The organism is Clostridium arbusti SL206, assembly GCF_000246895.1.
GTDB lineage: Bacteria > Bacillota > Clostridia > Clostridiales > Clostridiaceae > Clostridium_I > Clostridium_I arbusti.
In genome coordinates, this window is record NZ_BAEV01000004.1 from 1 (window position 1) to 57,671 (window position 57,671).

Consider the following 57,671-nt stretch of genomic DNA (forward strand, 5'->3'; position numbering starts at 1 on the left):
AGTAGAAAACAAACAAAATGTTATAAATAGAAGACGTAATAGTAAAATAATTGTTTCTAATATAAATAAAGGTTTTGCTCAATCATTTAAAGATATAGAAGGCATAATAAAATCAGCAGAAAATAATATTGATGATACGGTTGATATTTCAATTACAGGCGTTTCATCAACCTTAGATACAACGCATAAAGGAATTCATTATACTAAAGAAACTACTTCAACAGTAAGATCATATAAAAATGGAGAAATAAAAAAAGGTAATATACTTAAAAATGGATTTAAAAATATAGGAAAAAATACTTTTGATAAAGGTATAGATATGCTTGAAGCTACAGAAGAAACAGATACAGGATTAGGCTCTATACACAAAATGAAGGACTATGCAAGTAAAAGCAAAAAAGTAGGAAATAGAATACACACAGCAGTAAAGAAAACAAGCAAAATAGCAAAACTTTCAGGTAAAAATATAATGAAAAATGAGCGGTCAAAAATTATATTAAAAAATAATGTAATTAAAAAAATAAGAAATAAGATATATGCAAAAAAAGATAAATTAAAGAAAATAAGCAATTCAGTAAAAAATATACCTGTAAAAATAAGTGGATCAATTAAAAATGTAGCAGACATAATTATTAATCCTAAAAATAATATTACTGTTGCAATTGCTATTTCTATTATTGTTGCTTTCATTTTCCTTATGAATATTATGAGCTCTGCAGGAGTGGCTTTTGCTAAGAATTCAAGCAGTAATGATAATCTTTCAGGTATAACAGCAGAAAAAATCAATCCAAATATGACGCAGAAAGAATTTATAGATAAAATAGCACCTACTGCACAGCAAACTCAAAAAGAATATGGTGTTTTTGCTTCTATAACAATTGCACAAGCAATACTTGAGAGTGGTTGGGGAAGAAGTGGTTTAACTGCAAAAGCTAATAACCTTTTCGGGATAAAAGCTTATAATTGGCAGGGGCCTTTTGTAACAATGTTAACTTCTGAATTCTATAACGGTGCAGCTGTTTCTATAGAAGATAAATTTAGAGCCTATCCTTCTTGGGCAGATAGTATAGAAGATCATGGAAAATTTTTGAAAGTAAATAGTAATTATACAAAAGGTGGCGTTTTTAGTGCTACAGATTTTAGAGGACAAGCAGTTTCATTAAAAAATTCAGGATACGCTACAGATCCTGATTATCCTGAATCATTAATAAAATTAATTCTATCTTATGGCTTAGATAGTTATGATAAATAAAAGGTGAGTGAAAAAAATGAAGAAAGTAAGCTTTAAATTTCTATTAGTATTATCAATATTAATAATATCTATTTTTAATATTAATATTCTTACTAAGGCTGATATTATTAATAATACTAATGACACCAATGTTACTAATAGCACTAAAAGTGATATTAGTAGCAATCAAGAAAAGACAAATGAAAATTATGATGTGATATTAAATGAAAAGAATGGAAATTTAAATGTTGATTTTAGCCTAAATAAAATGACAATTGATACAATGACAGATAATACTCTAAAATTTCAAATCTATACACAAAATGCAATAGATTTAGCAGGATATAAAGTAGATGCAGTAAATGATAATAATGGAAAACTTACAGTTAAAGAAACATCATCAGATGATAATAATATAAAAAATTTTGAAATAACAGATATAGATTTTTTAAAAACTAAATGTGTAGTGTTATACATATATCCAGTGTCAAATGAGCTTGCTAAAAATGGAAATATAGATTATTCAAAAGTAAATAGAAAAGAAGTAAAAGTATATATAAATACTGTTCGTGATGAGATGGTTAATAAATTAAAATTAATTGCACCATCACAAGAAAGTAATAATGCAAGTGCAAGTATTCAAAATAGTACTAATAATGATCAAAGTAGTGTTAAAAAAAATACTTCTGTTTTTAGTACTACTTTGATTGTAAATAAATTCAAAAAATATTTAGTAGGATACTCAATAACAATTATTTTAATAATTATAATCGGTATCGCTTATTTAGCATATAGAGTTAAAAATAATGAATAGAAAGAGAGAATTAAAATGAAAGAGACAAAAGAAATTGAAGAGAAAATTGTAAAACTAAAAAATAAACTTAGTAAGGTCCAAAACAATGTAGAAAAGTGGCAAACAGAAGCAGATCAACTAAAAAATCAAATTACGGAATTAGAAAATAAAAAGGCAGCAATAAAAATGAATGATATTGCACAAGTTTTAGAAACAAGAGGTATATCTGTTGATGAAATATTAGAAGCTGTTAAACAAGGCGATTTGACTAAAGTACAAAATAAAATAGGAAGTGATAATACCAATGGTGCATAAAAAATATGGTAATAATATAGAAAATATAAAGAGAGAAATTAGTGATATTATAGAAAAATTATCTAAAGGAGTTAAAGACGTTTATGATAGTGAAAAATATAAAGACTATTTAAAAGCAATGTCTAAGTTTCATAAATATAGTTTTGGAAATATCATGTGGTTAAAAATGCAAGATCCAAACTGCTCATTAGTTACTGGTTTTAGAAAGTGGAATGATTTAGGAAGAAAAGTATTAAAAGGGTCTAAAGCTTTAAAAATTTTAGTACCTATGAAACATTCAAGTTTTGTAAATAAGTTAGATCCTGTAACCAAACTACCACTTAAAGATCATTCAACTGGGGAAATTCAAAAAGAAAAAAAGGAATGGATAAGCTATAGAACTGTATCAGTTTTCGATATAAAACAGACAGAAGGTAAAGAAATACCTTCATTAATAGATGAATTAAAAGGAAGAGCAGATAATTATGATTTAATTAAAAATGCTATAATTGATGTTGCTAAGATACCAGTATCCTTTGAAAATATAACAACAGGAAGTAAGGGATACTATAGTTTAACGGATAATAGAATTGCAGTAAAAGAAGGTATGAGTGAACAGCAGATATTAAAAACTTTAATTCATGAAACTACACATAGTAGATTACATAATCTTAATGCACAAAAGCTGGATAATAAAGAAAGAAATATTCAAGAAATAGAAGCTGAAAGTGTCGCTTTTGTTGTATCAAATCATTTTAACTTAGATACGTCAGATTATAGCTTTGGTTACGTGGCATCATGGAGTAATGGAAAAGATCTTAACGATCTTAAAAAATCTTTAAATACTATTCAAAAAGAATCAAACAAATTAATTAATGAAATTGAAGACAGTATAGAAAAAACTTTAGAACTATTAAAGGATAAGGAAATAACCAATGACAAAGTTGAAAATATAGTAAATAATTCAGAAATAGAAAATATTCAAAATAAAGAAATTGAAACTACAATAATTGATGAAGTGAAAATAAAGAATAAGCTTAATAAAGCTAAACAATTAGCAGAATTAACCGAAGAAGGTATCTATAAAGATCCAATTGTTTTAATTACATCTTGTGAAAATGAAAAGTATTTTAAACAAAATGAAATATTAAAATTCAGTGAAGCAGATAAAAAATTTGAACAGGCAGAAAAAGAAGTTACTAGATTAAGAAAAGAAGCTAAAGAGAAGGGTGAATATATACCTTTTGTTAAAACAAGTTTTAAGCTGTATCTTACAAGTAATGCAGCTGCTAACTTTAAATACAATATTGGAACAAAATACAGTAAGAATTTAACAGAATTTTATAATAAACAAATAAAATTAAGTATTGAAAAAAACAAAGATTTGATTCAAAGAAAAAGTGTTAAAGAAAAATTTGAAAAAATTAAAATTACAAATAATTTAGATAAAAAAAAAGATGTAAAAAGGAGTGTGGCTAAAGTTGAAGAGAAATCAATTTAGTATAGAAGAAGAAATATTTTTAACAGGTTTTTTCTCACTGGACAAAGATGTTTTAATAAAAGAAATTGAGAATTTAAAAGTAAGTAAAGAAAATAAAATAGAATTGGAAGAATTTAAAAAAGAAATTATAGAAAAATTAAATAATCTATCTAAAAAAGAGGTAGAAGAATTAATGATGAATATATCGTAATTTTTAAATGGACACATGATGTAATACAAAAAAATTTGTATTACATTTTTAATTTTTAGAGTAATTATGAATTCCACACAATAGCAGTTGTGTGGAATTCATAAAATATTATATTTAAATAAGTAAATATTTATTTTTAAAGTAAAGTATTACTAAAAATCTTATTTTTGGAGGAAATTAAGGTTATTTGTAGAATAATATCATAAAAGGCAATATTATAAAAACTAGAGATAATGTTTATAATCGGAAGTTAAAAAATGCCATTGACTTCCTTTGCAAATGGAGGAATTAGTATAAGTCAAAATTTATTTAATGTTCGGTCTCATTTACTGAGAAATTGATAGATGGTTGCGGTGACGAATATGAAATTTAAAGAAATGATTGTTTCTTATTTTAGGCAGAAATGCTGGTATATAGTACTATTAATATCGAGTACTATATATATTTTGTATTACAAAAATGATATTTACCAACTTAAAGAGTTTAACGCTACGAATTTGATTTTTATTCTATGGCTCATTCTTTTGTTGCTCCCTTTGTTTTCTGAAATGGAATTCTTCGGTATAAAGTTAAAAAAAGAAGTGGAAAAGGCAAAAACCGAAGTAAAGGAAAATCTAAATGATCTTCGTATGCAAATTATGGACTTAAAAATTTCTAATTCTAATGAGAATACAATAAATTTTGGAAATAGTTTTCTTCCTACAGAACAAAAACTTAAGGAATTATTTGAGGAATTTATAACCAATTCGAATACTATAGATGATAATTTAAGTGGAGCAAAGTCTAAACCCCAAAATGATATATCAACAGAGGCAGGAGTACTGAGTAACATTGATATTGAAATTACAGAAGAATCTATATACTTATTCAAAGTTAGGTTAATGATTGAAAAAACTTTGACAGATTTATGTGAAAAAACAGGTTATAATGGTCATAAATCGATGATTGAAATGATGAGACATTTGAATAGATGTGAAGTAATAAATGTGAAAACAGTAGACCTGATTAGTCAAATTATAAAAATTGCGAACAGAGGTGTTCATGGGGAAATAGTTAGTAACGAATACATTGACTTTATTAAGCGAGTTTTTCCAGAACTTCAAAAACAACTTTATGAAATTAATACTCAATTACATTACTATACTTGCTCAAGGTGCAAGTATTCTGGGTATTCTCGAATCGAGAATGTTTGTCCTAAGTGTGGATTTACGAGTGATGATGATTGATTAAATTTTAATAATTTAATTCATATTATACTTCGTATTAGACTAATAATGGGTAGTTTGAAAATGAAATCTTAACTAATAAGTTTTAGAAATACTATAGATAAAATTTAAGTCAATTAATATAAATTTATATTTAAGAGGAGAAGATACTATATAAATGAGAAAGAAAGGTATATATTTAAAAATAATTAAAGTACTAGAGGATTTCCAATGCAATATTGAAAAATTAAAAAATAATTTACGTTCAAAAGTTAATATTGAGTATATAGGAATTTTCTACTCAGATTTAATGCCAAAAGATGAAGTTGATAAGGTTAAAACTTATCATGAAGCATTAGATTGGGCAATAAAATATAATTCAAAAATAAGGAATATTGCTTTATCTGGATCATATGGTGCTGGTAAAAGTACCATAATTGAAAGTTATATAAAAAAATCTTATATAAAAAAAGACAAATTTTTGAAAATTTCATTAGCTAATTTTGATGAAAAAAGCGAACATGAAAATAATCAACAACTTATAGAAAAAAGTATCTTAGAACAGATGATTTATAGAGTAGACGGAAAAAAAACACCATTTTCTAGATTTAAAAAAATAAACAAAATATCTAAAAAAACTGTTTGGAGGATTCTAATAATTGGGCTCATATTTTTTATAAGTGGATGGTTATTATATAATAATATTACTATTCTAAATTTGCAGGAGATATTTGTTAATCATCGAAGTATATTGCAATCATTTAAAGATAAATGGTTAACCTTTATTGTAAGTGTAATTTTTAGTATTACATCAATAATGGTATTATATTATTTGATTAATTTGGTTTTTAAAAGCTTTAGCATTGTTAAGATAAAATTTAATAAAATAGAAATAGGAATAGGAGAAAATAATAAAGAATCTATTTATAATAAATATCTTGATGAGTTGTTATATTTTTTTGAAGAGACACAGTATGAAATAGTAGTTTTTGAAGATATTGATAGATTTGAAAACCCATCTATTTTCACCAATCTCAGAGAAATAAATACTTTTTTATACAATTATGAAAAAATTAATAGGAGAATAATTTTTTTGTACGCAATAAAGGACGATATATTTTCAGATAAGGATCGTACAAAGTTTTTTGATTTCATTATTCCAGTTATTCCTTTTGTTGATGCTTTTAACTCTAGACAAGTAGTTTTGAACAAGTTCAATTATATATATGATCATAGTAATATTAAAAAGCCTTCTGAAAAGTTAATTAAAGATATTACCATATTTTTAGATGATATGAGAATGTTGAATAATATTATTAATGAGTATATTATTTACTATAAGCAAATTAATAATGATAAAATAGATGCAAATAAACTGTTTTCAATTATTGTATATAAAAATTTTATTCCAAGAGATTTTTCAGAGTTACAATATGACAATGGTCTTGTAAAGACTGTGTTTGATAAAAAAGGAGAGATTATAGAACAAGAAATAAAAAAGTTAGAAGAGAAGATTCAAAATAGTAAAAATTTAATTAATTTATCAGATACCATGATTGCTAATTCAATTGGAGAGTTGCAGGCTATTTTTGTTTACCATTGGAAAAAACATGGTATAAATAATATTTATTCAAATAGCAACAGCGATTATTACAATCAGCGACAAATAAATGTATCTGATATTAATACTAATATAGTAGTAAATAAAGACGAATTTGATAGAAAAAATTCAATAGCTGTTAATAATAGAAATCAATCATTTTCATATAATGAAATATTTACTGCTTTTGGAGTATATGATGATTTTTTTACTATGGCTAAAGCTATCGAGTTAAAGAACAAAGAAAAGATGCAGAAGGAAAAAGAAGAACTTAATGAATATATAAATAAGAAAAATGAACTTCGATTAATTACATTAAAAAATCTTATTGAGGAATATGATACTAATGAAATTTTTGATGATATAAAAGATAAGAAATTGCTTATATTCCTAATAAGGCAAGGATATATTGACGAAACATATAGATACTATATGTCACACTTTTATCCAGGAGCAGTAACTCAAGAAGACATGGATTTCTTGCGCAGTGTTAAAAATTATAATGAATTAGGGTATGATTATAGACTTAATAAAGTTAATGAAATAATAAAAGATATATCTGCGAATGAGTTTAAAAGTAAATCAGTATTAAATAATTCTTTAATAGACTACTTATTAGGTAATTTATCTACTGAAAAATGGAGACTTAACATAATTTTTCAAGCACTAATAAAAGATATAGATTCAAAAATAGATTTTATTGATCAATTCTGTGAAAAATCAGAGCATAAGGAAATATTTATTGCTGAATTTTGTAAGATGTATACTGGATTCTGGAATTTTATTATAAATAAATCCAAACTAGCCACTGAAAGAATTGATGACTTTTTTACATGGATTATAAGTTCTTGTGATGTGAATGTTATTATTGCACTGAATGAAAAAGAAAGCATACAAAGCTTTATAGAAAATACACAATATATATTTCATATGAAGTATAGAGATAGAGATGATGTAGAAAAGAAATTAAAAACAGTGTTCCAGAAGTTAAGTATTAAATTTCATTTATTGGAGCCACCAAAAGTGGAATATTCATCAGATACTGAACAAGAACTAGAAAATAAACTTATAATATATATTTTAGAAAATACTATGTTTCAAATAAATGAAAGCATGATAAGGTATTTCTATGAGAACCTCGTTAACTTTGATGAAGAAAAAATCAAAGTGTTTGAATCTAAAAATTATTCTTCTATTAAAATGCTTGGAAATGAAAGCTTAAGTAATTATATAGAAAGTAATTTGAAAGAATATTTAACAGAAGTATTTTTAAAGTTGCCACAAAATACGGAGGAAGATGTATCGGTTATTGAAGAATTTTTAAATAGCGACAAAATAGATAGTGATGATATAAAAATTAAAATTATAAATAAATCTAACGTTATTATTAAAAATTTTAAAAAAGTCCCTAGCAACTTATGGAACACAATAGTGGAGTGTAATAAATGGGATATAACATGGTTTAATATCATTTGCTATTTTGAGCATTTTAATGAACTTAACGATAAGATAATTGAACAGCTTAACCAAGGTGATGTATATAAGATGCTATCAGTTATTAGAATAGATAAAATGGAAGGCATAAACGAGTTTTCTAAGGAGGTTTGTGAAGAATTATACCAATACTTATATGAAAATGAAAACTTAAGTGATAACTTTTTAAATAAAATTCAAGAAGACATTCCAAATTATTATTCTTATTCTGAAAATAGTAAAATATCTTCTAAAAGAATGAAATTAATTTTAGATAATAATTGTATAGAAATTTCTACAAATAGCTTTATATATTTGAAAAATAATTATGATGAATTGTACTACAATTGGAGTATTAAAAATTTTGATAAGCTTTTGGAGAATTCTAAAGAAATTCCATTAGAAATTAACAATATAAAAGTGTATTTAGATGAGAATAAGATTAGGTCAGAAAATAAATTAATGCTGATTAATTCTTATAAAGAACTTGTTTTGAAAAATTTTGATGATGTAGAACTAATAAAACTGATTTTTGAATTAAATAAAGAAGAAATAATTGATAAGTTAGATAGTTCAATATTTGAATCACTAATTCATCTTGATAATTATTATAAAGAAAGGGTACTGTTACTTGCTAATAAGGTAAAAGATTTTAGTTTAGAAGATATTAAAAAATATCTAAATACTTTAGGAGAACCATTAAATTTACTTTGTGAAAAGAGTTCCCAAGAAGGACAAGATTTGAAGATGGAAAAAAGTAATTCTATTAAATATCTTCTAGAAAAGTTGGTCAGTTGCAATTATATTGAGTCATTTGATGAGACTAGCAAAAGTTATGATGTAAAGTTTAGTGTGGAAGAGAAAATATAGAAATTATAAGACTTTAGGATTATTTAATTTGAGTCTTAAAGAACTAGTTTTATAAATTTAGAGCTTGAAAAGTGCTAATCAAGAATAATAGATATAAGATAATATTTAAGCTTCTAATTATCCATATAATAAATAAAGTTATATTTGTAAAAGATGTTATTATTATATTCTAATAAAATGATGTCAACCGTATGTATGGTTTACATCATTTTTTAATATGTCCTAAAAGGTACACCTTTATAAACTATTAAATTCTTATACTATTTTAGTCCATAAAGGTATGAAAAAATATTTTTATACGTTTATAAATAAAAAGATCTATTTATAGACGATTCTGTTATAATTAATATATATAATCTTGAATTAAGGAGGAAATTACAAGTTATGCAAAAAGTCTTTGGATATATTAGAGTAAGTAGCGCGGATCAAAATATAGATAGGCAGCTTGAGGAAATGTTAGCTTTAGGTATAGGTGAACGTGATATATATGTTGATAAGCAAAGTGGCAAGGATTTCGAAAGACCTAAATATAAGGCACTTAAAACTATTTTAAGACATGGTGATGTAGTATACATAAAATCCATTGACCGTTTTGGAAGAAATTCAAGAGAAATTAAAAGAGAATGGGAAGAAATAACTCAAGAAATAGGTGTAGATATTAAAGTGTTAGACATGCCTTTACTGGATACTACACAGTATAAGGATTTAATTGGTAACTTCGTTTCTAATTTAGTTTTAGAAGTATTATCTTTTGTTGCTGAGCAAGAAAGAGAAAATATTAAGAAAAGACAACAAGAAGGTATTAAAATTGCAAAGACTAAAGGGAAACATCTTGGTAGACCTAAGGCTAAGTTTCCTGAGTGCTGGGAAGAAACTTATAAAGATTGGAAGTCTAATAATATAACAGCAGTTGAAGCTATGGCAAAGCTTAATTTAAAAAAAAGTACATTTTATAATCTTGTAAAAAAGTATGGTAAGTAATGATATTCTTGGATCTCAATAATAAAATATGCTTTCAAATAGATTAAAGTTCAAATAGTAAAGGGGATAGAAAAAAATGATAGAACAAATGAAAAATCAACAAACAACAGGTAATATAAACGAAAAAGCAAACCTAATATGGAGCATTGCAGATATTATTGGACAAGGATTATATAAACCTCATGAGTATGGGAAAGTCATTCTTCCAATGACTGTTATAAAAAGATTTAATGATACGTTACTGCCAACAAAACAAGCTGTTTTGGATAAATATGAAGAAGTAAAAAATTTTGAAGTAAAAGATGGTTTCCTTGAAAGTGCAGCGGGCTATTCTTTTTATAATATAAGTCCATTTACCTTTGAAAACTTAGTAGCTGATTCAGAGCACATAGAAGCAAACTTTAGAACTTTCCTTGCAGGTTTTTCTGATAATGTGCAGGATGTTCTTGAAAACTTTGAATTTGAAAAAGAAATCACAAAACTTGCTAACAACGGTATGCTATTTCTTATAATTCAAGAATTTAATAAGAAAAGTGCTTATATGGGTGCTGATGTTATCTCAAGTGCTGATATGGGTTATATATTCGAAGAACTTGTTAGAAGATTCTCTGAATCCTACAACGAACAAGCAGGAGCACATTTCACAAGTAGAGATATTATTTATCTTATGACCGATTTACTCATTTCAGAAGAGAAAGATACACTTATTGAAGAAGGTGTTGTAAAAACTGTATACGACCAAACTATGGGTACAAGTCAGATGCTTGGTTGTATGGAAGAAAGACTTGAACTTTTAGATGAAGAAGCAGAAATCACAACCTTTGGTCAAGAACTTAATCCTGAAACCTTTGCAATTGCAAAAGCAGATATGATAATCAAAGGTGGCAGAGCAGATAATATGCGACAAGGTAATACATTATCAGATGATAAGTTTAAAAATTACACTTTTGACTACTGTATTTCAAATCCACCATTTGGTATCGATTGGAAAGTTGAAAAAAACGCAGTTGAAGCAGAAGCTAAACTTGGTGATAATGGTAGATTTGGTGTTGGACTTCCTAAAATTAGTGATGGACAACAATTATTTGACCTTAATGGTCTTAGTAAGATAAAAGATACGGGTAGAATGGCTATTGTACATAATGCTTCACCTTTATTTAGTGGTGATGCTGGTTCTGGTTCAAGTGAAATAAGACGTTACATAATAGAAAACGATTGGTTAGAAGCTATTGTTCAACTTAGTACAGATGCCTTTTATAATACAGGCATAACTACATATATTTGGATTATGTCAAAAAATAAGCCAGCTCATAGAGAGGGAAAAGTACAACTTATCGATGCTTCAAAAATGTATGAAAAACGTAAAAAATCAATAGGTAATAAACGTAATGATATTACAGAAGAATGTAGAGATATGATTGTAAAAGCATATGGTGAATTCCAAAACAAAGTGTATACTCTTGACGACAAGACTTGTGAGTCTAAAATCTTTGATAATGTTGAATTTGGTTATAACAAAATTGTTATTGAAAGTCCTTTATTAGATGAGGATGGCAATGTTGTTAAAAAGAAAAACAAACCTGCTGTTGATACATCTAAGAGAGATACAGAAAATGTACCTATAACAGAAGATATAGACAGCTACTTCAATAGAGAAGTATTGCCTTACAACCCAGATGCTTGGATTGATAAGTCAAAAACAAAAGTTGGCTATGAAATTCCATTTACAAGGTACTTCTACAAATATGTAGCACCAGAAAAGGCAGATGATATTGCAGCAAGAATTAGTAACATTGAAGCTAAGCTTATGGCTTCATTAAAGTCTTTGTTTGGTGAGGATGGTGAAGCTAATGAATAGAGAAATGAAAGATAGTGGTGTTGAATGGATTGGTGAAATACCTACTGATTGGAAAACAAAAAATCTCAAATCTATTTTAGCAGAAAGAAAAGAAACAAATAATCCTGTAAAAACAGATTTTATTTTATCGTTGACAAACGATAGAGGGGTTATTCCTTATACGGAAAAAGGTGATGTAGGAAATAAATCAAAAGATGATTTGACAGGATATAAATTAGCCCAACCTAATGATATAGTATTGAATAGTATGAATGTAGTAATTGGTTCAGTTGGATTATCTAAATATTATGGAGCAGTTAGTCCAGTCTACTATATGCTCTATCCGAGAAAAAAAGAAGACTCTGTTGAGTACTTTAATAATATTTTTCAAACAAAAGTATTTCAAAATAATCTTAGAGGTTATGGAAATGGTATTATGGAAATTAGAATGAGAATTCAAATGATAAAACTAAATACAGTAATGCTTCCTTACCCATCTCCACAAGAACAACAAAAAACTGCAGATTATCTTGAGAAAAAAGTATCTGAAATTGATAATATTATCAATCAAACCACTCTTTCTATTGAAGAATATAAGAAATACAAACAATCACTTATCACAGAAACAGTTACGAAAGGTTTAAATTCAGATGTAGAAATGAAAGATAGTGGTGTTGAGTATATCGGTGAAATACCTAAAGATTGGAACGTAAAAAGGCTTAGATATTTAGGCACTTTGCAAAATGGTATTAGTAAAAGTTCTGATTACTTTGGTTTTGGGTATCCATTTGTAAGTTATAGTGATGTATCCAAAAATATAGAATTGCCATTGAATGGTTCTGGTTTGATAAATTCAAATGATACAGACCGAAAGAATTATTCAGTGAAACAAGGTGATGTATTTTTTACAAGAACTTCCGAAACGATTGAAGAGGTTGGGTTTGCTTCTACTTGTTTGAAGACAATTGAGAATGCTGTTTTTGCAGGATTTGTAATTAGATTTAGACCTTCTACAAGTGAACTAAATGAAAATTATTCAAAATATTATTTTAGAAGTGAGTTGCATAGAAGATTTTTTGTTAAAGAGATGAATTTAGTTACAAGAGCTTCTTTGAGTCAAGAGTTATTAAAAAAACTTCCTGTAATTATTCCATCAAAAGATGAACAACAGCAAATTGCAGATTATTTAGATAAAAAATGTTTTGAAATAGACAACATTATAACTCAAAAAGAACAATTAATAACAGAGATTGAAACTTACAAAAAATCACTTATCTACGAATGCGTAACAGGAAAACGAGAGGTGAAATAACTTGGATTATAAAGAGAAACGATTTGAGGAAGATATTGAAGCCTATCTTCTTTCAAAAGGTGGTTATACAAAAGGAGATTTAATAACTTATAGTAGAGAGAAAGCTATTGATATGCCTAAATTAATAGCTTTTATCAAAGATACTCAGCCCAAACAATGGGAACGATATGTAAGAAATTATAAAACTGATGCAGAAAGCAAATTATATAAAAGATTCAACGAAGAAGTTGAAATACACGGATTGATTCATGTTCTTAGACATGGTATTAATGACAGAGGAGTTAAAATTAATATTGCTTATTTTAGACCAGAAACAACACTAAATCCAACTGTTATTAAGTTATATGAATCAAATATTCTTACTTGTACAAGACAGTTTAAGTATTCAACAGAGAATGAAAATTCTATTGATATGGTTTTATCATTAAATGGTATTCCAATGGCAGCACTTGAATTGAAAAATCAAATTACAGGACAATCAGTAGAAAATGCAAAAACACAATTTATGTATGATAGAAACCCTAAAGAATTATGCTTCCAATTCAATAAAAGATTTCTTGTATATTTTGCAGTAGATTTATACGAAATAGCAATGACAACGGAGTTAAAAGGCAAGAATACTTTCTTCTTACCTTTCAACCAAGGTTCAAATGGTGCAGGTAATGTTGGCGGAGCAGGTAATCCAGAAAACAAAGAAGGTTATGCAACTTCTTACCTTTGGGAATCGGTTCTAACTAAAGATGTATTTATGGATATTTTGCAAAGATATATTCATTTAAGTGTTGAAGAAACAAAAATAGTAAAAGACGGTAAAGAAGTCAAGAAAGTATCTAAGAAAATTATTTTTCCAAGATACCATCAACTTGATGTCGTTACAAAAATCCTTGCAGATATAAAAGTTAATGGTAGTGGTGATAATTATTTAATTCAACATAGTGCAGGTTCTGGAAAAAGTAATTCTATTGCATGGTTAGCTTATGGGTTATCAAGTATACATAACAAAGATAATGAAAATATTTTTACCTCCATTATTGTAGTTACAGATAGAAGAGTTCTTGATAGTCAATTGCAAGATACAATCTCAGGCTTTGACCATACAAAAGGCATCGTTGAAACAATTGGTGAGGGTAAGACTTCCAAAGCCCTTAGAGATGCTATCAATGATGGAAAGAAAATTATCATTACAACTCTTCAAAAGTTTCCTGTAATTTACAATGAAATTGACGATAATAAAGGGAGACATTTTGCAATTATTGTAGATGAAGCTCATTCAAGCCAGACAGGAAATAGTGCAAGGAAATTAAAGTCAGCTCTTGCAGATAAAGAAGAAGCTCTAAAGGAATATGCAGAAATTGAAGGTAAAGCTGAAGCAGAAATAATAGATGATGAAGATAAACTTGTAAATGAGTTATTAGCACAGGGTAAACATAAAAATCTTTCTTTCTTTGCCTTTACTGCAACACCAAAGGAAAAGACTTTGGAAATGTTTGGTAAAAAACATCCAGATGGTACTTTCCATCCATACCACAATTACAGTATGAGACAGGCTATTGAAGAAGGATTTATTCTTGATGTATTAAAGAACTATATGACTTATAAGGTTTGTTATAAAATTGCTAAAAATACAGCAGATAATCCAGAAGTACCAACTTCTAAAGCAATAAAAACAGTAAGACGTTACGCATCATTACACCCTCACAATTTGCAGCAAAAAACAGCTATTATTATTGAACAATTCCGAGATATAACAAAAAATAAAATTGGTGGTAGAGGTAAAGCGATGGTAGTCACAGCTTCGAGACTTCATGCAGTTCGTTATTACCACGAATTCAAAAGATATATTGAGAGAAAGGGTTATGATGATTTAGATATTTTGATTGCTTTTTCAGGTGTTGTAAAAGATGACACAGAGGAATTTACTGAAGAAGGTATAAATAAGCGTAAAGATGGTTCTACCATTAAAGAAAATCAATTAAAAGCAGATTTTCATACAGATGATTTTAATATGTTAATTGTAGCTGAAAAGTATCAAACAGGATTCGATGAACCTCTATTACATTCAATGTTTGTTGATAAGAAACTAAGTGGAGTTAAAGCGGTTCAAACTCTTTCACGAGTAAATAGAATTTGTGCAGGTAAAGAAGATACATTCATTCTTGATTTTGTTAACACAAAAGAGGAAATAGAAGAAGCCTTCAAACCTTACTATGAATCAACCATTTTAGATGAAGAGATTAATGTCAATCTTATTTATGATACAAAAATAATGCTAAGAAATTACAAAATTTATAATGATGATGATGTTGAGAAGTTTGTAAAAATTTATTACAAAAAGGGAAATCAAAATGCTACAGACTTAGGTAAAATGACAAGCCTTTTAAAACCTATAGTTGATAGATATTTGGAACTTAATGAAGAAAAGAGATTTGAATTTAAGAAAACTGTTCGTAACTTCAACAAATGGTATTCTTACATTATTCAAATTGCAAGAATGTTTGATAAGGATTTACACAAAGAATATGTTTTTACAGCTTACCTTGAAAAATTACTTCCAAAAGCTAATGGAAGGGATATAGATTTAGAAGGAAAATTGAAACTTGAATTTTACAAATTAGAGAAAACTTTTAAAGGTGATATTTCATTAAATCCAACAGTAGAAGATGAAACTCTTATAAATCCAAAAAACATTGATACAGGTGGAAAACCAGAGAATGAAGACGAGCTTTTAGAAAATATCATCAACAAGATTAATGATAGGTTTAAAGGCATTTTCACTGAGGGTGATAAGGTTATTGTAGAAACGATTTACAACAAGTGTGTAAAAGACAATAAGAAACTTAAGCAATATGCTAAAAAGAATGACTCAGAGGTATTTGAACAAAGCATTTTCCCTGAAATCTTTAAAAAGATTGCACAAGATTGTTACACAGAATCAATGTCTTCCTTTTCTAAATTGTTCGAGGATAAGACTTTCTATCAATCGGTAATGGAAGAAATTGCAAGAGAAGCATATAAAGATTTGAGAAGTAAAAAATAAAGGTGGGGTTGTATTATGGCAGATATAAAGTTTGAAATTAAAGAAAACACAGGGATTCTTTCAGAGTCACCAAAAGGGTGGAAAAAAGAATTAAACCTAATAAGTTGGAATGATAAAGAAACTAAGTTTGACATTAGAGATTGGGATCCAGATCATAAGAAAATGGGTAAAGGAGTTACTTTAACGGTTGATGAATTGAAAAAACTTAGAGATGTGCTAAATGGTATGGAGTTGTAAAATATTAAGTATATATATATGTGTGAGAAAGGAGAAATTTAATTAAAGAAACAAATGAAAGTAATGAGAAGGTATCAAAAAGGACGCTTTGGTTAAAGGAAGGATAGTACACTCTAAATATAGAAATGTATAGAAGAATAACTATGAGTTTTATTATGGGGGGGGACTAACTATGAAATATTATGCTGAACGTAATAATTTATTAGAAGAAAATTTTAATATTTCTTTTGAGGATTTAAAACAACATTTTTATAAAATATACATGTATTTTGCTAATACGAAGTGCTTTGATGTGGCAATAAAGGGAGTTTGGAAAAAACCTCAATGGGAGGAAGAATATCTAACAATACCACCCTTATTAGCTCCATCGCCAGAGACATTCTTTATGAAACAGTTATCTAGCAACGAAATATATCCAATATTTCAATATTACGAAAACTATACAGAAACGGAATTATTTACTGTAATAGAAATTTTGTATGATAAGATTTGTACATATGATTACAAAAATAGTGTTATAAACAATGATGTAAAAAAAGAATTTGCTATTCAAATAAATAATGTTTTACAATTATATGATGATGGGTATTTCCTAGAAATACATAGTGGCACTATAACTAAAGGTGCTAATGATCCTGTAAAAAACATGTTATCAGAAGACTTATCTAAGATATTGCCTGAGGATATAATGACTAAAACCAGAACTGCAATAAAAATGTATTATAGATTTGATTCAAATATGGAAATGAAAACGAAAGCAATTACCATTTTAGCAGATATATTAGAGCCACTTCGTGATGAATTAAAAGATATTTTAAATCATGGATACGAAACTAATAAGAATGACCATGATAAACTTATTTTTGAGATTGTTAATAATTTCAATATTAGACATACAAATACTAAACAACATGAAAATTATGAACATGAGATATGGTATGATTGGATGATACAATATTACTCAAGCGTTATAATCACTTTTTATAAACTAAAAAAAATAAAAACTAATTTACAGTAATATCTTAGTTCAGTTACACACAATGCTAATTGTGTTGAATTGGGAAAACAAGAGCAAAACCTTGATATATAAGGCTTTGCTCTTACTTTTTAATTTTAAAAAAGCAAATTTGCAAAAATGAATTCAACATAATATAATAATATTATATATTATGTTGAATTAAATAAACACAGAGAGGGTGCATGAAATAAGGCTTTACAAAAAATAGAATTGGTAATAAAAGGTAAGACTTTTTGGCACTTTAAAAACAGAGAAGGAGTTAATTATGGAAAGAGTAGAACCAATAAGATCAGAGAAGAAGATTAAAGATCTAAAGAAATATCTTCTTGGAGCAGGTAGTATGAGAAACTATGCTTTAATTGTGCTGGGACTTAATACAGCCCTCAGGATTTCAGATATACTTTCATTAACGTGGGAGGATGTATATGACTTTGAGGAAAAGACTTTTAAAACTCATGTATATATAAAAGAACAAAAGACCGGTAAGGATAAGAAGTTTTTACTTAATAAAAACACTGTAGAAGGTCTTTTAAAGCATAAAAGAAAGCTTGGACATATAAATCCTTCAGAGTATATTTTCAGCAGCCGTAATGGTCAAAATAAAGCTATAACAAGATTTATGGCTATAAAGATAATAAAAGAGAGTTGTGCAGCAGTGGGAATAAAAGAACATGTAGGCTGCCGTTCATTAAGAAAGACTTTTGGGTATCATTCCTGGAAGAAGGGAGTACCTGTGCCGGTGCTCATGGAGCTGTTCAATCATTCAACACAATCAATAACCAAGCTTTATCTTGGGATCTCCCAGGATGATATTGATGATGTTTACCGTTTAGTTGAACTTTAAAATCTATATAGTTTTATTTATAACTGATATATAATAATATTATCATTGATAAACTTTTTCATGAAATGTATTGAAAAAATCTTATCATTGTGATAAGATTAATGTATATTAATCATAATGGAGGGAATAATAATGATTGAAAATATAGATGATGAAAATCAATGTAAAAAATATACTAATCATACTAAAAGTGAAATTAAAGAATTTATATATAGATGTTTTGAACTTATAAGAGAAGGAAAAAAAGATTATCTGAGTTCAAATGAGAAGAATTTTAATTTTCAGGCTGAATATGGTATACGAGATATTTGGAAAGTTGTTTTATCAATATCTGTAGAATATTTTTGTTACTCTGCTGATGACTATAAAAAAACAAAGAATGGTATAAAAATAGAACGAGTTTATATTTTTAAAGTACCATATGTTCTTCAGGATAGAAGGACTGATATATATTTAAAACTAAAAATGAGAAGAAAAAAGAGTTACGAAGATGTTTTTGTATTATCGCTTCACAAGCCAGAGAAGCCTTTAAATGTATTATGGAATGATTTTTAGTAGTACATAATGGAAATAGTACTAGTATAAATTATCATAAATAAATTGGATATTAACCATAGTTTGTATATAATTAGAATTTTATATGATGAAATGAAATATTTATGATTCTGGTACTATCTCCTCAAAATATAAAAGTAAAGGAAGATAAATATGAATAATAAAAAGAAGGAATTCAAAGAAATTAATAAAGTATATTGTGAATTTTGTGATGAAGATATAGAGTACGATACTGTCATTGAAGAAGAAACAATTAATATTAATGGAATAGAAGTTACTTTTAATAAAATAAAAGACTATTGTGTTGATTGCCATAATGAAGTTTATGTAGAAGAAGACAATATTACTAATGTTAAAAATGCAAATATAGAATATAGAAAAAAACTTGGATTAATACAAGTAGATGAAATTAATTCATTACTTAGTAAGTACAATATAGGTAAGACTACATTAGCATCATTATTAGGATGGGGAGAAATTACTATTGTACGATATATGGAAGGATCTACGCCATCAAAAGATTATTCAGATACGTTAAAAAGTTTAGATGACCCAAGAACAATGAAATCTTTATTAGAAAAAAATAAGGAAAAAGTAACTGATATAGCATATAAAAAATGTAAAAAGGCTTTAAATCAATATTTAGATGAAACATCAATTGATAATTGTGGGGATACTGTTTTAGAAAATACAGTAAGTTACTTTTTGAGTAAAGATTATGAGGTAACGCCATTAGCATTACAAAAATTATTATATTATGCACAAGGATTCTACTATGCGTTAAGAGGTGATTACTTATTTAGAGAAGACTGCGAAGCATGGGTACATGGTCCAGTATACACTGAAATTTATTCACGATATAAGTCATTTGGATATGATCCTATAAAAAATGAATGTATTTATAATTTATCAGAAGAAAAAGTTTCACTATTAGATGGAATATTAAAAGCATTTGGTTGCTACAATGGAAAAATATTAGAAAAGTTTACTCATTCTGAAATGCCTTGGAATAAAGCTAGAGTTGGAAAAAAAGATGATGAACCATCAAATGAAATAATCAGTAAGAAAGCTATAGCTGAATATTTCACTAATGTCGTTGAAAAGTATAATATCTCTAATGTATATGATATAGATATATACAGTTCTACACTTAAAGATAAAGTTTTGTAATCTGTAATAAGATAAATAATAAATAAATTAAAATATAATGGAGGTGCAATTTTATGGCAAAAACAAAAAGTAGTATTTCTGGAAAACAAAATAAAAAAATAGTTCCAGTTAAATCTTACACTAAATCAAATGGAACAAAAGTAAAATCACATAGAAGATCCACGCCTAATTAATATATGGTTAAAGTATGGTTATTGAGCATTTATAAATTAATTCCACAAATTACCAATTTTAAGGAGGTTATCAATAATATGAATATACACTCAGATGTTCACATTAATGAAAAAAAATACACACTTGATAAAAATGAACTAAAAGGTTTAGAGTTAAAAGAGATAGCGCACATTTCCGAAAAAGTAGCTCTTTATAAAAAGATTCCTCACAAGGCAGATGAAGAAATTATAAATTCTCAAACGTACAAACTTACACATGGAGAAAAGTTTTTTTCATCGGACTTCAAAGAAAAAATAAAAATTTCTATAGATAATAAAAAGTATTATCCTGAAAAAGATCAACTTACCGGTATTGAACTAAAAATTTTAGCAGATATAAATCCTTCAGAGTATAAGCTAATAAGAGAGGTTAAACATGATGGAGCAGATCAATTAATAGAAGATAATGTTGTTTATGAGATTAATAATAATGATGAATTCTTTTCTGTTCCTAAAGGAATTCAAAATGGAACAATTGAGGTGAGGGATAATGCCATTGTTACCAAATGATAAGGACTTTTTAGATAATCATAATTTAGATTATGAACTGCATGAATTACCTGGAGAAACACTTCTTGTTATAAAAGATTATCAACTATCTTCTATGTTTAATACAGAAAAAACAAAAGTTTTAATAAAAATACCAAATGGATATCCTATGGCTAACCTTGATATGTTTTGGGTTTATCCGCATATTAAATTAAGAGAAACAAACCAATATCCTCAAGCTGCAGATCAATTTCAAAACTATTTAAATGTATCATGGCAAAGATTTTCTAGGCATTATGCTTGGAAACCTACCTATAATTTGTCCAAGCATTTAAATGTAATAAAGGATGTATTAGTTAATGGAAGGGGATAACTATTATATGAATAAAAATATCACTATGACTTTTTTAGAGAAAGACTATAATTTACTTCAAAAACATTTGTTTAAAGATGGTAATGAACAGGCTGCATATTTATTATGCAGTCTTTCTCAAACTGAAATTGAGACTAGATTCTTAGTTAAAGAAGTGATTCAAGTTGAAGATAAGCATATTTTAAAAAATAATAATATGGGTATATATTATACTTGTGATTCATATATGCCTGTAATCGCTAAAGCTAAGTCTAATCAATTATGCTTTATAATGGTTCACTGTCATCCATGTGGCATAAGTGAATTTAGTGATATAGATAATGAACAAGAAATTAAATTACTAAGATATGCTTATAATAGAATTAACAACAAATTGCATGGAAGTATGATTTTTAGTGATTCAAATACTTTTACTGGAAGAATATTAAACTATGAATCTGAAAGATATACTTCAATATCTAAAATAAGAGTATTAGGAGATACATATAAATTTATAAACTCAGTTAATAGTGATCCTTTAAAAACTATTAATAAGGATATATTTAATAGAAATATTTTGGCTTTTGGAGAAGATCTGTTAAAGATACTTCAAAATATTCATATAGGAGTAGTTGGATGTGGTGGAACCGGGTCAGCTGTAATTGAAGAATTATGTAGGCTTGGAGTAGGTAAACTTACTCTAATTGATGATGATAAAATTGAAAATACAAATATAACAAGAATACATGGAAGTAATCTTTCAGATGTAGGAAAACCAAAAGTAACATTAATGCAAGAAATGATAGGAAAAATAAACATTGGCACGAATGTTATAGCTATAAATGAAAAATTAGATAATCCTAATACAGCAAAAAAACTTAGAGATTGTGATCTTATATTTTCATGCGTGGATTATACACATTTTACTAGATCTATATTAAATCAAATTGCAATAGCCTATTATATTCCTCTTATAGATGCCGGAATAAAATTTGATTCAAAAAAAGGTATATTGAATGATATTTTTGGAAGGATAGACGTTGTTTTACCTAATGATAGATGTTTATTTTGTAGTGGAATAATAGATTCTAATATGATATCAGCAGAACTAATGACAAATGAAGAATATATAAAATTAAAAGAACAAGGGTATGTTCCTGAACTTCCAAAAGATAAAGTACAAGTTATTCCATATAATTCATTAATAGGATCATATGCTGTAATAGAAATGATTCAATTATTAACTAATTTTAAAGGTAAAAACATTAAACATATAATATATAAATTTATGGCAAATAAGACGTTAACTATAGAACCAGACTTTGATAGTGAATGTATTTGTAATTCCGAAAAACTTATTGGATGTGGTGATATTGAGCCATTTTTATTATTATCCTGGGCAGGTGTAAAATGAGTATTCTTAAAATTCTTAAAAATATTTTTAGTAAAAAAGAAAAACGTATATTAAAATTTAAGAAAGTAATTTTTGAAAATAATTTTTCAGTAAAACCACAAAAAAATGCCATAACTATAGTTAAAAAGAATAATTCATTTAAATGGGTAAAATTCAAATGCCCATGTGGATGTGGTAAAGAAGTAACTTTATCTTTAAATCCAAGTATTAAACCATATTGGGAAATAACTATGAAAAAAAATAAAATTACATTATCTCCATCAGTATATTTAACAGGTTTTCCATGCAATTCTCATTTCTTTATTAGAAATAATAAAATTGATTGGGTCTAATTCTTATTTTTAGTTTAAAGGGTAACTGGAACATATCTACAACCAGGGGCAAAGTAATTAATGGTACTTTTTCATGTTTTCAATGTTACATACTTTCTACATTGCCATTGGTTAAGATGCTCCCATTACCCCGATTTTATACTTTTTCTTATATTTTATAGGTTACATTTACGCTACTTGTTAATATAATAGTTATAGTATTTAAAAAGAGAGAAGGTTATTTATATGCTTAGACCTATTGTGACTAATTATTGTGAACTTAATAGAAATGGTGATTTTCAGAAACTATATGGAACAGCAGCTGAATTAAAACTAACTACTTTTTGTGGTGTATATGCTGATGCTTTTAAACATAATAACAATATTGAATTACATCCTGCTATATTAATGCGTGGTAAAATTATAGCATCTTATTATGTTATTGTATAAATATATTTAAAGGGCTATAGGTTAAACTCCGTAGCCCTTTATTTTACTATAAATACTTATCCTTAACTGCGTCAAATTTAGGTTTTCCGTAAATAGATTCTACTGCTATTTATTATTTTTTGATAGAATGGTTGAAATATAAGAATGTAATACAAAATTTTTCGGGCCACAGCTGATGAGGAGTTGTAGCACAAAAATTTTGTATTACATTCTCCTACCGCCCTTCGGTTGCTGCTACCGCATTACATGATGGACACCTTGTCATGGAAAAACACCCTGACCACTTCCATCATTCCACTTGGTGGGTATTCTCTTTTTTTCTTCTTTCCTTCTAGCATATATATTACTTATAAAAATTCCTTAAACAATTAAAGACAATATAAATAGTAAGAGGTAGTTTTAATTTAATTAAACTTTGTTTTTAAAATCAATTTTCATTTCAAAAGTTGTAACTTTTTTTCAAATATCCAAGATAAATATTTTTATATTTCACTTAATTATTATTAAGTATTTACTTGACAATAGTTAAGTAAAATGATATAATTATAATTGTAGAAAGGAAATAAAAAAATATCAGGAGGTTTTAAAATGAATATTCAAATTGTTTCAATCAAAATGGTGAAAGAAAAAGAATTACATTATCAATACGAGGATATCTCAAGACCTAGAGAATCAGTAGATTTAATTAAAAACATTATAGGGGATATGGATAGGGAAGCATTAGTAGTAATAACATTAGATGTTAAAAATCATCCAACCTCAATCAATATATGTTCCACAGGGAGTTTAAATTCTTCTATTGTACACCCTAGAGAAGTATTTAAAACGGCAATACTAGGAAATGCTGCAAGTATATTAATAGGTCATAATCACCCTTCAGGAAACCCAACACCAAGTAACGAGGATATTAATATAACAAAAAGGTTGAAAGAAGCTGGTAAAATATTAGGAATAGAAGTATTAGACCATATAATCATTGGTAGTTTTGATAACTACATAAGTTTTAAGGAGAAAGGGCTTTTATAAAGTCCTCAACCCTTAAATTTGAATGTTCATTGTATATAGATATTATTAAAAATCAGGAGGTGTTTTATATGGAAAGAGAACAAATAGAAAATATATATAAAATCAATAGTTTAACAGATTATAAGTTAAATAGTACCGAGGATATATTAAAAGTCCATGGAGTAGATTTTAAAGTGGTTGATGGGTACAACAGACTTGATGACTTAAACAGAGATATCTACAAAAAATTCATAGTTAATATTTTTAATGCCTGGGGATTAGGACCTAGAGCGACTTTAGTTCCAAAAGGTATTTACTTTGTAGAAGATATAAGCCATTTAGGCAAAGAGAACATAGAAGATGATTATTTTATACCTTTGGGTGGAACTATCAAAACTATTGATAGAAGTGGACTAAAAAGCATATTACACACATGGAACGATAAAGAATATAAACACCTTAAAATTATAGAAAATGAAACTCATACTTATTTAAGGTTTGAGTATGAAATTAATGGAGAACCTACATGGCTCCACGTAGAAAAAAACGGAGAAGAATGGTATTAAAGCATTGAAAGGAGAACAAAAAATGAATAAAGATAGATATTTTCAAGAGGTAGAGGAATTAATTAAAAAAAATAAAAATGTAACTAGAGAAGATTTTGAACTGCTTTATTTAGCAGTATCAGGAATTAATATTAATAGTGATGTTGAATTTTTAGCTGATAAAATAGTAAAAAGCTTAAGCAATAATACAGTTATGGAAACATTAGTTTCATGGGAATTTCTACAAACAGCAGTTGGTAGGGCTATAATAAAGGCTAAATTTCAAGCAGGGAATGAAATATATTTTACAAGTGATTTATGTGAAATAACAGGCTATTCAAGAGCGTTTATATCACAAGAAATGAAAGCTGGGAACATTAAATTTGAAAAAAGAAAGGGTACAGTTTTCTTTAGGGAGAATGACGTTAAAGAGTACCTTTCCAAAAAGGGCATAGATAAAATGGAAAAAGAAAATGAATTAAAATATAAAGAGCTAAAGGAAAAATTGATTAATGGAGGTTTTGAAAGAGAAGCCGATTATAAGGAAATGTAATACGTTTTTAATCCAGGTATTTTAAATTGCCGGAAAAAATGTATTACACTGAAAGGAGGATATTTTCGTGAATACAGAACCTAGAATAAATTCTACTTCATTAAGATTTAGCAAAAGAGTAGGTGACATAGTAGATAACATACAAGGAAAAACTTTCGCTGATAAATTTGAATTTATTGTTTTAGATTATCAGGAAAAGAAAGATGAAAGAGAAGCATATTTAAATGAACTGGATAAAAAAATCAAGATGAAGAAAAAACAATTAGATGAAATTAGAATGTATTTAAATAAATTCTCTAGCATATCTGAAAAGGTTAATATTGCAGAAAAAACCATTGAAAGCTTAATTAAAGATTGTAATACAAAATTTTAAAGTACATGGACAGATTTTTGCTGCAGCTGAAATATTTTGTAGTACGTTTTATTGGAGGTAAGGTTATGAGTTTAATAGATTATAAAAATAATATTATAAACATTGGTGATATTGTAAAACTTGAAAACTCTAATAAAGGTAAATTAGATTACTTTGTATATGCTGATGATTTATTATACAAATATGATAAAAATGGTAAAATACACCCTGATAAATTAGGTAATATCAAGATTGATAAAGGTGTATCTTTAATTAATAATACTACATGTAAATGGATTAATTTAGGTTCTAAAGAAAATGTTTATTATACAATTTTTCAAGTTGAAAATTAATTACAGAAGCTAAATTTATAAAATATGATTTAGAACAAGGTTTAATCAAACCCTTTAATTTTAAAAACAATCTTGATTTATCTTTATAATAAAGTTAAATCATAATTTGCAGATTTTGATATAATTGATTGAAAGCTAAATAGTAATTTAACTTTCAAAATGTAAATGAAATTTGAGAGTAGCATCTAGGATTTTCGTGCTTTTTTATATAAATTATTAAGGATAATACAATTATATGTAAAATTATAATTTTAAAACTTTAAAAGAATAGTTGGTTTAATATATAAATTTTGCTTAGGCAATAGTGTGAATTTAAGATTTATTTATATAAATAGTAATTTATAAATTAACTTATAAAAAGTAGAGGGGGAAGGGAACTTGCTTTATGAAGAAAATTGTTTAACTGAAATAAACAGTTTTGCAGAATATTTAAGCTTTATTAAAAATTACAGTGAAAAAAACAAAGTAGAACTTTGGTACAGAGGTCATAGAACTAATGTGTGGGAATTAAAGCCAAATTTATATAGAGATGCAAAAAGAATTAAGGGCGTTGGCAACGAAATAACAGAGTTAAGATATGATTTTGTTAATTTCAAAGATGAATTTTATAAATTAAAAAAAGAAGTAATTGATAAAGATTTATTTGATATTTCCAAATTAAATGATTTTCAAATAATGTTTATAGCTCAACATTATGGATTATTGACTCCTATTTTAGATTGGACTACAGATCCATTAGTGGCTCTTTTCTTTGCCTTAGATGAGTACAGTTATAATGATGTAGAATTTCCAGTAATATATATTTTTAAACCAGGTTTCTGTAATGCAAACGCATTTATTAGTCATAGTGATAAAAGTCCTATTGTAGAACCAGTATGCATTGATAATCTAAATAATCATTTTAACAAATGGTGTGATAATTTAAATATTTCTCTAGGTCATGTACCAATAGCTATATTTAGCAAAAATGATTTCTCACACAGGATATGTAGACAATCTGGTAAATTCACTTTTCATCAAGCAGTAGGTCCGTTAAGTTATTCATGGAATGATATAGTTATAGGAGATCAGAAATTTGTAGATGCAATAAAAATAAATCCTAAAGCAGTTAGAGAAATAAAAGAATATCTTTTAATATTAAATATTAATAAGAAATCTATATATCGTGATACAACTCCTACTCCTTTAGATAATATGTGTGTTCAAATAAAAGAGCAAGGATTGAAAGCATTTAAAAATAGCATTAATGAAGCAAATAAGGTATTATTGTAATAGTGAATTAACAAATAAATGCCAGTTTTGGGTTGATTAATATAAATAGTAATTTGTCGTGATAATTGAGATAACGACAAATCAGAATTTGTTTTTGTCTCAGAAGGGGAGTTGAACAATGAAAAAGTCAGATATTTTTTGGCAAACATATTTAAACCTTGAAAAAGAAGTAATTGAAGTATCAAAATACATTTTCTTCACTGATGAAGTGTTGGTAAATGGTAGTGGCGGCATAGTTGCTCAATTTTGTAAAACACAGCTTGAAACTTTTTCACCTCATATTGCAGATTTATTGGTGCGCTGTTGTGTTCAAATCGAAGCTATATCGAAAGAATTATATTTTGATAATGGTGGCACTAAAGCAAGAGGAGATAATAGTATCTTTTTCGATGAAGATTGTCTGAAATTGATTGATGTTAAATGGAAGACACATAACAAACTTGTAATGGTTGTTGCTCCCTTTTTTAATTTTACTAAAAATGAAAACAGTATTTTAAAACCTTTAAGAGAAGCTCATAAAAGACAAGGAACGTATTGGGAAAGAGCCTATCAAGCAGTAAAGCACGATAGATACTCTTCTTTACAAAAAGGAAATGTCAAAGCTTTAATCCAAGCTTTAGCTGCGCTCTTTTTGCTTAATATCTACTACCGTAATGATTCATGGATAATTAAGTATAACGATATATCAAAACTTGATTACAGCATGGGTTCGGCAATTTTTACAGTAAAATCTCCTGAAGCAAATCAGCTGTGGTATGGAAATAACCCGACTATTTGCGAGAGTCCATATGTTGTTAGGTACAAAGATACTGATTATCAGCGAATTGAAGAAATGCAGCGACATGAGCAACAGGCATTAGATGATTATTGGAGCAAACAACCAGAATTGAATGAGCCTGCATTTATAACTCAATTAAAAAAAGCTTCTGAAGGAGGCCAAAGGGTAATAGGTATTTGGGAACTGGCAAAATATCGGTTAAATAAGAAAATTCCCAATACTTTATCTTTCGAAGATAGAAAATCACGTCTAATTACTAGTGAAGAATGGAATGGTTGGGTACATCAACACAATAAGCACCTTTCAGCAGATGAACTTACAGAAGACAATATTCAAAAAGAAATTGATTCTGTTGGTACTTCTTGGGGAATAGAAATAATGAATAAATTTCAAAAAATGGAATGGGTTCAAATTGCGATGAATAGTGAAATATGTGAGATATATATTCCATAACTAATACTGACTAAAAGCAATAGATTAGGCTACTAGGATTAACTAAAATAATTTCTGTTCATCGGTAGTTGAACAGAACAACAAATTCCAATTTGTCAGTCATATATAAGTATTGTAACTATGATCCATTGATATTTCAGGAATGAATTTGCGATATTTTTTGTTACATAATAGTATTATGTATATACCTATATAACTTTGTTATAAATTTACAAGAATACAAAAATTTAAGGAATAAAGCATCAAATATTTTTGTAATAAGTATAGATTTTATCAAATGGAAGAATGATTTAACGGAAAAAACAATGGTTTTGTTAAAGATATTAGCAAAACCATTTATTTTAAATATATTTTTGAAAGTTAACTTTCAAAAATATTGAAAGGGGCAAGATTGTATGACACAGCTTGAAAACATTACTTCAGAACTTAATAGATTGTTTGATGTATTTAACAAACATTATTATAATAATGAAATTCAAAAGCCAGTGATAGCAGTACAGACCAATGGTAAGGACAGTAGCACAATGGGCTGGTGTACTTGCAATAAAGTATGGAAGGACAGCACAAAAAATGAATTTTACTATGAAATTACTATATGCAGTGAGTATTTATTTAGAAATGTTCAGGAAATCTGTTCCACGCTGCTTCATGAAATGGTTCATTTGTATTGGGGTAATACCAGCAGCTCTGTAACCAGGGGCAAGGTAGAAATAAAAAAAGGCAGTACTGCCTTTTTAATTAATAAACAATATAAGAATATGAAGCAATTTTAAGTACTAATACTTTTTACTATAATAAATTTGAGTAAATATAGATATCATACCTTGAATAAATATTAAGCTTCCAAATAAACATATAATCCAAATATTAACATCTTTAAATGCCAAAGTAAAAGTAATTGCAGTATTTATTAAAAGCATAATATAATTTGTTTTAGCACCTGCCTTATCTCTAATAAGAGTATTTCTTTCATCATTTTGTTCTATTTTCATTTGTTTCTTTTCTTCTATGCCATCTTTTAATACAAATAACTTTAAAATATTATTCGTAGAATTTCCAAAAATCATTAATGCAATAACAAGAGGGATAATTAACTTTAAATTATTTCCATAGATTTTAATGAGAATCAAACATAGCATCATAATACTTGAACTAAGTCCAACTAATATATAATTCCTAATTTGATTATTATTTTTCATTCTGTTATTCCTCCTCATATATAAAAATTTCTTCAATTAACATACTAAAATATCGTGAAATTTTGAAAGCCAAAATAATTGATGGATTATACCGTCCGTTTTCCAAAGAGCCTATTGTTTGCCTAGATACTTCCAATGCTGTGGCCAATTCTTCTTGCTTTATTCCTCGTTGTTTTCGTATTTCCTCCAATCTATTTTTCACAATTATACTCCTTTCTTTATTAATGGAAAGTATGCTTTCCGTTAATAAAATAGCATATAACACATCTCGTGTCAAGTTTACTTTCCGTCAAGATGCAAAAATTTAGTAGGTTATAAAATAACCTACTAAATTTTTACCATAATTAAAAATATATATTAATTACCCTAAATTAGATTGTAAATAAACTTCTTTTTTCTGTTCTTCTGTGATTCCAATATATCTTAAAGTTTGTGATTTTGAAGAATGATTAAATATATCCATAAGCAATTCTAAAGATGTACCATTTTGATATGCATGATAACCAAAGGTCTTTCGCAAAGTATGTGTTCCAATTTCTCCTGATATTATTATATTAGTATTTTCATCTCTTTCAATAAGGCCTATGGATTCAGCTGCGTTATTTAATATTCTGTATGCCTGCTGCCTAGTTATATGTGAATTAGCACCTTTGCGACTTCTAAATACATAACAATTTAGGTCCGATTCAGGATATTCTTTTAGATAGGTATGTATTAATTTTACAACTATATCTCCAATATAAAATTTTTTTGTTTTGCCGGTTTTCTTTTCAGTAATTGTTACATAATCTTTTACAATTTTCATATTAGGTTTTAATAAATCTGAAAGCTTCAATGTTAATATGTCACTGATCCTTAAACCTACATTGATACCGAGTATGAAAAGTAATTCATTTCTAGTTGATTGACTCTTTAAAATAGCTCTCATATTTTTAATTGTTTTAATATCTCTTATTGGTTCTACTGAGTTCATTTTTATTTCTCCTCAAATTATGATCTATAGATTTATTTAAAATATAATGTTACATATTACTATTATATTTCATAATTATGTAACATTCAATAGCGTTGTATTTATATAATATCTTATAATTCCCACTGTTAAGCCATTCTGAATGTTACAAAACTCTGTTGTGTAATATTCGCAAAATTCAATCAGCATGATATAATTAAAATTATAAAACTGAAAAGGAGGAATTATTTTGAAAAAATATTGGGAACTTGATGAACTTATAGATTATTTTACTATTATGCCAAATGAACTAGAACAATTAGGTAATAAAAGTAGTTCAAGTAGATTAGGCTTTGCTATTTTATTTAAATTTTTTCAATATGAAGCTAGGTTTCCAAGATATAAAACTGAAATACCAAAGGATGTAATATTCTATATTTCTAAACAATTAGATATTGAAGCAAGTACTTTTGATACTTATGATTGGAATGGCAGGAATATAAAATATCATAGAGCACAGATAAGAGAATATTTTAGATTTCGTGAAGCCACATTAGAAGATATTAAAAATGTTTCAGAATGGCTTTATACCAATGTATTATATTATGATTTAGATATTAATCATTTAAAAGTAGAAGCATATAAACACTTCCGTAAATTGCAGATTGAACCTCCAACACCAGACCAAATGGATAGATTAACTAACGCAGTTATACATAATTATGAAGATAAATTTTTTCAGGATACTTTTCAAAAACTCCCTAACGAAGCTCTAGCAAAAATGGATACACTTATTAATGATTTAACTACTTATGAGGAAAATGAAGTAGATTACGGCAGTTCAGATAATATTTCTTTTAGTGATTTAAGAGCTGATCCAGGGCGTATTGGATTAGAAAGTGTTTTTAAAGAAATTACTAAACTCAAAACAATTCAACAAATTAATCTTCCAGAGAATCTTTTTAATAATATTCCTCAAAAAATACTTGAAAAATACAAATTAAGAGCTGTTTCAGAAGATTTACGAGAACTTCGCAGGCATTCAAAACCACTTCGCTACACTTTATTATCATCCTTCTTTTGGCTTAGAAGCAGAGAAATTACAGATAATCTTATTGAACTTCTAATACAAATTATTCATAGGATAGGTGTCAGAGCTGAAAGAAAAGTAGATAAAGAAATTTTAAATGATTTTAGACGTATCAACGGGAAATCAAATATTTTATTTCAAATGGCAGATGCAGCTGTAAACAATCCAGACGGTATAATAAAGAAAGTATTATTTCCAATTGTAAGTGAGACTACATTAAAAGACTTAATAAAAGAGCTTAAAAATACTGGTTCTGCATATAGACAAAAAGTATATACCATTATGAGATCATCATATAGTAATCATTATAGGAGAATGGTTCCAGAAATACTTAATGTTTTACAATTTTGTTCAAATAATCAAATACATCAACCGATTATAAAAGCTTTGGATATTATCAAAAAATATTATAATATAGGTACTCATTATTTTACTGATAATGAATTTATACCAATTGATGGTGTTATTCGTACATCTATGAGAGATGCGGTTATAGAAACTGATGATAATGGCCATGAACGCATAAATAGAATAAACTATGAAATTGTTACTTTACAGGCTTTAAGAGATAAATTACGTTGTAAAGAAATATGGGTAGTTGGTGCAAATAGATATAGAAATCCCGATGATGACTTACCAACTGACTTTGAAGAACGTAGAGAAGAAAATTATAAAGCCCTAAAACAGCCATTGAATTCAGAAGAATTTATAAATAGTATTAAACAATCCATGTATAATGCGTTAAATAGATTGGATGTTGGTATGCCTAAAAATCCTAAAGTACGTATATCCAATAAAAATAACAAAGGTTGGATTACTTTATCTCCTAGTGAACCACAAAATGAACCTTTGAACTTGCCAAAAATAAAAGCTGAAATTATGAGACACTGGCCCATGACTAATTTACTTGATGTACTTAAAGAAGCAGATCTAAGAATAAACTTTACTGATAATTTTAAAACAGTAGCTGCATACGAAAAATTAGATAGATCTATAATTCAAAAACGTCTTATTTTAGCTTTATATGGATTAGGCACAAATACAGGGTTAAAGCGTATTTCAGCAGGAAATCATGGAGAAAGTTATAAAGATTTACTTTATATAAAAAGAAAGTTTATAAATAAAGATAATCTACATAATGCAATATCATCAGTAGTTAATGCAATACTTAAAAGTAGAGTAGAAGATATCTGGGGTGAAGGTACAACAACCTGTGCTTCAGATAGTAAAAAGTTTGGAGCATGGGATCAAAATTTAATGACGGAATGGCATATTAGATATCGTGGACGCGGTGTGATGATATATTGGCATGTCGAAAAAAATTCTACCTGCATATACTCACAGTTAAAGCAATGTTCATCTTCTGAGGTATCGGCAATGATAGAAGGTTTATTAAAGCATTGCACAGATATGGAAATAGAAAAAAACTTTGTGGATTCTCATGGCCAAAGTGAAGTTGCTTTTGCTTTCTGCCACCTATTAGGATTTAATCTAATGCCTAGAATTAAAGCAATTCATTCACAAAAATTATATAGACCGGATCCTGGAATGAGTGAAGCATATCCTAACTTGCAGCCAGTACTAACAAGGCCTATAAATTGGGAACTTATAAGGCAACAGTATGACCAAATGATAAAATATGCAACTGCATTAAGACTAGGTACAGCTGAAACAGAATCTATATTAAAAAGATTTACTAGAAACAATTTGAAACATCCTACATATCTTGCCCTTGCCGAATTAGGAAAAGCTATAAAGACCATATTTCTTTGTGAATACTTAAATTCAGAAGCTCTAAGAATAGAGATACATGAAGGGCTTAATGTAGTTGAAAATTGGAACTCAGCTAATTCATTTATTTTCTATGGTAAAAGTGGTGAAATATCAACGAATAGAATTGAAGATCAGGAACTTTCAGTATTAAGTCTTCATCTCTTACAAAATTGCTTGGTATATGTAAATACATTAATGATACAGCAAGTATTATCTGAAAAGAAATGGTACGATATGATGACACCTGAAGATTTCAGAGCTTTAACTCCATTAATATATAATCATGTAAATCCATATGGAAATTTTGATCTAGATATGAATGTAAGAATTCCAATAGACACATACAACATTGCGCGACAAGCATAAAATAGCTAAGCTTCAGAACCATATACTCTGAAGCTTAACTACTTTGCCCCTGGTTACAGAGCTGCTGGTATTACCCCTATTGAGAGTAATTTTAATGCTGGTACAGTAACAGTGTAATCTGTAAAATCAATATGTTTTGCTCCATTTATCGATATAATAAGATAGTTTTTTTGATTTTTAGAGTATCCTGAGGCTAGATAGTTTTTACTATTTCCCTCAGTTAAAATCATAAAAGGCTGCTTAACTTTATTATTTGCAGTATCACCAAATGGAGTGCCATCCATATTAATAAATGCTTTGAATCTACTATCTGTAAGGCTTGCTTGTCCTGCTGTAGCACCACCGAATGAGTGCCCGAATAGTCCTAAATTTGACATATCCAATTTATCCTTGAATATGCTCTTAATTTCTCCACTATTAAGCTTTTCTATCTCATCAGAAACAAAACTAGTATCATCACTCCATATATGTACACTCTTTTCTGCTACTTTAGAATTTTGTATCATATATTTCTCAAATTCAGTACTTGTTTTATCTCCTTTAAATTGTTTTGCTACATTGTTAGAGTCATCATTAAATATTTTTATTTGTTTAGCACTGAAAGGTACAATTTTCCCTTGTGGAAATGTACTAGAAGAAGCTTCATAGGTATGTGATATGCTAAATACTACATATCCATGACTAGCCAATTCCTCCATTTGTACTGTGTTTTGTCCACTAAATAGTTCATATCCGTGTGAAAATACTATTACTGGATACTTTTGTTCTTTATCCGAAATCCCTGTATTAAGAAAACTGTTTGTTTTATCTAATTCAAGCTGATTCAATATATTGGGATATCCTGGAATTTTGCATATATATGCGCTAACCTTGCTGTCTGAAATGTAAGGTTGAACTTTTTTGTCTTTTACTACATTGGCCGGATACCAAACTTGTACTGCAAGTTCCCTAGGCGTATCAGCGTTTGTAAAAATACCCTTTCTTGATTTGTCAGTAAAAGCCATAATCCTTGTTCCTACGGAATATTCCCCATCTGGCTTAGGAAGATTTATAACAGGAAACAGCATTGGAAATGCAATTGATATTATTAATGACATCATAAGAAAAGTTATGCCTACAATTTTAAATACCTTTTTCACTTTATAAATTCCTGAATATATATTAATAATACCTATAACAAGTAAAACTATAGATAAACAATATGCTGGAACCATTTGCAGTCTATATCCCTCAAAAATCAAGCTTAATATGCATGCTACAATAGCTAATATAGGTAATGTAATCCTTAATTTTTTATACTTTATAAAAACAAAATTGATAATGGAAGCAACTAATGCAATAATTATCAGTACTTCAAAAATTCTCATAAAATCACTCCTTAAAATTCAAAAATTTATCAATACGTCATTTAGAAAAATCACTTACTTTTTAAACGAATTTGGTATTGATAAATATCTTTTTCCAGTATGCTGAAATGTTAATCTTGATTTTGGCAAGGCTGCTTTCCCCCTTTATGAAACTGAACTTTATAAATTTTACAATTTTTATTATCTAACAACAATTAACACATATTTTATCATTATAGCACAATACTGGATATATTTTTATTTTAATTCAGTTTTGTAATATTGCTTATAAAGGGTAATGACACATAGCCATCAAACTAAAAGGATTTTATAAAACTAGAACCCTCTATTTGTAAAAATGTTATCATTTGAAAGGTAATAAAAAACACTGATGGGGGAACCAATAAATGATAGAAGAAAAAGAATTAAGATTGGATGAAGATATAAAGCTTTTTGCAGATGAACTTAAAAGGTGTTTTTCAAAAGATGAGATTGAAGAAATAGCGAAAGAAACAGGTTTTGTGAAAAGAAAGGGTAAAATTAAAGCCAGTGAATTCGTTTGTTTATGCTGTTTTATGGATGTTGAAGTTGCAAATAATACTCTTGTTACCCTATGTACAAAGCTTAGTGCAAAAATAGGCGTAGTTATTTCCAATCAGGCATTAGACCAACGTTTAAATGAAAGATGCGTGGAGTTTTTAAAGAGGATTTTTGAGAAACTATTACGTCAAACAATAACAAATAATACTTGTGTACCAAGTATATGGAATGAACATTTCAAACGAATAAGAATACTTGATTCTACTGTTTTTCAAGTACCAGAAAGCTATAAAAATACTTATCCAGGCTCGGGTGGATGCTCTCAACCTTCAGGGGGTAGTGACAGGGTAGCTACCGTGTACTGCAAAGTAGTTACCATAATAATCCGTTTATCGTATGTGCTAAGTATAAAGGAAAAAGGCATTGCTGCCTTTTTTAGTTGATGAACAATTTTAGAAGATTATGAACTATGTTAATATAAAATTAAATTCATATATAATGACTTAATATAGTTATTTTTCAGTTTCAGGTTTTAGTTTAAAAATTATTGTACCTAATATTGCAGATAATATTGCAGAAACCATAATGCTTATTTTTGCCGAAGATAACAGAGTTTTATCTGAAAATGCTAAAGATGAAACAAACAATGACATTGTAAATCCAATACCACCAAGAACACTTGCACCATATAGGTGTTTCTTTGTTACTTGAGAGGGAAGTTTAGCAATTTTTAATTTTACTAAAATATATGAAATTCCAAATATACCTAATTGTTTTCCGATAAAAAGCCCACATATAATTCCTAAACTAACAGGTGACAATATAAGTGTTGAAAAGCTATTAATATCAATAGTTATACCTGAATTTGCTAGAGCAAATATTGGCATAATTACAAAAGCAGACCATGGTATTAAAATACGCTCAAGCCTATGTGACATTGATGTTTTGAATTCATTATTTTTTCCAACAGGTAACACCATTCCGAGTAGTACACCAGCAATTGTTGCATGTATACCTGACTTTAAGAAGAAAAACCATAGTATGATACCTCCAATAATAAAGACAGATGTAAATTTAACTTTAAATCTATTAGCTAATATAAGAGCAATAAAAGTAATCAATCCCATAATAAAAGCACCCCAGGAAATTTGACTAGTATAAAATATAGCAATTACGATAATAGCTCCCAAATCATCAACTATAGCTAAAGCTGTAAGAAAGATTACAATTCCTTTAGGAACTTTTTTAGCCACCAAAGAAAGTATTCCTAAAGCAAATGCAATATCTGTTGCCATGGGAATTCCCCATCCTGTAATAGTTGGTTTTTTATAATTAAATAATGCATATATAATTGCTGGTACAATCATACCTCCTATAGCAGCTGAGATAGGTAATATAGTTTTTTTTACAGATTTGAGTTCTCCAATTACCAACTCTCGCTTTATTTCCATACCAACTACAAGGAAAAATATAGCCATTAGTCCATCATTAACCCAGTGAAGAACTGACATGGACAGAGAAACTTGTTTATATCCAATAGTTATATAGGTGTGAAGTATATGGTCATAGGTTGTAGCAAAACTAGAATTTGACATTATTATTGCAATAATGGCACAAATTAGAAGTATTATACCACTAGCAGACTCACTCTTAAAAAAGTATAAAAATGGGATAAAAACTTTGTTGCGAATTTTATTTTTCATATTTACTCTCCTTTTCATTATTAACTATGCCCTAAAAATTTAGTTTAAACAAAAAATCATCTGTTAATTACCTTTAGATGTAAAAATATTTAACAAAAATAAAAAGGTGGAAATACTCTAATTGAGCTTCCCACCCCAGAAACTAAAATTGCTTGAAAACAAATTATAAAATTTGTCCAACCGTACATAGTTATATTTATTTTTATGATATTAATTATATTATATGTTAATACCATAATCAACTCTTCAACTGTCGTCTTATTTTACCAAGACGAATTAATTTATTAAGTATATTATACCATTATGAAATCAATTATTTATATTTCTTAGAGTAGATAAAAATTAAACTTCTCATCCATTTTTTGTCTTAACGTGGTTTTTGTCGAAAATACTGGCGAGACCCCATGGCCATCAAGCTAAGAAAGAAGAATAGCCTATTAATTCAATTATTAGAAGAGATCAAGGTAAAACAAATTTATGCTATTACAAGTTTTGGAATAAGTGCTATTTTAACATAAATTTTTGCATACCAAAATAGCTCCTGTATTCATTAATTTTTTTGAAGACACGAACTTTTAATTATAGTATAATAGAATTGTTTTATGCCACGGTTTCACACCTTGTTTCTTGATGGTTGTAGGAGACTCCAAGAATGTCAAAAAAGGTTTTTTTGTCCTTACGGTGAGATTTCCGCCCGCTTTTACATATGCAGTTATATATTCTTATTAAAACTTTAAGATTATTTGAAGGTGTAATAAAGCTAAAATATATCTCTTCAACATATTCATTTACTATTTCGGCTGTTTTAATTTCACTTGTTTCAAATTTCTTCTTTTTTAACAGCTCAGACCTCATTTTAAACATCACTATGGAGCTTAGAACTAGTAAAATAAGTTTACCGTATAATTGACACTTGAAGCGTTCAATTTTTACTGGTTTTACACTGGATATGTGAAATATTAACAGCCTTAAATGTGTCTTTTATTTTACTTCCAAAGGTATTGTCATTTCCACTGCCAGGACCTACGTCTATGTGCATAAAGTTTCCTGATTTTAATTCATATTCAAGCTGTATCTTTAAGCCGGAAGGCTGTGAACTCCCTCCTGAACCTGGATATACACTCTTATATATTTCCGGAACTTGAAATGCTGTAGAATCAACTATTCTTATTCTGTTAAAATGTGAATCCCATATGGTAGGTATATTTGAATTCGTAAGTGTTACACTGTTCAAAAGTCTTGTAAATATTTCTTTTAAGAACTCTATTGCTTTTTCATTTAAACGCTGATCTATTGCTTGGCTGCTTACTGCTGTTTTTTGTCTTTGAACTTAGATTAGCGCTCATTGTTACAAGTGTATCTTTTGATACATCCAGCTGTGAGAATGCGCATAAATAAAGAAATTGCCATGCTTTTAGTTTACCTTCTCTTTGCACAAATCCAACCTTTCTAGCTATCTTTTCAATTTCTTCCTTTGAAAAGTATTCTAGTAATTGTTTTGATAAATGCTTAATTCCATTTTCCATCATTAATTTTTCTTTTGTTATTTTTTAACCCCCCTTATAAAAACTAGATTTTTATTATTGTACTATTTTTTATTAATGGGGGCTATTCTTTTATATATTTTTTTCTTAGCTTGATGGCCATGGGGCGATACCCATAATACACTTAAATCAAACCCCAATAAATAAAGGATGTCCTAATATGTATATTCTCCGTTAATTGACTCCATTAATATATAATTATGTACAATAACACAAACCCAGTACAAGTATAAAAATAAATGTCACTCTAATCTTTAAAATTTATTAGAGTAACATTTATTGTGTATTTCGCTATATTTTATCCACTATTTATTTTTCAGTACATGGCATAAATGCTACTATTACTTCTCAATTTATCTATAACATTATCTTTTTTGCATAAAATATTTAGAAAAATAGATACTAGTATTAAAGCTTTGCTTTTTTGTTGCACTATTGTATATTTTCTGAAAATTACTAAATACTCAGATGAAAACAATGTAGGTGATACTATGAATGAAGATTATATCACATTTGTAAAAGAAAAATTTAAAGATAATGTAGATGTAAAGTTTAGAGAAATTAATTGTAGAAAAGGTTGTATATCTATAATATTTATTGATAATCTATCAGATGCAAAATTTATAAGTTACTATATAATTGAAGCTATTATAAATGAAAAAGACAATATTGAAACTTCGGAAGATATGAAAAAGAAGATTTTATTTGCTAATTCGCTAGGGGATATAGATACAAGTCATGATGTACTTCTACATATACTTTCAGGAGATGTAGTTATAATTTCAAATTTTTATGAAGGATTAATTTTTTGTGAAGCAAAAAGTTGGAATAGAAGATCAGTAGATATACCGATTACAGAAAGTGTTATAAAGGGTCCAAGAGAAGGTTTTACAGAAGCTTTTGTAGATAATATTTCACTTATAAGAAGAAAAGCTAAAAATTCAGATTTGAAATTTGAAAGTATGTATATAGGGAAAAAATCTGATACAGTAGTAGTGCTCTCATATATTAAAGGTGTAGCAAGTGATAAATTAGTATGTGAAATAAGAAAAGAATTAAAGAATATGGATGTGGATTTTTTATTAGATACAAACTATATAGAAGAAAGGCTAAAGGAAAAGAGGACTTTTTATGATACTATAGGTTACACTGAAAAGCCAGATATAGTAACTTCTATGTTATTTGAAGGAAGAGTAGCTATTATAGTAGATGGAACTCCTTTTGTTATTACTGCACCACATTTCTTTTATGAAAATTTTCAAATGCCAGATGATTACTATTTAAATAAATATATGTCTAATTCTTTAAGAATTCTAAGATGCCTAGCATTTGGAATCGCAGTACTTTTACCAGGGTTATATATTGCATTAACTACTCATCACTACTCACTTATACCATCTCTATTTGTTTTTAGACTTGCTATATCCAGAGCTGGTGTGCCATTTCCTATGATAGTAGAAGTAATTATGATGATATTCTTTTTCCAAATATTAAGGGAAGCAGGCATAAGATTGCCTCAGCCTGTGGGCCCTGCGATGAGTATTGTTGGTGCTTTAATTCTAGGAAACGCTGCTGTAAGTGCTGGCTTTGCATCTGAAACTACAATAATTATTGTAGCGTTATCATCAATATCTTCAATTTTAACGCCTAAAATATATAAATCAACAATATTTTGGTCTATATTATTAATAATATTTTCTGGGGTAGTTGGATTACCAGGTTATTTTGTAGGAATTATACTAATGATATCTGAATTAGCTTCATTAAAGAGTTGTGGATTTAAGTATATATTTCCAATGGGTACCATTAAGAAATTTGATTTTAAAGACTTAATTTTAAGGGATAATTTAGATTCCATATCACAAGATTTTACAAATAAAGATGATAATAACGTATGAAAAATATATTAATATGTTTATTCTTAATGTCATTCACGTTTTTAAGTTAAGGTTATAATTATATATATTTTTTTATGCAAAGTAAGTACGATAAAGATTCGTATAAAAAGCAGCCATAAGGCAGTATTAGTCCGTATACTGCCTTGTGGCTATTATAGTGTAAAATTTATTTTTTTCTTGTAAAAAATCTTTTTATCATATGTTCTTTTTGTGATATTTTTTGTTCTTTCATATCATTTACTTCAATGTTTACATCAATTGAAAGTGAAGGAGTTTTAGAATATACAACAACTTGAGTTGGATAAATACTTTCATGTCCAACTATTATATAACTTATTCCAATTGCTATGGCTGCATATATTCCAACCTGGTTTCCGAAAAGTTCCATGGCAATTATAATTGAAGAAATAGGGACATTTGAGCATGCTGCTAAAAATGATACCATGCCTATTGCAGAATAAAAGGCCATATTTGAACCTGTGATTTGAGCCCAAGCATTTCCAAAAGATGATCCGATGAAAAGCATAGGTGTTAGTATTCCGCCACTTCCACCAGAACCTAGTGTCAAAGCAGTTACTAAGGATTTATTTATAAATAAAAATTTACTAAATCCTTCACCTGAAATTATTCTATTTATAGTTCCATCTCCTATTCCAAGTGATTGAAAAGAATTAAACATATAAATTATTATTATTATTAAAATACCTCCTATAACTCCTCTTAATGGAGGATATATTTTAATTTTTGCAAAGCCTTTTTCAACATATTTAACTAATTTTATAAATAATATAGCTAAAAATCCAATAGCAATACCAAAAACAAATACTTCTAAAAATGCAGTTATCTGATTATTAGGTATATATTTTATAGTAAAAATCAATGGTTTATTTCCCATATATAATCCAATATAATAACTTACAAAAGAAGATATAAGAGAAGGAAGAAGAGCTATGTAAGAAAGTTTCCCTATGTATAAAACTTCACAAGCAAATATTGCAGCACCAACCGGAGCATTAAACACGGAAACAAATCCAGCACTTATCCCGCATACTACAAGCCGTTGCTTGTCCATTGCATTCATTTTTGTTATATTACCTATAAAAGATGAAATTGCACCACCTATTTGAGTTGCTGGTCCTTCAAGGCCAACTGAGCCACCGAAAATTATGGTTATAAATGTAGTTAAGAGTTTTACAGGCACTACAGCTAGTTTCATATTACCATTATTTTTATTTACGCTTTCGATAGCCTTTTCTGTGCCATGTCCTTTTGCATCAGGAGCAAACTTATATATTATAAAACTGCTAAAAAAAAGTGCTACTGGAAGAAATAAATAATAAAATTTAAACTTTGATGTAAAATCAACACCAATTACTATAATTTTTATAAATAATGTTGTAAAAGATCCTACTAATAATCCTATTAATATAGATAAAAAAGTCCATTTTAGTGCACTTGCAATGAAAATTGATTCATCCATTGAAAGTTTTTTTAAAGATCTCATAAAAAACCACCTCTTAATTTATCTTATGTAGTCTTGTTCATAATTTCAATAATATAATTGATCTGTTTATTTATCAAAGTTTATGATTAAGTATATTATACCATTATATACTTAGTTATTTATATCCATTAAAGTTGGTAGAAAGTTGAATTTATTATTCATTAATTAAAAGGAAATCATGCCTTTCTTTATTTTTACTTTGCCCCTGGTTACACGGATGCTCCTTCTACTCCAAATAGTAGATTTGCCTACGCCTACTTTGCCACTCATTATACCTATTACTTTTTTTACATTATTCAAAGTATTGTTTTCAATCATACCGCTTTCCTTATCCTTATCACATCCATCATTTGATGGATGTGAATTACAGTCTGACATAAAATCATCTTCTGTATTTATATTAGCATTTGCCATTTTCATATTACTCTTTCCTATGATTATTGTCAAATCCCAATTATAAATATTGACTTTGATTTTTAAACTCGAGGTACTGGCAGCAAAACGCGGAAATTATACGCTAAGGATTTAAAAAATTATGAAGTTCTTAATTTTTATACTTTAAATAGTTTTGCCATGCGCAGAAAAGGCAATTGGGGTAGTATATAAGTTGTAATAATAAAAATTCACATGTAAAAAATACCATTAATATAAATCACTATAAAAATGCAAAATAATAAAAAAAGAATTTATAGTGAGGATTTTTATATGAAAACTTTAGTTATAAAAAATACAATTCAATACGAAGAAAAAGTTAATGAGTTGAAGAAAGCTTTAAAAGCAACAAAAAATATAAGAATGTATAAAAGATATTCAGTATTATTAAGACATTATGAAGGCTTTACTAATAAAAGAATAGCTGAAATGGAAGACCTAGAGCTTCATGCCGTAGGCAGATATATAAAAGCTTATGAATCAAAAGGTTTAATTGGCTTAGAAATGAAACATAGTACAGGAGCTAAAAGAAATTTAAATAAAGAACAATAAAGTAAAATAGTTGAACTTATCACAGATAATACTCCGGAGGATGTTGGGTTTGAATCTAGAAAAAATTGGACAATTGAAATTATTAGACAATGGGTTATTAGAGAATTTGATGTAACTATGTGCCATAGGGGCATGGCTGAAGTTCTTTATAGATTAAACTTAAGTTATACTAGACCAACTTATATTTTGAAAAAAGCTGATAAACAAAAACAAGAAGCTTTTAAAACGTTAAAAAAACTACTTAATGGGAGTGTAGATCATATTTTATTTGAAGATGAATCTATGATTAGAGATTATCAAGCTATTCAAAAGGCTTGGTTTATAAAGGGTAAGCAGCGAAAAATCCCTACCTACGGTAAAAATGCTGGTGTAAAATTAATGGGGATACTAAATTATGAAACAGGATTTGTTTATTGTGAAGAACACGATAAATATGATGCAAAGATATTCTTAAACTTTTTAAAAACTACATTGAAGCGATATCCAAAAGGTAAAATAGTTATGATTTTAGACAATGCTAGAATTCATCATGCTAAGTTAGTACAACCCTTTCTTGATGAAGTTAAGAAACGATTAGAATTAATGTTTCTACCTCCTTATAGCCCAGAATTAAATTTGATAGAGGGGTTATGGGGTTGGCTAAAGTCGTATTCTATTAATAATGTATTTTTTCCTACTTTATCAAGAGTAAGAATTGCTGTACAAAATTTTATTACACATATAAATAAAGTTCCTACTCAAACTATAGACAGGCTGATGCGTTAGATTGTAGAAACTTTATTACAACATATATATCATATATAAAAAATAAATGCACATTTCTAAACCTAATGAATTAGAAGTGTGCATTTATTAAAATTTATTTTAAGCTTATTTAATTACAGCAAAACAAGTACAATCGCTTTTAGTTCTCTATTATCTTATATAACATAATTTTCATCTGTATATTAGGCCATTATAAAATTAAATAGATATCCAGTGAATACTATTCCGAGTCCTACTACTCCAAAGAATAATGCTAATAGTTTAGGTTTTAAAACTCTTCTTAAAAGAATTGCTTCTGGTAAGCTAAGACCTGTCACTGCCATCATAAATGCTAGAGAAGTTCCCATTGAAACACCAGCTCTTGTAAGCTCACTAACCAATGGTATTACGCCAGCTGCATTAGAGTATAATGGAATTCCTATTAGTACAGCTACAAATACTGCAAATGGATTATTCTTTCCTGCATATTTTGCTAAGGCACCTGCTGGAATCCACCCATGTATGAAACCACCTATAGCAACACCTATTATTACATATATCCATATTTTCTTTATTAAATCTTTTGTAAATACCCATGAATCTATTAATCGCTCTTTAATAGTAGGATCAGGTATTTCTAAATCAGAACTCATTTGTGTTTCATAAACATATCCTTCTACGTGTTTTTCCATTTTTAATTTACCAATTATGATACCACTTACAAGAGCTATTATTTCTCCAGATAAAACATAAATTAGAGCTATCTTTAGTCCAAATAAACCATAAAGAAGTCCTAAAGCAACTTCATTCACCATTGGTGCAGCTATTAAAAAAGAAAATGTAACGCCAAGTGGTACTCCTGCTTCAACAAATCCAATAAACAGTGGAACTGCAGAGCATGAACAAAATGGAGTAACAATTCCAAGTAATGCAGCAAGAATATGACCTATAAATGTGCTGCCTTTACTCTTTGCAAGGATTTTTCTTGTTTTTTCTGGTGGAAAAAAGCTCCTTATAAAAGTGATTACATAAATTATTATTAGTAATAAGATAAATATCTTTATAGTGTCAAATACAAAGAAATCAAGAGCACTTCCAAGTTTACTTTCTTTAGAAATTCCAAAAACATTATAAATAAGAAAGTCCGCAAAAATTTGTATAGGTGTAAACATATTAACCCTCCATTCAATCTATAACTTTATAATTAAATACTTATATACCATCTTAAAATAATGGACTTTATTCCTAATTAATATAGGATTAAGTCCTCTTTTAGGATAAGTCTCTCTTATTTTTCATCATCAATATATTTCTTAATTTCATCAACACTCGCAACTTTACCAAACATCTTAACTTTTTCATTAATAACTATAGCAGGTGTTCTCATAACTCCATATTTCATAATATCTTTAATATCTTCTACCTTTGTGATTTTAGCTTCTACATTGAGCTCTTTAATAGCTTCCTTTGCATTTGCTTCAAGCTTTTTACAATTTGAACATCCTGTTCCTAAAATTTTTATTTCCATAATATTATCCTCCTAAATTTATAATATTTTATATTTAGAGTTATCAGTGTAACTCATAACAAATTTATCTACACTATCAATAATATTTTTAATTTTATCATTGCTAATTCTATAATGCATATTCATACCGACTTTTTCAGATGATAAAATTCCAGCTGCCTTAAGTATCTTTAAATGTTGAGATAAATTAGCTTGACTAAATTCTATATCTTCATTTAATTTGCATACACACTTAGGTCCATCATATAAGAACTTAACTATTTTATACCTTATAGGGTGTCCTAAAGCTTTAAAAATTTTAACGCTTAATTCTTGTTCATCCATAGTTATCCTCCTGATATTCAACCATATAAGCAAATAATTATATAGTTAAATATACTACTACTTCTTATACAATGTCAATATCAAATAAATAGCCCATAATATTTTTTATATGGACTATTTATTTGATAAAAGTATCTGCTCTTTTGTTCCATTAAATAGATTCTTTTAAAATATCATAGCTGTATTCTATTATTTCATCACATGATACACCTTTTTTCTTTAATTCTATACATTCAAAAGTTCCATACTTTTCTTTTACTTTATTTATTAATTCTTTAGTTAACTTTCTCGTTTCATTTGCTTCTTTACCTGTCTCTCTTCCTTTTACTGCTCCTATAGCCATTAGAGTTCCTGTAATAGCTCCACAAGTAGCCCCAACTGTCATACCTCCGCCAAAAGGACTTGCTATTGAAACTGGAATATTTAATCCTTTTTCTTCATTTATAGCTTTTACAATAGATTCTGCACAATTGTATCCTTCTTTATGGAATTCTGTTACTTTTTTCATTTTATTACACCTCCAACCTTATAATTATATAATTGAATGTTGCTCTAACTTACTTTTTAAAACTTCCTTTGGTTGAAAACCTACCATTTTATCAACAGCTGTACCGTTCTTGAAAATAATAACTGTTGGCACACCCATGATGCCATATTTTTGAGCTATATTGCCACTTTTATCTACATCAACCTTAAATACTTTAGCTTTTCCTGCCATTTCTTTACTCAATTCTTCCACTATTGGTGTAAGCATCTTGCAAGGTCCACACCATTCTGCAAAGAAGTCTATTAATACAACATCATTACTATTTAAAACTTCGTCTTTAAATTCTCTACTATTTATTACTTTTGCCATGATATTACCTTCTTTCATCTTATTTTTTATCTTTCTAATGGGAGAATGTACGACCGTGTTCCACCAGAAATATTCACAACATTGTATCCTTGATTAGATAACTCTTTACAAGTTCTTGCACTTCTTGAACCTGATTGACACACTATGTGATATTCCTTTGATTTATTAATATACTTTTCTGGATTAGTTAAAATCGCACCCATTGGTACATTTTTAGCTGTTGGTATATGACCGCCTTTATATTCATAATTTTCTCTAACATCTATTAAATTAATCTTTCCTAGTTTACCATCTAAATCATGAGCACTTATTGAATTAAAATTACTTTTCCCAAAAATTGAAAACATATTAATTACCTCCAAGATATAATATTAGTATATTAGAAACTTCTTATATACTAATATTATATCCTGAATTAGTTTTTGTCAATACTGTTTTAATTTTTGTTTTAAAATATGTATTTAGTTTAATCTAAAATTTATATAAATCCATGTAACAAAAAAGACATGCAATTAGTTTTATCCAATTTGCATGTCTTATATAACTTCTTTTAATGATCACAATAATTTTCTTTTAATACCTTAATTACATTTCTTATCCTATCATCTTGTATTGAATAGGTGATTGAAAGTCCACATTTATTTGAACTCAATATTCTGTGAGCTTTTAACATTGCTAAATGCTGTGACAGTGCTGATTGTGTTAAATTATTAATTTTTTGATGAAGCTCAGTTACTGTCATCGGCGATTCAATAAGATTGCACACGATCATTAACCTATTTTCATTCGCTAACACTTTCAATAATTCTGCTATATCTTTAACATTATCTATCATTAAAATTCCTCCTAAAGGTAATACTAATATTTTAATATAAGTATATTAGAAATTTATTATATAATAATGTTAATTCATACTTTATATGATTGTCAATTTATATTTTATACTTCTAGTGTTAACGTATCAATTACTACAATTAATGATTATTATGTTCTCCATGATGATTACAAACTTCATTTTTATCTTCTAAGTTTCCATTAATGTATTCTTCAATAGCCTTTGTATATTCTCCTGATGCTCCTTTTATTATCTTAAGACCATTTTGCTGTAAACCTGAAAGTGCACCTCCGCCTATACCTCCAGTTATAACTACATTTGTTCCATGTTTTACAAGTAAATCTGCTAGTCCCTGATGCTGATGTGCAAGCTCTTCAGCAGATATTTTCTCAATTTGTATAATTTTTTTGTCTTCTACTGTTGCAATAATAAAACTTTTACTCATTCCAAAATGTTGATTCACCATATTTCCATTATTAGGCACTGCTATTTTCATATTATTAAACCTCCTTGATTTCACTTAATACAGAATAAACATTTAGTTTATTACTGGCATATGCTATTCATATTATATAACGAATGCTTTTTTATTGTCAAATGCTAATAACGAAATATTTATTATATAAATTGCTTAACAAAATGAAAAAGTCAAGTTTATAATTATAATTGCATTTTTTACACTAGAATTGAATACTACTTTAAAGGAGGCTGTTAAAATATTATCTACAAGGCTTTAGTCACTTTTAACTGATTTATTACACACCTTATTGCAAAAACTACTTTTTTTACTGCATATCACTCTTTTAGAGCCACATATAGGACAAGTATTTCTATCTTCTTCATATTTTATCTCATATATATTATTACAAACTAGACATTTAAATTGGCAAATATTCATTGTGTAGTTTCCACCACTTATATTTATGGCCTTTCCTTCTATGATAGCAGTTGCTATCTTCTTTCTTGCATTATCAATTATATTTTGAAAAGTTTGCCTTGAAATATGCATTTTTTTTGCACATTCTTCTTGATTTAAGTCTTCAATATCTTTAAGTCGTATTGCTTCAAGCTCTTCAACTTTTATTGTTATATCTTCAATTTCACATTTTTTTCTACCCATTGGTACAAAGTATGTATATTGGGGTAAATTCTCTATTTTCCTATATTTAACTGGTCTTGGCATAATTCATCCTCCCGTATACCTAATAATTACAAAGCATAGCTCTCTAAGGCTAATTTTTTAATAATCATTGATTATTTACTAAATATAAACATATTTTAATATTTCTTATGAAGCATTGATTTTACTAACCTGTTCTACTACCTTATATAAAGTTGGTTTGGTTATATCAAACATATTACATATATCCTTAACGGTAGTTTTCTTCTGCTGATATAATTCATATATGGCTTTCTTTTTATTATCATCAAGTTTAGGTTTTCTGCCACCTTTTCTTCCTCGAGCTCTTGCTGCTTCCAATCCTTCCTTTGTCCTTTGGCTTATTAAATCTCTTTCAAACTGGCTTATTCCAGCCATAAAGGTAAACATTAATTTTCCCTGGGGCGTTGTAGTATCCAGCCAGCTTTCTTTTAAACTTTTAATATTGGCACCTTTCTTTTCAATCTTATCTACTAAGCTGAATAAATCCTTTGTACTTCTACTTAGTCTCGTAAGATCTGCCACTAATATAATATCATCCTTCCTTATTTTGTCTAGAAGTCTATTTAATTTTGGTCTATCAGCTTTTGTTCCAGTTATTTTTTCTTGTATTATCTCTTCTGCACCTGCTGCCTTTAAAGAATCTAATTGTCTATCTAAATTCTGCTCTTGAGTACTTACCCGTGCATATCCAAATATCATATTCAAACATCCTTTCAAATAATCGATACTATTATCGTAAATTAAAGGTTGATTTTAGTCAATATATTTACTTTGATATATTGACCGATTTTATTTACTATAAAAATGGCTTGTTTTCGTAACTTTAGAAAAGAGTAAATACAGTAAATTAAACGGTCATTTATTTTACTTGTTTTATATGATATTATTGTTATCAAATATTGAATTATATGGGTGGGGTGATATTTAATGAAGAGACATTGGGAGCTTGATGAGCTTATAGATTACTTTACTATAATGCCAAATGAATTAGAACAATTAGGGAAAAAAACCGGTGTAACAAGATTAGGCTTTGCTGTTATGTTTAAATTTTTTCAATATGAAGCAAGATTCCCAAATTATAAGAATGAAATTCCAAAGGAAGTTGTACTTTACATATCGAAACAATTAAATTTAGATTCAGATTTGTTTGATAACTATAATTGGAATGGGAGAATTATTAAATATCATAGAGCACAAATTAGAGATTTCTTTGGATTCCGTGAAGCAGTTGTTGAAGATATAAATACTGTAACACAATGGCTTTCTAAACATGTATTTTATCATAATGCAGATATAAATAATCTAAAAGATGTTGCATATAATAGGTTCAAAGAATTACAAATTGAGCCTCCAACACCTGATCGTATAGAACGTATAACTAAATCAGCTATATTTACTTATGAAAACAAATTCTTTGAAGAAACTTTTGATAAATTATCAAAGGAAGCTTTAAAGAAAATGGATACTTTAATTAATGATTTAACTATTTATGAGGAAAATGAAGTAGATTACAGTAGTTCAGACAATATTTCTCTTAGTGATTTAAGAGCAGATCCAGGCCGTATTGGATTAGAAAGTGTATTTAAAGAAGTAACTAAACTTAAAACAATTCAACAAATTAATCTTCCTGAAGATCTTTTTAATAATATCCCTCAAAAAATACTCAATAAATATAAATTAAGAGCTGTTTCAGAAGATTTACGAGAACTTCGCAGACATCCAAAACCACTTCGATATACTCTATTATCATCCTTCTTTTGGCTTAGAAGCAGAGAAATTACAGATAATCTTATTGAACTTCTAATACAAATTATTCATAGGATAGGTGTCAGAGCCGAAAGAAAAGTCGATAAAGAAATTTTAAATGATTTTAGACGTGTCAATGGAAAAACAAATATTTTATTTCAAATGGCAGATGCCGCTGTAAACAATCCAGACGGTATAATAAAGAAAGTATTATTTCCAATTGTAAGTGAGAGTACATTAAATGATTTAGTAAAAGAGCTTAAGAATACTGGTTCTGCATATAGGCAGAAAGTATATACGGTTATGAGGTCATCTTATAGTAATCATTATAGAAGAATGGTTCCAGAAATACTTGATACTCTACAGTTTTGTTCAAATAATCAAATACATCAACCTATTATAAAAGCTTTGGTTATTATTAAAAAATATTATAATATAGGTACTCATTATTTTACTGACAATGAATTTATACCAATTGACGGTGTTATTCGTACATCTATGAAAGATGCGGTTATAGAAACTGATGATAATGGCCATGAACGCATAAATAGAATAAATTATGAAATTGTTATCTTACAGGCCTTAAGAGATAAATTGCGTTGTAAAGAAATATGGGTAGTTGGTGCAAATAGATATAGAAATCCTGATGAAGACTTACCTACTGACTTTGAAGAACGTAGAGAAGAAAATTATAAAGCTTTAAAACAACCTTTAGATTCAGAAGAATTTATAAATAGTATTAAACAATCTATGTATAATGCATTAAACAAACTAGATACTGGTATTCCTAAAAATCCAAAAGTACGTATATCTAATAAAAATAACAAAGGTTGGATTACTCTATCTCCCAGTGAACCTCAAGATGAACCTCTAAATTTGTCAAAAATAAAAGCTGAAATCATGAGACACTGGCCCATGACTAATTTACTTGATGTTCTTAAAGAAGCAGATCTAAGAATAAACTTTACTGATAATTTTAAAACTGTAGCTTCACGTGAAATGTTAGATAGAGAGCTAATTCAAAAACGTCTTATCCTAGCTTTATATGGATTAGGTACAAATACAGGTTTAAAACGTATTTCAGCAGGAAATCATGGAGAAACATATAAAGACTTACTTTATATAAAAAGAAAATTTATAAATAAAGATAACCTACATAATGCAATATCAGCAGTAGTTAATGCAATACTTAAAAGTCGAGTAGAAGATATCTGGGGTGAAGGTACAACAACCTGTGCTTCAGATAGTAAAAAATTTGGAGCATGGGATCAGAATTTAATGACAGAATGGCATATTAGATACCGTGGACGTGGTGTAATGATATATTGGCATGTTGAAAAAAATTCTACATGTATATATTCACAATTAAAACAATGCTCATCTTCTGAAGTATCTGCAATGATAGAAGGATTATTAAAGCACTGTACAGATATGGAGATAGGAAAGAATTTTGTAGATTCTCATGGTCAAAGTGAAGTTGCTTTTGCTTTTTGTCATCTGTTAGGATTTAATCTAATGCCTAGAATTAAAGCTATACATTCACAAAGATTATATAGACCGGAGACTGGAATGAGTGAAGTATATCCTAACTTACAGCCAGTGCTAACAAGACCTATAAATTGGGAACTTATAAGACAGCAGTACGATGAAATGATAAAATATGCAACTGGGTTAAGGCTTGGAACTGCTGAGACAGAAGCTATATTAAAAAGATTTACTAGAAATAATTTAAAGCATCCTACATACCTTGCTCTTGCTGAATTAGGAAAAGCTATAAAGACTATATTTCTTTGTGAGTACTTAAATTCGGAGAATTTGAGAATAGAAATACATGAGGGCCTTAATGTGGTTGAAAACTGGAACTCAGCTAATTCATTTATTTTCTATGGTAAAAGTGGTGAAATATCAACAAACAGAATTGAAGATCAAGAACTTTCAGTATTAAGCCTTCATCTCTTACAAAATTGCTTAGTATATGTAAATACACTAATGATACAGCAAGTATTATCCGAAAAGAAATGGTTCGATATAATGGCTACAGAAGATTTTAGAGCTTTAACTCCATTAATTTATAATCATGTAAATCCATATGGAAATTTTGATTTAGATATGAATGTAAGAATTCCAATAAATACCTATAAAATCTCAGTACAATCATAATAGAATTATAATATAGAAATCTACTTTATATCTATATTTAATTAGAGTAGATTTCTACTTTGCCCCTGGTGACACGTTCGCTGGTATTACCCCAAGTACTGTAGTTAATCATTACTTAAAATAATAATAAATTGGTGCTCATATACACAACTTTTTTCAATTCAATTGTTGTAGTATAATTGATTTATAAATTAAATGATTTTAACTAAAGAAAACAGCATGAAATCTATAAATGAGGATGATGGTTTATTACAAGTAAATACGAAATACTTAGTAAAAAAGTTCTTAAAAGAAGATAGTTAAGTACAGAAATAGGAGTTGATAGTAGTATGATAAAAGAAAAAAGTTTTATTTTTTCAAAAGAATTTGATGAGGCAATGAAAAATGTAAAAAAAGTACCTTATTTAGAAATTGAAAAACAGCTAAAAGAATTTTCTAAAAAAACATCTGAAATTATTAATGAAAAAAATATATCAAAGGAAGATTAATAATTAATTTTCCTTTGATATATTTTTTTATATGGTGTAATGGAAGACTGTGCAATCAGAGACTGAATAAAGAAAAAGTCTACATAAGATAAGATTACATAATTTAAATTATGTAATCTTATCTTATGTAGACTAAACTTAACCTATTATATTTAAAAACCCACTGATAGACCCACTAAAAAATAGTCTACTATCAATACATTTTAGTATCTAGTGACCCAAAAGTGGGTTTTCCAATTTCTTAAAGCCCATTATTGTGACCATTGTGGGGTACGGCAACGATTCGTGCAAAAAACAGCCATAAGACAGTATTTACCATTTCAAATAAGTAAAGTAGTCCCTTTCAGGCGTTAGCAACACAAAAGTCTTACCTTTTGTGTTGGCATTATTTAATGTCACAAAACTATGAATTTTATATTTTGTGGCATCACAAAAGTAGTATATGGACTTATGTGATAGTATTTAGAGTTAAATATTGTCATGTGACTGTTTTTTACATTAATCGTTGCCTTACCCCTATAGCACGGGCAACCTATTGATTTTATTAAGTTCTAGTATTTTACGATTCATATAGGGTGTCGCCAACATTTCCGACAAAACCCACTCTAAGACAAAAATCAGTATTAAGAAATAAAAAAGGCATTTGAGCCTTTTTATAAAATAACTTTATTAATACTCTACTATATATGTCATTCCCTTATCGTCCTCACCATCTCTAAATGGTCTTGGTTCTCCTACAACTTGAATTTTACAACTACATTCAGGGCATCCAATGTATTCATATTCATTGTTTTTTCCACATATGTACTTTTTAGTAGCCTTTCCATCTACAAAAGTATGTCCATTTTCACAAGTGTATTTTTTACTATCCATAACTTACCCTCCAATCAATTAATTTATATTTTGGCTATGTAGGGGTATCTGTAGCAATGGATTGGCAGTTTTGCAAATAATGTAATTTCTATTGCCATTATTGTTCCGTTACTACAGATACCCCATAATTTATTTTACTGGAATAATAATTTTTATATTACAGTACCTTTTCTATTTATATTTTTCCATATATTCAATTAAAGCCATAGCCGTAAGATCTTGAAGCTTATATTCTTTATGGTTTCCAGCAAAATTTTTAAATTCATCATATATTTTTATATATAATTTTATACCTTTTGTTATAGCCTTTTCAGTTCCAATTCTTTCAATATCAATATTTATTTTAGGATCAGATACATCAATTACATTTTCATTTTTCTTTTGAATTTTATACCATTCCAACATTTCCAGCATCTCATCTTTTAATGAGTTAAACTTTTGTATCTCTTTAGTAAAAGTATTAATTTTTTCAATCATTAAAGAATCATTTTTATTAATAACTTTAGTTTCACTATCGTTAATATTTTTACTTTCACTGTTATCATTAACCTTAGTTTCACTATTGTTATCCAAAACATATGCTGTTTTATCACTATTCATATGATAGCCATGCTTATTAAGTTTTTTTCTAATTGTACTTTCACTATAACCAATCGCTTCAATAACTTTTGTCGCACTGCCGTAAATTTTCATATTATCATTTATGTACTTAACTTGATTTTCAATAGATAGTTTACTAAATTCAGTTTTATCCATTATATATCCCCCCATTACAATTAAAATTATAATAACTAATGTCGCACCATTGTCGCACTAAAATATCTTCTTATGTATTTATAATAATTATATTATTTACTACAGTTTCACTTTAGTTATTATTCTATAAAAACTAAATAAATCCTTTTTATATATGTAATATTTTTACAAAAATAAAGGATTTTTTAAATTTAATATAGAATATATTAATATAAGCATACACTTGAACATACAATGAATGTCTTAAATGCAAAAAAATTTGGAAAATATATTGACTTGTATGTGCTTTTAGACATACAATAAACATACAGAATTGATTTAATTTTAGGGGGAATAAATTATGAATTATGTAATATCACTTGATCCAGGTAAAGACACAACAAAGGTAATGGGTACTGCTTTAACAAAAGATTTAATATTAGAGAGTATAAAACCTAACCATTTTTTATCTAGAATGTATGATTTAAATAATGGCTATATTGATGTAGAAGGCAATGATTCACATAAAGTAGTCTTCAATGGAGAAGAATTTATTATTGGTAAGCAAGGTGGCGAAGTAAGAAATTTTGATACTTCTAAAGAGAATCCATTACATAAACTATGTTCTTATGTTGCAATAACACAGTATTTAGAACCTGAAAGTAAAGAAAATAAAATATATGTTGTTCTTGCTTGTCCTATAACTGTTCTTTCAAATGAGACTGCTAAGCAGAGTTATAAGGACTTTATAAAAGGTAATGGTGTAATTAAAATAAATGTAGACAATAATAATTATGAATTTGAAATTGTTGAAATAATGTTTAAAGCAGAAGGCAGTGGAATACGTTATTTAATGCCTAATTTATTTATTAATAAAAAAGTAGGAGTAATTGATTTTGGTGGCCAGAATATGACCTTTACATTATTTACTGATGGATCTTGCGCTAATCCGCAAAAAGACCGCTTTGCTGAAGACCTTGGAGCAGTACAATTAATAAATTATGTATCTGATGCTTTAACAGACCATAATAAAAAAGGAAATAGGGTACATGTAAAAGTTGCTGAAGAAGCTTTGAATAGAGGATATGGTCTAGATTATGGAAAGAAAGATGAATCTACAGTTGAATATATCAAAAATGCAAAAGTAAGGTTCTTTAATGAAGCTTGCGCTTTAATAGCAAGGCATGCTATTTCATTAAGAGATTTAGATACAGTTATATGCGTTGGAGGAACTACTCAGCATTTGGATGAACAAATAACAGATAAATTACCTAATAGCATGATAGCTGCTAATTCTCAGTTTACAAATGTTGAAGGCCTATTTAAAGTAGCAATTAAAAAGTACGGTAAAATTAACTAAGGACGTGATTTTATGGCCAAAAGAGAAGGATCATTTACCTTTACATTCTCTAAACGTAACAACGATGTGAAAGAATTAATAGCTACTAAAAAGAATAATGATGAAAATTTTGTAGTAACAGATTATATGTGTGAAGCAGTTAGATTCTATGAAAAATATGGGAAAAATTCTACTGAATTAAGAAATCTAGTTGTAGAAATAATGCATCAAGAATTACCGAATGCCTATATCCCAACTGTAGAAGAAGTTACAACTACTTCTTCTCATATAATTGATGCAAGTTTTAATGGTAATGTTGATGATATTGATGATGAGGATTTAGATGAGGATTAATATAAATATGCTTATAAACTTTTATGTATACCGTATTATCTATCACCATGAACATAGTCAGGGGAAACCAGATTATAATAAATTAGAAACTATATAAAAGCATTGCTAGAATTATTACATAAAACAAAAATATATATTTAGAGTTATTATCTCCGATCATTAGTTTTTATAAATGGTGAAAGGAGATTTTTTAATGTTAAAACAAAAATTAGAGCAAATAAAAGCTAGATTAAATCAAGAATATAAATCTATAGATACAATGAAGGTATATTCTAATCATGTACCAGTCAATATAAAAATAAAAAAATTAAGTACATTGCCATCACGATTAAGAGGAGCTGCCTCACTAGTATATGATGCAATGGAAGCACACTGTAATAAAGATTTTCAGGTATATGCAACTCAGCAACCCATAGCTAAAGAAACAGGCTATAGTCGTGAATGGGTAAATCATATCATCCAATTGTTAGTCGATGTTGGTCTTATAGAAAAGATAAGACGTGGACTTAAACAACCAAACCTTTATACTTTAATAATTAAGAAAAAAATAAGTTCAATTATAAATGAAATTAAACTTGTATTAATTGAAATAGCAATAGATAAAAAGAAAAAACAATCAGAAAAGAATTCATACTCTCAAAATAAAAGAATATTTACTGACTATGATCAAAGATCATATGATTATGATGCTCTCGAAAAAGTTGCATTAGGTGAGATGGAAATAGATGATCTATCTGAAATCATGATAAGTTAATTAAATTTCAAATTTTATATTTAGATAGCCTTTATAAAAACTAATAGTTTTTATAAGGTTTATTTATGATTGCTTAAAAAGCAATATTTTTTATTTTTATTATAATTCCATTAAATATATATTACACAAATGTAAATATAATCTATCAAATTCAAATATATACTTTTATGATGTGAATTTAAGTCTT

57 protein-coding genes, 2 pseudogenes and 1 other annotated feature are annotated in these 57,671 nt (G+C 27.8%); of the genes and pseudogenes, 38 read left to right on the plus strand and 21 right to left on the minus strand.

Translation table 11 applies throughout. The features are described 5' to 3' along the window. The 29 genes from RH99_RS18165 to RH99_RS01555 form a co-directional block, all read left to right on the plus strand. On the plus strand, positions 1-1,252 hold a 1,252-nt coding region (locus RH99_RS18165), incomplete at its 5' end, for a glucosaminidase domain-containing protein (protein ID WP_010233390.1). Positions 1,253-1,268: 16 nt separating this feature from the next. Further along, entirely contained in the window at positions 1,269-2,045 is a 777-nt protein-coding gene (locus RH99_RS01420; protein WP_010233391.1) for a hypothetical protein, read from the plus strand. Between the two features lie 15 nt (positions 2,046-2,060). After that, positions 2,061-2,339, plus strand: coding sequence for a hypothetical protein (locus RH99_RS01425; RefSeq protein ID WP_010233395.1), 279 nt, complete (start codon positions 2,061-2,063; stop codon positions 2,337-2,339). Then, the gene (locus RH99_RS01430) at positions 2,329-3,819 is read left to right on the plus strand and encodes an ArdC family protein (protein ID WP_010233398.1); all 1,491 of its coding nucleotides are present in this window, start codon (positions 2,329-2,331) and stop codon (positions 3,817-3,819) included. The genes RH99_RS01425 and RH99_RS01430 overlap by 11 nt, the downstream gene beginning before the upstream one ends. After that, positions 3,800-4,009 carry a hypothetical protein gene (locus RH99_RS01435; protein WP_010233400.1) on the plus strand — a complete coding sequence of 70 codons (210 nt, stop codon included), beginning with the start codon at positions 3,800-3,802 and terminating at the stop codon, positions 4,007-4,009. Before RH99_RS01430 ends, RH99_RS01435 begins: the two co-directional genes overlap by 20 nt. A 548-nt stretch (positions 4,010-4,557) precedes the next feature. Next, a complete protein-coding gene (locus RH99_RS01440; RefSeq protein ID WP_243441431.1) occupies positions 4,558-5,235 on the plus strand; it encodes a hypothetical protein in 678 nt (225 codons plus the stop codon). A 157-nt stretch (positions 5,236-5,392) separates the two neighbouring features. Next, complete coding sequence (locus tag RH99_RS01445) at positions 5,393-9,157, plus strand: YobI family P-loop NTPase (protein WP_010233406.1); 3,765 nt, start codon at positions 5,393-5,395, stop codon at positions 9,155-9,157. A gap of 384 nt (positions 9,158-9,541) precedes the next feature. Next, positions 9,542-10,138, plus strand: a complete 597-nt coding sequence (locus tag RH99_RS01450) for a recombinase family protein (protein WP_010233407.1) — start codon at positions 9,542-9,544, stop codon at positions 10,136-10,138. A 76-nt stretch (positions 10,139-10,214) separates the two neighbouring features. Further along, the gene (locus tag RH99_RS01455) at positions 10,215-11,996 is read left to right on the plus strand and encodes a type I restriction-modification system subunit M (RefSeq protein WP_010233408.1); all 1,782 of its coding nucleotides are present in this window, start codon (positions 10,215-10,217) and stop codon (positions 11,994-11,996) included. Continuing rightward, positions 11,989-13,287 (plus strand): restriction endonuclease subunit S, encoded by a 1,299-nt coding sequence (locus RH99_RS01460; protein WP_010233411.1) that lies wholly within the window; start codon positions 11,989-11,991, stop codon positions 13,285-13,287. Before RH99_RS01455 ends, RH99_RS01460 begins: the two co-directional genes overlap by 8 nt. Before the next feature lies 1 nt (position 13,288). Next, positions 13,289-16,324, plus strand: a complete 3,036-nt coding sequence (locus RH99_RS01465; RefSeq protein ID WP_010233412.1) for a type I restriction endonuclease subunit R — start codon at positions 13,289-13,291, stop codon at positions 16,322-16,324. 15 nt (positions 16,325-16,339) lie between these two features. Continuing rightward, positions 16,340-16,561 carry a YdbC family protein gene (locus RH99_RS01470; protein WP_010233413.1) on the plus strand — a complete coding sequence of 74 codons (222 nt, stop codon included), beginning with the start codon at positions 16,340-16,342 and terminating at the stop codon, positions 16,559-16,561. 172 nt (positions 16,562-16,733) lie between these two features. Then, positions 16,734-17,579: a hypothetical protein gene (locus tag RH99_RS01475; RefSeq protein WP_010233414.1), complete on the plus strand. Its 846-nt coding sequence runs from the start codon at positions 16,734-16,736 to the stop codon at positions 17,577-17,579. Between the two features lie 265 nt (positions 17,580-17,844). Continuing rightward, positions 17,845-18,423: a site-specific integrase gene (locus tag RH99_RS01480; RefSeq protein ID WP_010233415.1), complete on the plus strand. Its 579-nt coding sequence runs from the start codon at positions 17,845-17,847 to the stop codon at positions 18,421-18,423. Between the two features lie 132 nt (positions 18,424-18,555). Next, a complete protein-coding gene (locus RH99_RS01485; protein WP_010233416.1) occupies positions 18,556-18,978 on the plus strand; it encodes a hypothetical protein in 423 nt (140 codons plus the stop codon). A gap of 153 nt (positions 18,979-19,131) precedes the next feature. After that, complete coding sequence (locus tag RH99_RS01490; RefSeq protein ID WP_010233417.1) at positions 19,132-20,148, plus strand: type II toxin-antitoxin system antitoxin SocA domain-containing protein; 1,017 nt, start codon at positions 19,132-19,134, stop codon at positions 20,146-20,148. A 251-nt stretch (positions 20,149-20,399) separates the two neighbouring features. Continuing rightward, entirely contained in the window at positions 20,400-20,870 is a 471-nt protein-coding gene (locus tag RH99_RS01495; protein ID WP_010233418.1) for a multiubiquitin domain-containing protein, read from the plus strand. After that, complete coding sequence (locus RH99_RS01500) at positions 20,851-21,222, plus strand: E2/UBC family protein (protein ID WP_010233419.1); 372 nt, start codon at positions 20,851-20,853, stop codon at positions 21,220-21,222. Before RH99_RS01495 ends, RH99_RS01500 begins: the two co-directional genes overlap by 20 nt. A gap of 7 nt (positions 21,223-21,229) precedes the next feature. Next, positions 21,230-22,615, plus strand: coding sequence for a HesA/MoeB/ThiF family protein (locus RH99_RS01505; RefSeq protein ID WP_158511920.1), 1,386 nt, complete (start codon positions 21,230-21,232; stop codon positions 22,613-22,615). Then, positions 22,612-22,947, plus strand: coding sequence for a ubiquitination-like system serine protease family protein (locus RH99_RS18170; protein WP_010233421.1), 336 nt, complete (start codon positions 22,612-22,614; stop codon positions 22,945-22,947). The genes RH99_RS01505 and RH99_RS18170 overlap by 4 nt, the downstream gene beginning before the upstream one ends. Before the next feature lie 225 nt (positions 22,948-23,172). After that, on the plus strand, positions 23,173-23,376 hold the full coding sequence (locus RH99_RS01515) for a hypothetical protein (protein WP_010233422.1): 204 nt from the start codon (positions 23,173-23,175) through the stop codon (positions 23,374-23,376). A gap of 588 nt (positions 23,377-23,964) precedes the next feature. Next, complete coding sequence (locus RH99_RS01520; protein ID WP_010233423.1) at positions 23,965-24,402, plus strand: JAB domain-containing protein; 438 nt, start codon at positions 23,965-23,967, stop codon at positions 24,400-24,402. Between the two features lie 68 nt (positions 24,403-24,470). Next, positions 24,471-24,947, plus strand: a complete 477-nt coding sequence (locus RH99_RS01525) for a hypothetical protein (protein ID WP_010233424.1) — start codon at positions 24,471-24,473, stop codon at positions 24,945-24,947. 22 nt (positions 24,948-24,969) lie between these two features. Next, positions 24,970-25,479 (plus strand): helix-turn-helix domain-containing protein, encoded by a 510-nt coding sequence (locus tag RH99_RS01530; protein ID WP_010233425.1) that lies wholly within the window; start codon positions 24,970-24,972, stop codon positions 25,477-25,479. A gap of 67 nt (positions 25,480-25,546) precedes the next feature. Continuing rightward, positions 25,547-25,852, plus strand: a complete 306-nt coding sequence (locus RH99_RS01535) for a hypothetical protein (RefSeq protein ID WP_010233426.1) — start codon at positions 25,547-25,549, stop codon at positions 25,850-25,852. Positions 25,853-25,917: 65 nt separating this feature from the next. Further along, positions 25,918-26,184 carry a hypothetical protein gene (locus tag RH99_RS01540; RefSeq protein WP_010233427.1) on the plus strand — a complete coding sequence of 89 codons (267 nt, stop codon included), beginning with the start codon at positions 25,918-25,920 and terminating at the stop codon, positions 26,182-26,184. 378 nt (positions 26,185-26,562) lie between these two features. After that, positions 26,563-27,456, plus strand: coding sequence for an FRG domain-containing protein (locus tag RH99_RS01545; RefSeq protein WP_010233428.1), 894 nt, complete (start codon positions 26,563-26,565; stop codon positions 27,454-27,456). Positions 27,457-27,574: 118 nt separating this feature from the next. Further along, a complete protein-coding gene (locus tag RH99_RS01550; protein ID WP_010233429.1) occupies positions 27,575-28,687 on the plus strand; it encodes a hypothetical protein in 1,113 nt (370 codons plus the stop codon). A 395-nt stretch (positions 28,688-29,082) separates the two neighbouring features. Beyond that, a complete protein-coding gene (locus tag RH99_RS01555; RefSeq protein ID WP_010233430.1) occupies positions 29,083-29,460 on the plus strand; it encodes a SprT-like domain-containing protein in 378 nt (125 codons plus the stop codon). A gap of 3 nt (positions 29,461-29,463) precedes the next feature. Here the strand turns inward: RH99_RS01555 and RH99_RS01560 are convergent, their stop codons facing one another. From RH99_RS01560 to RH99_RS01570, 3 genes are all read right to left on the minus strand, one after another. After that, complete coding sequence (locus tag RH99_RS01560; RefSeq protein WP_010233431.1) at positions 29,464-29,886, minus strand: hypothetical protein; 423 nt, start codon at positions 29,884-29,886, stop codon at positions 29,464-29,466. A 4-nt stretch (positions 29,887-29,890) separates the two neighbouring features. After that, entirely contained in the window at positions 29,891-30,088 is a 198-nt protein-coding gene (locus tag RH99_RS01565; RefSeq protein WP_010233432.1) for a helix-turn-helix transcriptional regulator, read from the minus strand. 159 nt (positions 30,089-30,247) lie between these two features. After that, positions 30,248-30,859 (minus strand): tyrosine-type recombinase/integrase, encoded by a 612-nt coding sequence (locus RH99_RS01570; RefSeq protein WP_010233433.1) that lies wholly within the window; start codon positions 30,857-30,859, stop codon positions 30,248-30,250. A 229-nt stretch (positions 30,860-31,088) separates the two neighbouring features. Between RH99_RS01570 and RH99_RS01575 the strand changes: the two genes are divergently transcribed. Beyond that, on the plus strand, positions 31,089-34,067 hold the full coding sequence (locus RH99_RS01575; RefSeq protein WP_010233434.1) for a Tn3 family transposase: 2,979 nt from the start codon (positions 31,089-31,091) through the stop codon (positions 34,065-34,067). Positions 34,068-34,120: 53 nt separating this feature from the next. Here RH99_RS01575 and RH99_RS01580 read toward each other — a convergent pair whose 3' ends face one another. Next, entirely contained in the window at positions 34,121-35,434 is a 1,314-nt protein-coding gene (locus tag RH99_RS01580; RefSeq protein ID WP_010233435.1) for an alpha/beta hydrolase, read from the minus strand. 386 nt (positions 35,435-35,820) lie between these two features. Between RH99_RS01580 and RH99_RS01585 the strand changes: the two genes are divergently transcribed. Then, a complete protein-coding gene (locus RH99_RS01585; protein WP_010233436.1) occupies positions 35,821-36,396 on the plus strand; it encodes a hypothetical protein in 576 nt (191 codons plus the stop codon). Positions 36,397-36,465: 69 nt separating this feature from the next. Here RH99_RS01585 and nhaA read toward each other — a convergent pair whose 3' ends face one another. From nhaA to RH99_RS19555, 3 genes are all read right to left on the minus strand, one after another. Beyond that, a complete protein-coding gene (gene nhaA / locus RH99_RS01590; RefSeq protein ID WP_010233437.1) occupies positions 36,466-37,656 on the minus strand; it encodes a Na+/H+ antiporter NhaA in 1,191 nt (396 codons plus the stop codon). 124 nt (positions 37,657-37,780) lie between these two features. Further along, positions 37,781-37,838: a sequence feature (sodium ion sensor (DUF1646 type); this cis-regulatory element may regulate processes involved in with the transportation of sodium ions), on the minus strand. Between the two features lie 740 nt (positions 37,839-38,578). Next, positions 38,579-38,890, minus strand: coding sequence for a transposase (locus tag RH99_RS19550; protein WP_010233438.1), 312 nt, complete (start codon positions 38,888-38,890; stop codon positions 38,579-38,581). Between the two features lie 40 nt (positions 38,891-38,930). After that, the gene (locus tag RH99_RS19555) at positions 38,931-39,182 is read right to left on the minus strand and encodes a hypothetical protein (RefSeq protein WP_010233439.1); all 252 of its coding nucleotides are present in this window, start codon (positions 39,180-39,182) and stop codon (positions 38,931-38,933) included. Between the two features lie 509 nt (positions 39,183-39,691). Between RH99_RS19555 and RH99_RS01605 the strand changes: the two genes are divergently transcribed. Beyond that, a complete protein-coding gene (locus RH99_RS01605) occupies positions 39,692-41,098 on the plus strand; it encodes a spore germination protein (protein ID WP_010233440.1) in 1,407 nt (468 codons plus the stop codon). A gap of 166 nt (positions 41,099-41,264) precedes the next feature. Here the strand turns inward: RH99_RS01605 and RH99_RS01610 are convergent, their stop codons facing one another. Both RH99_RS01610 and RH99_RS18840 read right to left on the minus strand, forming a co-directional pair. After that, positions 41,265-42,602 carry a chloride channel protein gene (locus tag RH99_RS01610; protein WP_010233441.1) on the minus strand — a complete coding sequence of 446 codons (1,338 nt, stop codon included), beginning with the start codon at positions 42,600-42,602 and terminating at the stop codon, positions 41,265-41,267. Positions 42,603-42,836: 234 nt separating this feature from the next. Beyond that, positions 42,837-42,980, minus strand: a pseudogene (locus RH99_RS18840) (Mrp/NBP35 family ATP-binding protein); the annotation flags it as partial. Positions 42,981-43,307: 327 nt separating this feature from the next. Here RH99_RS18840 and RH99_RS18420 point away from each other — a divergent pair. Further along, positions 43,308-44,351: pseudogene (locus tag RH99_RS18420) on the plus strand (IS630 family transposase). 182 nt (positions 44,352-44,533) lie between these two features. Here RH99_RS18420 and RH99_RS01630 read toward each other — a convergent pair. From RH99_RS01630 to RH99_RS01675, 10 genes are all read right to left on the minus strand, one after another. Next, positions 44,534-45,502 (minus strand): permease, encoded by a 969-nt coding sequence (locus RH99_RS01630; RefSeq protein WP_010233445.1) that lies wholly within the window; start codon positions 45,500-45,502, stop codon positions 44,534-44,536. Positions 45,503-45,618: 116 nt separating this feature from the next. After that, entirely contained in the window at positions 45,619-45,858 is a 240-nt protein-coding gene (locus RH99_RS01635; RefSeq protein WP_010233446.1) for a thioredoxin family protein, read from the minus strand. A gap of 18 nt (positions 45,859-45,876) precedes the next feature. Next, the gene (locus RH99_RS01640) at positions 45,877-46,182 is read right to left on the minus strand and encodes an ArsR/SmtB family transcription factor (RefSeq protein WP_010233447.1); all 306 of its coding nucleotides are present in this window, start codon (positions 46,180-46,182) and stop codon (positions 45,877-45,879) included. A 151-nt stretch (positions 46,183-46,333) separates the two neighbouring features. Further along, a complete protein-coding gene (locus tag RH99_RS01645) occupies positions 46,334-46,690 on the minus strand; it encodes a C-GCAxxG-C-C family (seleno)protein (RefSeq protein WP_010233448.1) in 357 nt (118 codons plus the stop codon). Between the two features lie 24 nt (positions 46,691-46,714). After that, complete coding sequence (gene trxA, locus RH99_RS01650; RefSeq protein WP_010233449.1) at positions 46,715-47,038, minus strand: thioredoxin; 324 nt, start codon at positions 47,036-47,038, stop codon at positions 46,715-46,717. Between the two features lie 26 nt (positions 47,039-47,064). Then, positions 47,065-47,385, minus strand: a complete 321-nt coding sequence (locus RH99_RS01655; protein ID WP_010233450.1) for a rhodanese-like domain-containing protein — start codon at positions 47,383-47,385, stop codon at positions 47,065-47,067. A 203-nt stretch (positions 47,386-47,588) separates the two neighbouring features. Next, the gene (locus RH99_RS01660) at positions 47,589-47,873 is read right to left on the minus strand and encodes an ArsR/SmtB family transcription factor (RefSeq protein ID WP_010233451.1); all 285 of its coding nucleotides are present in this window, start codon (positions 47,871-47,873) and stop codon (positions 47,589-47,591) included. Between the two features lie 139 nt (positions 47,874-48,012). Then, positions 48,013-48,369: a NifB/NifX family molybdenum-iron cluster-binding protein gene (locus RH99_RS01665; protein WP_010233452.1), complete on the minus strand. Its 357-nt coding sequence runs from the start codon at positions 48,367-48,369 to the stop codon at positions 48,013-48,015. A 237-nt stretch (positions 48,370-48,606) separates the two neighbouring features. Next, positions 48,607-49,056 carry a DUF134 domain-containing protein gene (locus RH99_RS01670; protein ID WP_010233453.1) on the minus strand — a complete coding sequence of 150 codons (450 nt, stop codon included), beginning with the start codon at positions 49,054-49,056 and terminating at the stop codon, positions 48,607-48,609. A 105-nt stretch (positions 49,057-49,161) separates the two neighbouring features. After that, positions 49,162-49,734, minus strand: coding sequence for a recombinase family protein (locus RH99_RS01675; protein ID WP_010233454.1), 573 nt, complete (start codon positions 49,732-49,734; stop codon positions 49,162-49,164). 228 nt (positions 49,735-49,962) lie between these two features. On the opposite strand from RH99_RS01675, the gene RH99_RS01680 reads away from it, so the two are divergent. Together RH99_RS01680 and RH99_RS19115 are read left to right on the plus strand one after the other, a co-directional pair. Continuing rightward, positions 49,963-52,941 carry a Tn3 family transposase gene (locus RH99_RS01680; protein ID WP_010233455.1) on the plus strand — a complete coding sequence of 993 codons (2,979 nt, stop codon included), beginning with the start codon at positions 49,963-49,965 and terminating at the stop codon, positions 52,939-52,941. Positions 52,942-53,270: 329 nt separating this feature from the next. Further along, positions 53,271-53,429: a hypothetical protein gene (locus RH99_RS19115; RefSeq protein WP_158511921.1), complete on the plus strand. Its 159-nt coding sequence runs from the start codon at positions 53,271-53,273 to the stop codon at positions 53,427-53,429. 669 nt (positions 53,430-54,098) lie between these two features. Here the strand turns inward: RH99_RS19115 and RH99_RS01685 are convergent. Beyond that, entirely contained in the window at positions 54,099-54,302 is a 204-nt protein-coding gene (locus RH99_RS01685; protein ID WP_010233456.1) for a hypothetical protein, read from the minus strand. A 171-nt stretch (positions 54,303-54,473) separates the two neighbouring features. Continuing rightward, positions 54,474-55,058, minus strand: coding sequence for a hypothetical protein (locus RH99_RS01690; RefSeq protein ID WP_010233457.1), 585 nt, complete (start codon positions 55,056-55,058; stop codon positions 54,474-54,476). 340 nt (positions 55,059-55,398) lie between these two features. Between RH99_RS01690 and RH99_RS01695 the strand changes: the two genes are divergently transcribed. From RH99_RS01695 to RH99_RS01705, 3 genes are all read left to right on the plus strand, one after another. After that, positions 55,399-56,397, plus strand: a complete 999-nt coding sequence (locus RH99_RS01695) for a ParM/StbA family protein (protein WP_010233458.1) — start codon at positions 55,399-55,401, stop codon at positions 56,395-56,397. A gap of 12 nt (positions 56,398-56,409) precedes the next feature. After that, entirely contained in the window at positions 56,410-56,730 is a 321-nt protein-coding gene (locus RH99_RS01700; RefSeq protein WP_010233459.1) for a hypothetical protein, read from the plus strand. A gap of 172 nt (positions 56,731-56,902) precedes the next feature. Further along, the gene (locus RH99_RS01705) at positions 56,903-57,484 is read left to right on the plus strand and encodes a helix-turn-helix domain-containing protein (RefSeq protein WP_138990563.1); all 582 of its coding nucleotides are present in this window, start codon (positions 56,903-56,905) and stop codon (positions 57,482-57,484) included. Positions 57,485-57,671 lie beyond the last annotated feature (187 nt).

Excerpts from the sequence above, each read along its gene's own strand:
- RH99_RS01665 (WP_010233452.1), bottom strand. The coding sequence starts at position 48,369 with ATGAAAATAGCAGTGCCTAATAATGGAAATATGGTGAATCAACATTTT.
- nhaA (WP_010233437.1), bottom strand. The coding sequence starts at position 37,656 with ATGAAAAATAAAATTCGCAACAAAGTTTTTATCCCATTTTTATACTTT.
- RH99_RS01570 (WP_010233433.1), bottom strand. The coding sequence starts at position 30,859 with ATGAACTCAGTAGAACCAATAAGAGATATTAAAACAATTAAAAATATG.
- RH99_RS01560 (WP_010233431.1), bottom strand. The coding sequence starts at position 29,886 with ATGAAAAATAATAATCAAATTAGGAATTATATATTAGTTGGACTTAGT.
- RH99_RS01490 (WP_010233417.1), top strand. The coding sequence starts at position 19,132 with ATGAATAATAAAAAGAAGGAATTCAAAGAAATTAATAAAGTATATTGT.
- RH99_RS01430 (WP_010233398.1), top strand. The coding sequence starts at position 2,329 with ATGGTGCATAAAAAATATGGTAATAATATAGAAAATATAAAGAGAGAA.
- RH99_RS01605 (WP_010233440.1), top strand. The coding sequence starts at position 39,692 with ATGAATGAAGATTATATCACATTTGTAAAAGAAAAATTTAAAGATAAT.
- RH99_RS01450 (WP_010233407.1), top strand. The coding sequence starts at position 9,542 with ATGCAAAAAGTCTTTGGATATATTAGAGTAAGTAGCGCGGATCAAAAT.
- RH99_RS01695 (WP_010233458.1), top strand. The coding sequence starts at position 55,399 with ATGAATTATGTAATATCACTTGATCCAGGTAAAGACACAACAAAGGTA.
- RH99_RS01475 (WP_010233414.1), top strand. The coding sequence starts at position 16,734 with ATGAAATATTATGCTGAACGTAATAATTTATTAGAAGAAAATTTTAAT.
- RH99_RS01555 (WP_010233430.1), top strand. The coding sequence starts at position 29,083 with ATGACACAGCTTGAAAACATTACTTCAGAACTTAATAGATTGTTTGAT.
- RH99_RS01525 (WP_010233424.1), top strand. The coding sequence starts at position 24,471 with ATGGAAAGAGAACAAATAGAAAATATATATAAAATCAATAGTTTAACA.
- RH99_RS01445 (WP_010233406.1), top strand. The coding sequence starts at position 5,393 with ATGAGAAAGAAAGGTATATATTTAAAAATAATTAAAGTACTAGAGGAT.
- trxA (WP_010233449.1), bottom strand. The coding sequence starts at position 47,038 with ATGGCAAAAGTAATAAATAGTAGAGAATTTAAAGACGAAGTTTTAAAT.
- RH99_RS01500 (WP_010233419.1), top strand. The coding sequence starts at position 20,851 with ATGCCATTGTTACCAAATGATAAGGACTTTTTAGATAATCATAATTTA.
- RH99_RS01610 (WP_010233441.1), bottom strand. The coding sequence starts at position 42,602 with ATGAGATCTTTAAAAAAACTTTCAATGGATGAATCAATTTTCATTGCA.
- RH99_RS01505 (WP_158511920.1), top strand. The coding sequence starts at position 21,230 with ATGAATAAAAATATCACTATGACTTTTTTAGAGAAAGACTATAATTTA.
- RH99_RS01645 (WP_010233448.1), bottom strand. The coding sequence starts at position 46,690 with ATGAAAAAAGTAACAGAATTCCATAAAGAAGGATACAATTGTGCAGAA.
- RH99_RS01635 (WP_010233446.1), bottom strand. The coding sequence starts at position 45,858 with ATGGAAATAAAAATTTTAGGAACAGGATGTTCAAATTGTAAAAAGCTT.
- RH99_RS01440 (WP_243441431.1), top strand. The coding sequence starts at position 4,558 with ATGGAATTCTTCGGTATAAAGTTAAAAAAAGAAGTGGAAAAGGCAAAA.
- RH99_RS01550 (WP_010233429.1), top strand. The coding sequence starts at position 27,575 with ATGAAAAAGTCAGATATTTTTTGGCAAACATATTTAAACCTTGAAAAA.
- RH99_RS01670 (WP_010233453.1), bottom strand. The coding sequence starts at position 49,056 with ATGCCAAGACCAGTTAAATATAGGAAAATAGAGAATTTACCCCAATAT.
- RH99_RS01420 (WP_010233391.1), top strand. The coding sequence starts at position 1,269 with ATGAAGAAAGTAAGCTTTAAATTTCTATTAGTATTATCAATATTAATA.
- RH99_RS01705 (WP_138990563.1), top strand. The coding sequence starts at position 56,903 with ATGGTGAAAGGAGATTTTTTAATGTTAAAACAAAAATTAGAGCAAATA.
- RH99_RS01630 (WP_010233445.1), bottom strand. The coding sequence starts at position 45,502 with ATGTTTACACCTATACAAATTTTTGCGGACTTTCTTATTTATAATGTT.
- RH99_RS01660 (WP_010233451.1), bottom strand. The coding sequence starts at position 47,873 with ATGATAGATAATGTTAAAGATATAGCAGAATTATTGAAAGTGTTAGCG.
- RH99_RS01690 (WP_010233457.1), bottom strand. The coding sequence starts at position 55,058 with ATGGATAAAACTGAATTTAGTAAACTATCTATTGAAAATCAAGTTAAG.
- RH99_RS01640 (WP_010233447.1), bottom strand. The coding sequence starts at position 46,182 with ATGGATGAACAAGAATTAAGCGTTAAAATTTTTAAAGCTTTAGGACAC.
- RH99_RS01700 (WP_010233459.1), top strand. The coding sequence starts at position 56,410 with ATGGCCAAAAGAGAAGGATCATTTACCTTTACATTCTCTAAACGTAAC.
- RH99_RS01485 (WP_010233416.1), top strand. The coding sequence starts at position 18,556 with ATGATTGAAAATATAGATGATGAAAATCAATGTAAAAAATATACTAAT.
- RH99_RS01675 (WP_010233454.1), bottom strand. The coding sequence starts at position 49,734 with ATGATATTTGGATATGCACGGGTAAGTACTCAAGAGCAGAATTTAGAT.
- RH99_RS19555 (WP_010233439.1), bottom strand. The coding sequence starts at position 39,182 with ATGGAAAATGGAATTAAGCATTTATCAAAACAATTACTAGAATACTTT.
- RH99_RS18170 (WP_010233421.1), top strand. The coding sequence starts at position 22,612 with ATGAGTATTCTTAAAATTCTTAAAAATATTTTTAGTAAAAAAGAAAAA.
- RH99_RS01530 (WP_010233425.1), top strand. The coding sequence starts at position 24,970 with ATGAATAAAGATAGATATTTTCAAGAGGTAGAGGAATTAATTAAAAAA.
- RH99_RS01580 (WP_010233435.1), bottom strand. The coding sequence starts at position 35,434 with ATGAGAATTTTTGAAGTACTGATAATTATTGCATTAGTTGCTTCCATT.
- RH99_RS19115 (WP_158511921.1), top strand. The coding sequence starts at position 53,271 with ATGATAAAAGAAAAAAGTTTTATTTTTTCAAAAGAATTTGATGAGGCA.
- RH99_RS01495 (WP_010233418.1), top strand. The coding sequence starts at position 20,400 with ATGAATATACACTCAGATGTTCACATTAATGAAAAAAAATACACACTT.
- RH99_RS01655 (WP_010233450.1), bottom strand. The coding sequence starts at position 47,385 with ATGTTTTCAATTTTTGGGAAAAGTAATTTTAATTCAATAAGTGCTCAT.
- RH99_RS01460 (WP_010233411.1), top strand. The coding sequence starts at position 11,989 with ATGAATAGAGAAATGAAAGATAGTGGTGTTGAATGGATTGGTGAAATA.
- RH99_RS01480 (WP_010233415.1), top strand. The coding sequence starts at position 17,845 with ATGGAAAGAGTAGAACCAATAAGATCAGAGAAGAAGATTAAAGATCTA.
- RH99_RS01455 (WP_010233408.1), top strand. The coding sequence starts at position 10,215 with ATGATAGAACAAATGAAAAATCAACAAACAACAGGTAATATAAACGAA.
- RH99_RS01685 (WP_010233456.1), bottom strand. The coding sequence starts at position 54,302 with ATGGATAGTAAAAAATACACTTGTGAAAATGGACATACTTTTGTAGAT.
- RH99_RS01425 (WP_010233395.1), top strand. The coding sequence starts at position 2,061 with ATGAAAGAGACAAAAGAAATTGAAGAGAAAATTGTAAAACTAAAAAAT.
- RH99_RS01540 (WP_010233427.1), top strand. The coding sequence starts at position 25,918 with ATGAGTTTAATAGATTATAAAAATAATATTATAAACATTGGTGATATT.
- RH99_RS01585 (WP_010233436.1), top strand. The coding sequence starts at position 35,821 with ATGATAGAAGAAAAAGAATTAAGATTGGATGAAGATATAAAGCTTTTT.
- RH99_RS01520 (WP_010233423.1), top strand. The coding sequence starts at position 23,965 with ATGAATATTCAAATTGTTTCAATCAAAATGGTGAAAGAAAAAGAATTA.
- RH99_RS01515 (WP_010233422.1), top strand. The coding sequence starts at position 23,173 with ATGCTTAGACCTATTGTGACTAATTATTGTGAACTTAATAGAAATGGT.
- RH99_RS01680 (WP_010233455.1), top strand. The coding sequence starts at position 49,963 with ATGAAGAGACATTGGGAGCTTGATGAGCTTATAGATTACTTTACTATA.
- RH99_RS01470 (WP_010233413.1), top strand. The coding sequence starts at position 16,340 with ATGGCAGATATAAAGTTTGAAATTAAAGAAAACACAGGGATTCTTTCA.